Genomic DNA, 57671 nt, shown 5'->3' with positions numbered 1-57671 from the left:
TCTAACAATCGTTCTGGCCGGCGGTGTTGGCTCTCGGCTTTCTCCCCTCACCGATAACCGTGCAAAACCTGCGGTGCCCTTTGGTGGCAAATATCGAATCATCGATTTCACGCTCGCGAACTGCTTACATTCAGGGTTACGCCAAATTTTGGTGCTGACTCAGTACAAGTCTCACTCTTTGCAAAAACATTTAAGGGATGGTTGGTCGGTGCTTAACCCCGAGCTCGGCGAATACATCACCAATGTTCCCCCACAAATGCGAACCGGTGATAGCTGGTATAGCGGTACAGCCGATGCGATTTATCAAAACTTGTATCTGCTTTCTCGTAGTGAAGCTAAGCATGTAGTGGTGTTATCAGGCGACCATATCTATCGCATGGATTACGCGCCAATGCTCAAGCAACACAAAACGAACGAGGCCGACTTAACCGTGGCGTGCATGGAAGTTTCAATTGATGAAGCCAAAGAGTTTGGTGTGATGGAGATAGACGAATCTCTCGAGATCAATAATTTTACCGAGAAGCCACGCTACCCAGCATGTGTACCCGGTAGACCGACCCGAAGCATGGCTTCAATGGGGATTTACGTTTTTGATAAAGAGGTGTTAACACAAGCGCTACTGGCGGATGCCGAAGACCCGAACTCAAGCCACGATTTTGGTAAAGACATCATTCCTAAATTGGTCGGCAACAACCGTGTTTACGCGCACAAGTTTGGTGATGAAGAAGGCCGAGTGACCCAAGATGCGTACTGGAGAGATGTGGGTACTATCGACTCATATTACCAATCCAATATGGATCTGTTAAAGCCAGCTTCGCCTATCGATTTATATCAACCTGATTGGGCAATTCGTACTTACGAACCGCAGCTGCCACCCGCACGAACCATTGCTTCAGTTGAAGGTAATCAAGGAATATTCATCAACTCGATGATAGCGAATGGCGTTGTAATTGAAGGCGGCTCGGCGCAAAACTCAATCTTCTTCCCGAAAGTGAAAGTCAGCAATGCCGCGATTGTGATTGATAGTATTCTGTTTGAAGATGTTGAGATTGGAAAAAATTGCCACATACAAAACTGCATCATCGACAAGAACGTTAAGGTGCCTGACGGAACCCAGATCGGTCTTGATGGCCTTGCCGATGCGAAACGCTTCCACATATCAAAACAAGGCGTGATTGTGGTGCCCTCTTCTTACCAATTTGAAGAGTAACCTTTAACGTTGGAATAGCTTTTCTTTAAACGAAAAAAGGCAGCGAATTCGCTGCCTTCTTATTTACTCACACGGCTTAAGTTAAGCCTTAACTGTCCATGTATTCGATTAAACAGAAACCTTAGAAAGGCCCTAACTCAATCATTTGAGCAATCACAACAGAAACCAAAGCGCCTACCGACCAGAACAAGAACAGTGGTAAGAAGAAACGAACCCACTTGGTGTAAGGTACTTTTGCTATAGCCAATACCGCCAACAAGCCACCATTGGTTGGGTAAATATAGTTAGAAATACCATCACCCAATTGAGAAGCCAGTGCTGCCACTTGGCGAGTCACTTCACCAATATCTGCCAACGGAATAATGATTGGCATGGTGATCACCGCTTGGCCACTGCCCGACGGAATAAACAGGTTAATCGCAGCTTGTGAGAAGTAGATACCCGCCGCAGCAACAAGCTTAGAACTTCCTGAAATGATCTGCGCAAGATAGTAGATGATCGAGTCGACAATCTTCGCGTCTTCCATAATGGTCAACACTGAGCGTGCGAAGAAGATAATCAACACAGCAACCAATACATCGCTGACACCTTTAGTCCAGTATTCACAAATCTTGTTGGGAGACAAACCCGCCACTAAGCCTGGAATGATCGCCATTGCCACAAATGCACCTGCGATCTCAGTAAAGCCAAAGCCCATCGTAAGGGTACCGAAGATCATGTATGCGAACACGCCTAAGAATGCGATACCTGCGAACTTTTCACGCGTGGTCAGTGTTTTCGCTTCAACATTTGACTCGTAGTGATAACCCGTTCCGTGCAACAAACCCTTGGTTGGATCTTGCTTTACTTTGCGTGCGTAACTCAACACATACCAAGCGCCCGTCAAAAGCATGAACATGCCAACAATAAAGCGATACCACATGCCCGAATACATAGGGAGTTCAGCAATAGTGTGTGCAATACCCGTGAAGAATGGGTTTGCCAGTGCGGCCGCAAAACCCGCACAACTCGCGAGTAGGACAACACCGAGAGCCGTGATCGCATCGTAGCCAAGCTTGATACAGATAGGGATCATAAGCGATATGAAAATGACATCAAGCTCACGCATACCAGTGAAGGTTACGTTGAAGAAAATCGCCGTCATGATCACAGGCGCAATCACGTACAAGCCTTGTTTCTTGAGCTTAGTGGTGAGCGCAACAACCGATGCGTCTAGCAGCCCCATGTGTTTGATAATACCGAAAGCACCACCAACAAATACCACAACACCCATCACGCCAGAAGCGGATTTGAAGCCTTTAAAAAATGATTCGAAAAAAGAGGCTAATGTTGTTGGATTGCTGGTCAATTGTGTGTAGCTGTCTGGGTCGATAACCGTGCGGCCATTCATGACCACTCGCTCGAATTCACCAGCAGGGATGAAGTAAGTTGCAATTGCAGCAACGATCACCATGATAACCAAAGAGAGAAACGGGTGGTTTACTTCTTTCTCTGTGGGCGCTGCGTTAGCAGCTTGAGATGTAGGTACGGATGTAGATACCGTAGTCGTCATATAGACTCCTTATTTGTCAGCAACTAAGGTTCACTTAGCCGCTGGAGGGATTTTTGGAAAAACGAAACCCTTCACGCTGAACTAAGTTCGCGCTAATTTAGGTTGTTTCAAAAAGGCCTTTGATAGATGGTGCTCTCAAATGTACATAGTGAAGTAGTGAGAACTACTCTCTTTGCGTCCGAGCAAAATGCAGATGTTCAGCCAAGTCAGGCCAAACTGAATGAGGTCATTACAAGCAGGTAAACAGAAAAGTCTGTTTTGGTAATGCGTTTTTTATCAATTACAAAGACAAGCGGCGCATACTAGCACAACGAGTCATTAATTGTCAGAAAAGTGTGAGTTTCGTCATGCTTTGGTGAGCAAAAGAAAAGCGCCCACTAATAAGTAAGGCGCTTTTCTGCAATCGAATCGAGTTACTTAGGTGCTAATTCGTAGTTTTCTTGCATCTCATGAGGGGCAATCCCGTACTCATAATCCGCTAAGTAGCCATCCTTATAGACCTTCATTCCCTTCTCATCCCAGCTCACTTTGATCATCGCCGTGTTGCCATCTTCACTGCCTAACAGCTCCAGCATTTCTGCATCAATCTTAATGGCTTTGATGGTTTTAATACGCTTAAACGGCTTAAATTCAGTGGCCGAGAATACGATGGCCGAGCGATAACGCTTAAGCTTGAGTCCAATCGCAAAGATTCTCGATTGTTGCTCAAACTGCAACATATTGATCTAGGCTCAATTGATGAGTCTCGCATTTCAGAACTTGTGCGATTCAAAGTCGAAATGCCGGTTCGCTATGAAGGTGACATTAATTATTGGCGTCAGGGCGTCGAATTTCCTGTCGATCAACTGGCATCCAATAAAGAAGTCGATATTCGAGCACGCATTACCATACCCGAGTCTCAACTCACAGCAGGAGAGTTTCACTTCAATATGGAGTGGGCAGTTGAGTGTCTATAAATTAGTAACTTAAGCTGAGTTTTTAATCAAAGAAGAAAAAGTGAGTGAGCTGGAAAGAAAATCAATGGAGTGACAAGTTCGGAATTATAAAACCGATAAAGAGAGATTCACTGGGAATTCGCTGTAGGTTAGCGCAAATTATCAAGGATGGAGTTTTTTTGAACATGTCTTTAAAACACGAAACATAATATGCGATCAGTTCATCGGACTTTCAAGGGAGTAACAAGAGAATATTTGATAACACTGAAGTCAATCACACATGTGCTAATTCTCAGTTGGTTAATCTATGCGATGTTTGCTACGTTTAAATGACACAGTCATTGGAAAGGTATGATTTATGAAAATAAATGTTCAAACACATCATGTATCAATTAACGACGAGTCACGCAAAGACATCGAAGGTAAATTCGAGAAGATATCTAACCATTTCCCATCACTGATCAGTTGCGACATCATCATTACTAAAGAACACGGTCAACATCAGGTTGAAGTATTCACCAACTACGAAGGTGTACGAGTAACAGCAAAATCGACAGACGATGTTATGTACCCAGCTATCGCTGCAGCACTCAAGAAACTTGAAGCTGGCCTAAGTAACCGTAAGGGACAATTGAAAGCCGACCTACACGAGAAACCAACAAGCACGAAGCCAGAGATTGCTTCGGACATCATCCAAGAGATGAAATTGGTATAAATCGATAAGTAGTTAAAGCGAAATAACGAATAGAAACTTATTAAGAATTTCAAAGCCAGCATTCATTGCTGGCTTTTTCGATCTTAAAGCCAAGCAAACCTTCGCTTCTTTACCATCCCTCGAATTCAGCTCAACCCCACATCATTATTAACGCCCTTAAGTTCTTAGCAGCTATAACAATCACTTGTGGTATTTGATACAGTTATAAGCAGAAATTTAGACCACAACGGAATGTTTATTATGAAGAAAATCGCGTTGATACTTTTCCTTGCTACTCAATTAATGGCTTGTACCGAGGTTGGCAGTGAAGCTTGGTGTGCGGATATGAAAGAAAAGCCTAAAGGTGACTGGACGGCTAATGAAGCGGGCGATTTTGCTAAACACTGTATTTTCTAAACACGTTAGCTTCTAATTCTACATTGGGCTGAATTAATACGCTCTGTGTAAAACAATCCATGGAATAAGTGAGTTTTAATGGAACACCAACTAGACAACAACTGGAAGCACATCGAATGGGTATTAACCGACGTCGATGACACGCTCACTTGGCAAGGTTCACTCCCTCCAGAAACCCTGATTGTGTTACAAAAGCTGAGAGACAATGGAATCAAAGTGGTCGCTGTAACGGGAGCCTGTGCTGGTTGGTGTGACCATATTGCGCAGCTCTGGCCTGTCGATGCCGTGCTTGGAGAAAACGGCGCCTTCTTACTAGAGAAGCAAGATGATGCATTACAACTCTCATCTGAAACACCGCTAGAACAAGTGCGTAAGAACCAAGCTAAGCTAAAACAAGAAGTTGAAGCGATCTTGTTGAGTTACCCCGACCTATCGCTAACTTTGGATCAATCTTACCGCTTGTGTGAGGTCGCGATTGATATCGGCCAAAACCGTAAGCCTGTTGATCCTGAAACTGTTCAAGCGGTACTCGAAAGAATACACGCTTTAGGCGCACACGCGACGGCAAGTTCGATTCATATCAACGCTTGGTACGGCGAACACTCAAAGAAAAACGCCGTGCACCGTTTCCTGGCTAATAAAGGCTTATCGCTTGAGCAAATCCACAATCAAGCCTGCTATGTCGGCGATTCAATGAATGATCAGCAGATGTTCGAATCACTTCCACTTACCGTTGGCGTGGCAAACATTCAACATTATTGGGATAAGCTAGAGCATCATCCAAGCAGGGTCATGTCGCAGCCTGGTGGCTATGGGTTTGCAGAATTTGTGGATGCGCTGCTGAGGCTTAAAAGTGAAGTAATTTAGATAATCGCTCAGACTTTGAAGCAAAAATCGCACAAGTTTTCACTCATACGATTTCATTCATGTCATGTCCATCGATTAAACGGGCTCAACGAACTTAGAGAATAATCATCCCATCTCGATAAGTCAGTGATGGTGCTACATCTTGACCAAGTAAGACTGGGCCATCGAGGTCGACGATTTCAGATTGAACGGCGATAGGCAGAGCTGCACGCATCGCCAGCGATGTACCGAGCATACAACCCGACATCAGCGTAAATCCTAGCCTTTGAGCTTCTTCAGCAAGTACCAATGCTTCGGTCAAACCACCTGTTTTATCGAGCTTGATGTTGACCATTTCATATTTGCCTAACAAAGATGAAAGTTGCGAAGTGGTATGACAGCTTTCATCAGCACACAGTGGTATCGGGTGCTTGATGTGCGCCAATGAGGCATCGTGCTGTTGGGGTAACGGCTGCTCGATCATCGCAATATCAAATTCTACCAGTTGATTGAACAACTCTTCGAGATTCAATCCTGTCCACGCTTCATTCGCATCCAATACAATTTGAACATCTGCCGCAGCTTCTCGTACCGCGCGAACACGCTCTACCACCTGCTCGCCGTCAAGCTTCACTTTCAGAAGTTTCGCACCATTCGCGACATAGTCTCGAGCCTGAGTCGCCATGCCTTCTGGCGTGCCAATCGAGACTGTCATTGCAGTCACGATTTGAGCAGGCAACTCAAACAAGCTATTCGGAAACGTCTGGTCGTTCTGCTGAGCTTCAAAATCCCAAAGCGCACAATCGACCGCATTGCGCGCTGCCCCTCCGGTCAATAAAGACTGAAGATGATCTCGTAATTCTTCAGGATCAGTCATGCCGCGCTCAAAGGCCATTTCAAGAGAGCTAGCAGCTTGTTGGATTTGCGCTAACACAGACTCCGATGACTCGCCGTATCGTGGGTAAGGCGTGCATTCGCCCTGAGCTCGTTTGCCACCATGTTCAATGTAAACACGAACAACGTGACACTCAGTTCGACTGCCACGAGAGATGCGAAAAGGCGTTTGCATCGCGATAATAATGGGTTCAGCTGTAATCTTCATAATTTCACTCGGTTGATGTTCACTTTAACAAATGGAAACGTCGAAATGATGAAGTCGTTAAAGTGAATGTCGCAAATGATCAGTAATGTGTTGTACACCAAAGCGCACTGGGTCCGTCACTGGCACTTGATAGAGTGTGGTCCATTCTTGGCACAATGTCTCAGCCTCTTCAATGCTAATCGCCGACGTGTTCAAGCAGATACCCACCAGCTTCGCGTCTGGATTAGTCAGTCGCGCCGCTTGCAAGTTGGCTTCAATCGTCTGTTCTATGCTTGGTAATTTAGCATGAGGAAGGTTACGAATATGTGGTCGCCCAACTTCATGACACAGCACTAAGGCATCAGCTTGTGCGCCATGTAAAAGACCCAAACTCACGCCTGCAAACGAAGGGTTGAACAAAGAGCCTTGCCCTTCAATGATGTCCCAATCGTGGTCGGTAAAATCAGGGCTAATCGCTTCAACTGCGCCAGAAATAAAATCCGCAACCACCGCATCAATCGAAATACCGCTGCCTTCAATCAAAATACCTGTCTGCCCTGTCGCTTTAAACTGAGCGGATGTTCCCGCTTGTTTAAGCGACTTTTCAATCGCTAATGCCGAGAACATTTTGCCTACTGAGCAATCAGTTCCGACAGTAAGCAGGCGCTTACCTTGACGAAGCTTACCGTTACCAACATTAAGAACACCGTCAAAATGGCGTACATCATGAAGCTTAGTCAATCCTTGTTGCTGCATGTCAGCAAGCGGTGAAAATTCACTCAATCGTTGGTGCATGCCTGATGCAATCTCATATCCCATTTCTGCAGCGGCCATAATGGTTGACTGCCAAAAATCAGGAATAACACCACCCGGATTTGCGGTACCAATCACTAGCGTCTTCGCGCCCTGCGCTTGCGCCTCTTGCAGGGTCATATCCGTTAAGCCCAGTGAAACGGTATCACCCGTTAAACGCAGTTGACCTAGGCAGATTTCTGGTCGCCATTGATGAATACCGCGAGCTGTTTTTGCAGCGAGTGGGTCAGTAACATCCCCAAGAAAAAGAAGGTAAGGTTGAGCGATCGACATGAGTATTCCTAATTAATAAGCCCTTGTATGGGTTTACTTTAATTAAGAACTTCGAAGCTGCCGAATGCCTATTTATGGCGAGCCTATAACCTTAAGTTATAGGGTGAGTATGGATTTTCAATGAAGCGATAAATTGCTTAACGGAAATCGACTGAGGGGTGTGCTCTGCGCAAAGCATCGATACCGAAAATTGGATGTCTGGTTGAAGCGGCAACACACAGACCGCATCGTCATTTTGATATTGCTCTGCCGTCCACGGATCAACAATCGCAAACCCCGCTTGGTGCTTGACCAGTTCCGCAGCGGCGCTATACCCACGTACAGATATCGGGTGGTGATAATGCTGCTCACGTGCAATAAGGCGTTGATGTAACAGGAGGCCTAATGGATCGCGGCTATCGAGCCCGATGATTGGCAGCGGATAATTGATCAGATCATCTAACGTTAATTCCGCGGGGAAATGATCAACCGTATTGGAAGGAACCAAAGCCTTTAGTGATTCGGTTAATAGCGTTTCACGTAATATCGCAGGCGGTGCTTCATCGCCAAACGCGATAGCAATATCAAGCTCATGCTTTAATAACCCAGCACACAGCTCATCACGGTTTGCAGTCAGCAACTCAAAAGAGAGCTCTTGTTCCCGATACATTTGGGCTATTACCTGAGTTAGTAATTTAGTCGCCAGTATCGGCGGCGCACCAATGCGTAAATGCTGATGGCCTTGCTTCACTTTGTTGGTCAGAGATCGAAATTGCCCCAATTGCTGATACACCTTTTCCGCTTCTGGCAGTAAGGTTTTTGCCTCAACCGTTGGCACCAACCGCCCTTTAACTCGTTCGAATAAGCCAAACCCAAGTTGTTGCTCCGTGTGCGCCAAAATACGGGTCACGTTTGGTTGCGACACATGCAAGCTGCGCGCGGCTCCAGATACGGTTCCGGTCTGCATAATGGCGTAAAAGACTTCCAATTGTCTTAGGTTCACATTGATGTCCTTATGGTTCGCGAAACAAATCTAGGGTTTGGCTTTTCTTGTATTAGCTAAGCTGTTTATCGGTCTAGCTAGCGTTTTGCGTGAGTCTATTTTAGTAGCTCAGCTATCGTAGGTTGAAGTATCTCAGCCCAAGTTTGATAAGCCTTCGCATTCAAATGCAGATCATCACACGAGTACTTGTTCGACAACAGCTTATTAGGCGACAATACTGAATTCACATCTAAGAACGCAATGCCTTGCTGTGTACAGTACTCGCTTAGCTTGCTATTGAGCAGTTCAACCGACGGATTTAAACCTTGCAGTTTAGAGCCAACATAAAGCGTTGATTGCACCAATATGCGAATCTCATTTTCTTGCCACACCTTAAGCATATCAATGTAGTTCTGGTAGATATGGTCGACATCATAACCCTGAGCTAAATCGTTTATCCCTGCCATAAAACACACCAGCTTTGGCTTCACATTCAACGTGGTATCAATACGGCGCAACATGCCAGTTGTGGTGTCACCCGCTAAGCCACGGTTGACCATCGAAACATCGCGAAAGATATCCGCCCACGGGGCCCATTCGGTGATCGAATCACCAAACATGACTAGGTCTGCACTTGGGGAAAAATGGCGATGGTTATCTGATGTCATGATGTAACGACTCATACTGTGGCCTCGTTGCTGAATCTCAGACTGAAGAGCGACTGCCTTGAGGATCTCGCTATCTGGCGTGGCGCTATCAAATTGAGCTAGCAATCCTTCGATATGAGGCTTAAAAGGGCTAAGACGAGTACTCAGTTGATGATGTTCTTTAAGGGAAGATAACCTCTCTAGTAATGCATACAAAGAGCGGTTTTGACCAACTTCTTGGAATAACTGATAGAGATCGAGGACAGAGTGCTGCTGTAGCGCGGCAAGTAATTGCTTGTCTTCCATGGTGTTATCTAACCCTTCAATTATCTGATGATGAACTCAAGATAATATCCGATTGCGTACGGGATAGATAACACTAGAAGCAGAGAATTACTTTTCTTTGATTAGCAGATGGTTACGGTTATCACGGCTTTTCTTAATCAGCTCGTTGCTCTCGTCCATTTCATCTGACTTAGCAAGGCGATCATAAAGCAGCACGTTAACTGTCGCAGCCAAGTTCATGCAGCCTACTGTTGGTACATAAACAACATGATCTGCTCTGTCGGCGACATCTTGAGAAATAGAACCGTCTTCAGGGCCAAAGATATAGATGGCATTTTCTGGGTGTTTAAAACGCGGCAGTGGTGTTGCACCCTCAGCGAGTTCTACACAAACAATTTTCGTTTCTGAATCAAGGTTATCCAAAAACGACTCGACACCCGTTAGTGGGATAGTACGCGCAGCACTCTTGGTATCGGTATGAAATTTAGCGGCTTTTTCGTAGCGTTGCCCTGTGTATTTAACTTCGTCGACTTGGTAACAACCAGCCGCGCGCATAACAGCACCAACGTTTGTCGGGCTCTTTGGGTTAGTTAAACCAATAGTCACATGGCTTTTGTTCATGAATCTTTCTCACTTAACGAATAGACATAGCAGGGTGCTACAAAGCGTCGCATTCTACCAAAGCAGCGCCAAATTCAAAAGCATCGTAACAAACCGCTCTTTTTATCATTAAGCCCCTAGTTGCAAGGCTTCTAACGTCAAAAACCTAACCGCCATCATGTTTATAAAACAAAAACATTTCTGGATAACAATTCAACAACAAGTCCATTTACATTTTAAAACCACATTAATAATGTGTTGAAAATTGCATGAGATAATCACACAGGAAGCGTGACATGACCCTAACCATCAAAAACCGCCTTTATATTCTCTCTTTCATTCCACTGCTATTGATGGCAATCGGGATGATGAGCGTGACGTATATGAAGAGTACCGAGCTAACCGCACAACAAGTAGAATCGACGCGTAGCAATATGATGGCGATGAAAGAAAAGGAACTCAAAGCGTATCTGCAAATGGCTCAATCTTCTATCAGCCCGTTCTTGGAAAGAGGTGCAACATTAGAAGAAGCCTTACCGACATTAAGAACACTCGAATATGGCGAGTCTGGCTACATCTTTGGCTACGACTCTAAAGGCGTTCGAGTGGTTGTTGGACAAAATAACGATGGCATTGGTAAAAACTATTACGACCTACAAGACAAAAAAGGCAACTACCTGATTCGCGACCTAATCAAGAACTCGAAGCTTGGCGAATTCACCACCTACTACTTTCCTAAACTTGGTCAATCTGAAGCCCTACCAAAACTCAGCTACTCGATATTCATTCCGCAGTGGGACTTAATGCTTGGTACGGGGTTTTATACTGACGACATCGATGCGGTCATTGCAGAAATGAAAGAGAGCTCGAACGCTGCACTACAAAGCTCACTGACTGCCATCGCTATTTTCTGTGGATTAATCGCCCTTGTGGTTGCCGTGTTTGCAGTAGCAGTTAACCGAACAATTATGAAGCCACTTGAGCAGTTTGACCGTTCAATCAGCGCATTCGCGAGTGGCGAAGCTGACTTAACCGCTCGAATGGAAACCTTCAAAGCGCCAGAGTTCACTAAGCTCAGCGAGAACTTCAATGCCTTTGTGGCAAGCCTGCAAACCATCATTCGCAGCGTAAGTGATGTCGGTCAGCAAGTCGTAGCCGAGACATCTAGCATGTCTTCTCGCGCTGCGCAGGTCGACGTGATTGCTACAGGGCAACGTGAAGAGACAGAACAAGTTGCAACAGCGATGACTGAGATGACCACAACGGCTCAAGAAATCTCTAGCAACGCTAGCCAAGCGGCGGATTCCGCAAAGCTTGCAGAGGGCAATGCCAAAGAAGCGCAACAGATAGTAAACGCTGCTGCAGATTCGGTGGCAGGCCTAGCGAGCGAAGTATCAGAAGCCAACACTGTCGTGTCTCGTTTAGAAGGTGATGTGCAGAATATCTCCTCTTCGTTGGCGGTCATCCAAGACATTGCCGAGCAAACTAACCTACTCGCGTTGAATGCCGCGATTGAAGCTGCACGTGCAGGCGAACAAGGTCGTGGGTTTGCTGTGGTTGCCGATGAGGTTCGTAAACTGGCAAGCCGCACTCAAGAAAGCACTGGCGACATTCACAAGATGATTGAGCAACTTAAAGCTGCCTCAGATGCTGCTGTGAAAGCGATGGATTCAAGTCAAAACCGAAGTGCGCAAACCGTGGAAGAAGCGAATGCCGCAGCCAAAGCACTGGCGAAGATCCAAGCGTCGATTGATACCATCATGGACATGAACTCGCTTATTGCGACAGCCACTGAACAGCAAAATATTGTAGGACAAGAAATATCTCAACGCATCGTGGTGATTTCTGACCAAAGCTCACAATCGGCAGAACTCGCGAATCAAAACCGTACAGGTAGCCAAAACCTCAACAGTCGTGCAAATGAGCTGTATCACTTGGTGGATCGCTTCACCGTCTAATACATTTTCGGTCTAGTTAAGCCGTAATCAAACGATAATTAATCCTAAAACACGTCGGGCTTCAGAATCTCTATTCTGAAGCCCGTTTTTATCGGTGGAGGTTTTAAGCCATACACTAATCCAATTGCTCAGAAAGGAAGTCCACCAGCAGGCGAACCTTTGAAGATAAGTTGCGGTTCTGAGGATAAAGCGCCCAGATCCCTTCTTTGTCATCTCGATAATCGGACAGCACCTCAACCAACTCACCAGAATCAAGGTCTTCACTCACATAGTATTCCGGCAACTGCACCAAGCCAATGCTCTGCTTAGCTGCGTCTAACAAGGCTAAACCACTGTTGCACTTAATGCGTCCGTTAACACGAACTGAGCGAGGGCGTCTATTTTCTTTGAAACGCCAATGTTCAAATCCACCGACTAAACATTGGTGATTATTTAATTCTGATAATGTATGCGGCTCGCCATAACGTTCAATATATTCAGGGCTTGCACATACATAAAGTTGGCGTTGAGACAGCCTCTTTGCCACAAGGCTTGAGTCTTCCAAGCGGCCAAGACGAATCGCAACATCAACACCCGAATCGATAAGATCGAGCTTTTGATTGGTCAGCATCAGCTCAAGCTCTACTTGCGGGTGAAGCTTTAAGAATTGATGCAGTATTGGGGCGAGTTGGCGCTCACCATAAGTCACAGGCGCGGTGACTTTCAGTAAGCCTTTGGGTGTGGATTGCATCTGCGTGACCGCAAGCTCAGCAATTTCTAAACCTTCGACCAACAACTTACATTGTTGGTAATAGAGTTGCCCAGCCTCTGTAAGAGACACCTTTCGAGTCGTTCGATTGAGCAGTTTCACTGCGAGTCGTTCTTCGAGGTTTGCTACTCTACGACTGATTTGAGCCACCGACGTAGCGAGCTTCTGCGCCGCACCAGTAAAGCTTTCACGCTCTGCCACTGCAACAAACTCACTTACCCCTTCCCAATTGGCCATGCCTTTACCTTATGCTGAACTTTGGTTACCCATACAGTGTATTGAAGTTAGATATCAGTGTCACCTTGCTTGATATGCGCTGTGCATTAATCTTCGGCACCTATAGTCATTCCCTTACAGAACCATATTTTTGTCCTAACATTAACCTCATCCCCTATTGCTAGGGTGAGAATCTCTAAAACACTGGTACAACAAAGTAAGGTATCCCTTTGAAGAAGTTAATCATACTTGCATCAACTCTTGTACTCAGCACCACTGCGTTTGCAGCAACTAAAACAACAATTCAAGAAACAACGCTAAAATCTGACACATATGCTAGTGAAGTCGAAGCATACGATGCAGGCACCAACCTTATGGATGAGTTACGCGCAAAAACACCTTTTGAGCTTTCAAGAGAACTGCCACAGTTCCAACAGACAACCAAATACGATTCGTTCAAGATTGATGATGCAAATATGGAAGTGAAAAAGATCACTAACATGAACGGCGACATCCACTACCAAGCGAACGTAAAAGTGGACTACCGTTACACATACAAAGACGGTCGCAGCAGCTAACACCGAATGATTGATCAGGTCTAAAAACTGATCACCTAGTCAAAAGACTGATCACCTAGTCAAAAAGAAAGCCCGCACTCATAGAGTGCGGGCTTTTTTGTCGTTCACCGCTGATTAATGGGACTCAATACGAGCAACCATTATCAGCTCATATTCGTCTGTCTAATTTTGAAAATTACACTTCAAACTGAGACACAAGGCTATCTAGCGCTTCACACTGTTCAGCCAATGCCATACATGCATTTTCTGCGCTGCTTGCCATCTCAACCATTTGCATGGTGCTTTCAGCGATGCGTTGAACATTCTTATTCACTTCTTCAGACACTTGAGACTGTTGCGAAGCCGCCGTAGCAATTTGTGTGTTCATGTCATTCATCTTGCCAATTGAGTTACGAATCTCACTCAATGAAGACGCTGCAGTTCCTGCTTGAACAATGGTTTTCTCGCCACTCACTTTGCTTTCAGTCATCACGCCAACCGCATGTTTAGCCCCCACTTCTAAGCGTTCAATCATTGATTGGATTTCGCCAGTGCTGTCTTGAGTTTTACTTGCAAGCGCACGAACTTCATCAGCTACAACCGCAAAGCCACGACCTTGTTCACCGGCACGTGCTGCTTCAATCGCAGCATTTAATGCCAATAGGTTAGTTTGTTCTGCAATACCTTTGATCACACCAAGGATTGAGGCGATGTTCTTCACATCTGTGTCCAGTTCTTGAACTACACCACCCGCGTTCTCAATATCTTGCGCAAGGCGTTCAATCGAAGTCACGGTCAAGCCAAGCGTGGTATCTGCCGATTCCACTTCATGGTTTGCAACGTTACTTGCGGTTGCCGCATCTAATGCGTTACCACTCACCACTTCACTGGTTGCTTGCATTTCATGAACTGCAGCCGCGACCACTTCACTTTCTCGCTGTTGATTCGACGAGAATTCAGCAACACTTTGCGTGAGTGATTTGATGTTTTCCATCTCGCCACGTACTGCGTTCGATGTGAGAATAACTTGCTCCACGGTGACATGGATCTTGCCAACAAACTGGTTGAACGCAGAACTCAAACGAGCGATCTCGTCATTACCTTCGACCTTCATACGCTGAGACAAGTTACCGTCACCCGATGCGATCTCATTCATCGCTTTCTCTACGTTCTGGATTGGCTGAACGATAAAGCGATTCGATAACCACATCGCGAAAAGTGCAGCGAAAACAGCAACCGCCATACCCACTTCAATGATCAACTTACTCGATTCAATAGAGTCATCGGCTTGCTGGCGAAGCTCTTTCTGCTTCAGTTCGATCAGAGTTCGGATATCGCGCAGTTGAGTACGAATGATCGCAAACTCTGCGTCAAGCGCTGGCGAGTAATCAATATTGTATTGGTCTGCGTTTGCTGGATCAGCGAACATTGGCTCGTGCAGTGCCACCCACTTGCTCATCGCGTTAACAAGCTTTGCTAACTCGCCACGTGAAGATGGATCCAACACGCCCGCTTGATACAAGGTTTCGACACTTTGAAAACGAGGAACCGCTTTGTAAGCGTTGTCTTTAAATTCAAACTTTTGGTACTCGATCGCCGCTTGGTCTTTAGCAAGCAACAGACCTTGAGCAGAAGCGATAACTTGATAAATGTCACGATACCCATCTTCCAAATTGTCTAACACGGGCTGAACCACATTATTGAGCTCATTATTAATCGCAGCTTGAGCATTTGATCTGATAACGTTGAGCACAGTAACGGTAGAAAAAACAATCACAATCACCAACAGCGGGATCGCGATTTTACTCTTAATCGAAAGATTATTGATATTCATTGGGATTAATAACCACACTTCAAATAGGGATGCGCGCGCAATATACAGCACACATATAAAATCCCGCTAAGCTTTTGTGAGCTTCATCTCATAGAAAACGATACCGTAAATTCGTGTGATGTTTTTTCAATCAAAGGTTAACTTTCGGCGACTAAAATACTCTCTGATTTAGACTTATTTGCTGCTGATACGCGCAAATACTGGAGAAGTGTTAGAAATAACACCATAATGTAGGGCTCTAAAATAAGTAGGTAAGAACATGAAAATTTGTGGTGTTGAAATCAAAGGTAACGATGCAGTCATCTGTCTTCTTTCTCTGTCAGACGGCGTATTTAACATTCCTGATTGCCGAGTTTCTAAGGTTGCGATTAGCGACGCAAACGACACACAGAATATGAAAGACTTTCAATTCTCTTTTGCAAAGTTAATGGAAGATTACCAAGTAGAAAAAGTTGTAATTCGCCAACGTCAGACTAAAGGCAAATTTGCTGGCGGTGGTTTCGGCTTCAAACTTGAAGCAGCAATTCAGCTAATCGACGGCCTAGATGTAACCGTTGTGTCTCCAGCTGAAATCAAAGAAAGCCTTAAGCGCAACCCTCTTATGATGAAGTTCAAAGAGACCGGCCTTAAGCAATACCAAGAAGCACCGTTTACAACGGCTTACGCTTGTTTGATGAAACGCTAATCAAAAGTCGCTAGCCAATATTTTATATAGAAAGAGCCTGAATATTCAGGCTCTTTTTTGTTTCTAGTCATCGATTTTTAGTAGGATGAGTTTTGGTATACAAACTACCGCTCTAACACTGTTCGACTGCGAGCCTTAATCCATTCTGGCTTCCTCACCACCAAATAAACTGCAGCTGCCGACAACGCAAAGCCCATTGCACCATAGATATCGAATGATTCACCGAAAATAAGCCACGCTTGGATTGCTGTCGTCGGTGGCACCAAGTAAAAGACCGAAGCCACACTTGAAGATGCACCGTGCTCTACCATGTAAAGCAACAATAGGATGGCAACACAAGACAGAACGACCACCAGCCAAATTAGAGTCAACGTGAATTCTATCGTCCAGTTTACTTGCATAGTTTCGTAACGCATTGCGAACGGCAGAAACAACGCGGCAGAAGCCAAATATTGCACCATCGCACCGCCGACCATATCTGTCCCCTGACAGAAGCGCTTCTGATACAAAGTGCCGCAGGTAATACCCACCAAAGAAACCAAACACAATAACGTTGCCAAGCCTTTTTGGTCGTCTGACTGCCATTCAATATTGCCCATCAACACCAAACTAATACCCGCAAAACCAAGCGCTAACCCCAACCACTGTGCAAAATTAAAACGCTGAGAAGTACAGCTGATCATAATCAATGCGGTAAGAATCGGTTGTAAGCCAACAAGTAGAGAACTCAACCCGGCGGGCATACCTATATCAATCGCCAGATAGGTGCCACCAAGGTAGAAACCATGAATCAAGATGCCAACCACACTTGCGTGGAAGAATGCTCGACCACGAGGAATACGACGCTTAATGATTGCAATCAAAACCAAGAACAGCGCCACGTTGGCTACCATCCTCAATGAAAGTAATGTTGCGGGTTCGGCATATTCAACACCAAGACGTGCGCCGACAAAACCTGACGACCACAATATTACAAACACAAACGGAATCATTTTAATCAGCATTACAAGCCTCTGGTCAACTCTTCATCAATGCTGTTACCTTAGTTGGGTACAGATAACTAATAAAGATACAGATATAACACTTTAAATGGTTACAGATTGAGAGTGTGCAACGAGGGAGAAACACGTGGAAGCAGAACTCAGCGGCAATAAATACCTTGCTACCGAACAACATATTAAGGCTCAGATCGATAAGGGGCTCTTTCATCCAGACGATCGCCTTCCCTCGATCCGCCAGTTAAGCGAACAGCTTGGCGTAAGCAAAAATACCGTAATTCGCGCCTATCAAGAACTGGAAGCCACAGGCTGGGTTTATTCAGTACCTAAATCTGGCTATCGCGTGAAAGCACCGAACACCACCAGCTGGGATGCATCAAGCCAACCTCAAAAAGTCGATCTGTTGTCTGTCACCAAATCGGTACTCTCTCGTCCAAAAGGTCGCCTAAAACTGTTGGCAGGCTCCGCGCACCCGAACATCAACAATCCAGCGATTCGTAGCTTGTATGCCGAAATCGGTCGCCATAGCCGTTTGCAAACTCAGCTTCCCGGTTATTACCAACTGCCTCCTGGCGACGAGCAATTAGTAAAGCAATTGTTAAAGATCACCCATGATCTTGGCGTACCTGCGGGATCCAAAGAGATTGCGATTACTCATGGTGCTCAACAGGCGATCAGTTTGGCACTACGTGCGCTCACCAAACCGGGTGACATCGTGGCAGTCGAGTCACCTTGTTACTTCGGTAATTTATTGTTGCTCGAATCACTTGGCTTGCAAGCTTTAGAAATCCCGAGCAGTGTTAGCCATGGCATTGACATTCCATCACTGCAGAGCGCGTTGGACAAATGGGAAGTAAAAACCTTACTGCTAACGCCAAACTTTACTAACCCAACCGGCTCAAGAATGCCATTGGCGAATCGAAAAGCATTACTGGAGATCACCGGATCTTTACCAATTATCGAAGACGATGTGTTCGGTAGCTTGGCGTTCGATACACCAATCGCTAGCCTCAAAGAGCTTGATGACCAAGATAGAGTCATCTACGTCAACTCACTGTCTAAAACCTTAGACTCACGCTTGCGAATCGGTTGGTTATTGTCGGGGCGCTACCAACCTTTAGTCGAAAAGTACCTTTTATGCGACAACATGGGCAGCTCAAACCTGATGCAATCCGCGGTAGGGCAATTCCTCACTACCGGTAAATATCGCAGCCACTTATCCAAAATGAAACGGCTCTACCAAACCAACCAAAAGCAATTCCAAAGCCTGTTAATACAAGCACTAGATAGCCACCCACACCTTGTCGGGCAATACCACCTATCAAAACCGGAAGGCTCTTTTTTAAACTGGATAACACTGCCTGAATCGGTCGATAGCTACGCGGTCTATCAAGACTGTTTAAAGCATAAGCTCGGGATCTTACCCGGAACAGTATTTGGCACCAACGACCAATATAAACATTGCCTGCGCTTCACTGTCGCCAATATTGAAGAGAGCAAAGAGTGGAAAGAAGGGGTTGTAACACTAGCGAAGATAATCGCTAAGCACGTGCGTTAGGTTACCTTTCTAATTACCATTTAGACCAAAACAACAAAGCCCCATTCTGTGAAGAGTGGGGCTTTCATCATTATCATATCTTGAGTTGCTTAAATACGATGGTTAGTTAAATACGATTACCCTTGCCAAGCGAACTGTTCAAAAACTTTGTCGACTGGCGTTTTAGCAACGTGGTTTACGTAATTACTGATCACTTTCTGAGACAGGCCAAGAATCACTTCTAGCACTTGTTGTTGACCGTAGCCCGCGTCGAAGAATGCTGCCATTTCACTTTCAGGCACATTGCCGCGGTTACGTACCATGCTCAGCGTAAAATCATGCAGTGCTTGCAGCTTTTCAGTGGGTAAAGCCGTGCGATTACGCAGTGCTTCGGTAATTGCAGGATCAACCTTCATTGAATGTGCAATGCCAGTGTGTGCAGGAACGCAGTAGTGGCATTCGTGTTCAACGTTGATGGTTTGCCAAACAACCGTTAGCTCTTCAGCATCGAAAGATGAGTCACTAAACGCCTGATGAAGCTGAGTGTAAGCCTTAAGTGTGTTTGGAGATTCAGCCAACACACCAAACAAGCCCGGCACTCTGCCCATCTGCTTTTTAGCGCCCTCAAGAATAGGTTGGCTTTGCTCTGGCGCGGATTCTACTGAGTGAATTTTGAAGTTGCTCATTGCTCTATCCCTATCAATTTTCGGTTCTAAAGTTATTCAATCACGGAGCAATTAATGAATGTTCTCCGTTGGTGTAAAAACAATATAGATCAAACAAGAACGATCGTTCAAGTGTTATTTTGAACAGTTGTTCAATTTATACATTGAAGCCTGAAGAATGTCTTCGTTCATAACAAGAAAGCCCAACAGGCAAACACCTGATGGGCTTTCTCTTTTTCTCAATTTTTTTGCAAGCGGCTACCAATATTCTGCGTGAGCCAAGCCTTTAACACAACTCGACTTGCCACTTGTTACTTTGATTTCACCACCAGTTAACAATTGAGCCAACCAACCGTGAGGGAAACTCAATTCAAAGGGCGCTGGGACCTGCTCAACGGTAATTTGCCCAAAGCCCACTTTTGAATAGTAGTCAGGATCACCGTACGTCACTGCAAGCTCAATACCCTGCTCTTTTAGAAACTGCAAACCGAAGTTAATCAGGCGCTGACCAATACCACGCTTTTGCATCTGAGTGCTCACCGCCACTGGCGAAAGCAAATATGCCTTGGTTTCATCATCAAATGAAAGCGGCGTAAAGATAATCGCACCCACAATCGTGCTATCCACATCCGACTCACTAGAATCGTCTTCAGCGACAAAGCAAAGTAGCTCTGTCGGGGCTGTAGTCGTTAAAAGGTCGTTGGCAAGCATACCCACGGTTTTACCTTCGTTCTCGCCTTCTGAATCCGTAAAGGTTTGAGTGAAAACTTGAGTGATCGTTTCGATTTCGCTTGAATTATATTGTCTAAATTTCATGGTGTTACTCACTTACTTTAATTTCTTGAGCACAAAGAACTGATAATCAAAATCACGTTGTTCAGAACCTTTCGAAGGCTGTTGACCCAAGCCGTTCTTTGATGTGTTGCTATCGAAAAATTGTTTAACTTCATTGTCGCAATCTACGAGCGCTTTTGAGTTCGGCATCGTTGCTTTAAGCGCTTCTACTCGCTTTTGAAAGGGCTGGTAATACGCAAGCCAACCAGCATCGCTCAGTGCAAAGTGCTCCAAGACTTCATAACCCGCAGCTTGTGCCTGTTTAATTCGCTCGGATACCGTCGTCATGTCTGGATACTCTTTTTGCCAGAACGCTTTGCTCGATTCGTTAGGTTGTTCGGTATTCCACACCAAATCATTAACGACCAATATGCCGTCATCACTGAGTAAATTTCGCCACTGCTTTAGCGCCTTTTCAACACCCATGATGTAAGCGCTGCCTTCCGACCAAATTAGGTCAAACGACTTAGCTTCAAACGGCAGATCCATCATGCTCGCGCATACGGTTTTGACGTTGCTTTCTAAGCCAAGAACCTGTGCTTGCTGAGTCAGAACATCTAAACTCGGTTGATCATTATCTACCGCCGTTATTTGCACATCCACTTGATGTTCTACTAAGGCTTTCGCTAACACAGAGGTGGCAATACCTTTACCACAACCGATCTCAAGCACACGTTTAGGAGAAACCGAAACGTGTACCAACGCCGCTAAAGTATCTTCCGCTGTTCCTGGCCCTAAACGCTGTAAACCCTCAAAGATCACCTCAAAATCCGCCATGTACTGGTCATGATCGTTCATGTCTTTTGAAAGCCATTTCAGTCGCAGTGCTTGCTTCTCATCAAAGCCTTGCTTAATGAGCCAATCGAGATGCGCATCAGGCGCCACCTTGTCCATCGATTCATGCCAATCTTGCAAACCACTCTCGCCTAACAAGGCCGATAAAAGATCTCTCGAACGCTGTTTCTGAGCGATCTCTTCGTCCAATTGTTCGAGTCGGTTTTGTAACAAGGAGCGGTCAACCTTGGCATCCAAACACGCCTGACACTCTTTCAACGTCAGTCCACCCGCTTGTAACTGCTGCAACAATTTCACACGCTGCAAGTCGCGTTCGGAATAACTTCGATAACCATTATTGGTGCGTTGAGCTTCTATCAAACCCAACTTTCCATAGTACAAAAGCGTTGAACGGCTCAGGCCAACGAGCTCCGCTAATTCAGATATGCGATACATCCACTTCTCCCTCATTTCAGTAGTAAAGATAAACTATGAAGTTGTAGTCAGGTCAACAGAATTTTCGACACTTTTCTCGTTCTTTACCTATTTACCTTCAAATTGATAAAGCGATCTGAGCGTGTCTTTTACCCATAGAACGGTTAGTCATCGACATTGCCTGAACGGGATTCAGGAAAGGAGAAGTATTAAACTTGATGAATTGAAAACAATTAGCTCATAAACATACTTCTTTTTAACTGAATTTTGCCAATTTCTAAATCATTCAATAATGGACGAACGTTAACTAAACGATAAATAAACTCACCGAGTGAATACTTAAATCAACCACACATATACACCAGAAATTCCTGCTTAAATTTTTTAGAAAAATTCAAAATTTATTAGAAATTAACCCCTAACTTTACTGAGTATTTTGTTAGTCTTGGAAACAATTATTTACAATCCAAACAAAATTTAATTGGATCGCTTGAGGTTGTTTTTCTTGAATATGAAATTATTCGGCAGTTCTTTGATTCTGTCAGGAACTGCATTAGGGGCTGGCATGCTCGCTATTCCCATGGTGTTGGCCCAATTTGGCTTCATGATCAGCTCAGTGCTGATGCTACTTATCTTTATCGGCACCACATACTCTGCACTCCTCCTGGCAGAAGCATGCACTAAAACTAAAGACAACAGTGGCATGAGCAGTGTTGCTTACCTCACTCTGGGCAGCAAAGGTAAACACTTTATCAATGCACTCTTTTACCTGCTGCTAGTATGCATGTTGATCGCTTATATCTTGGGTGTCGGTGACATCATTCATAAGCTACTGCTCGACGTTGGTATCGATGTATCAGCATCCGTTGCGTATACCATTTTCAGCCTATTGATGGGCGCTATCGTCGTTTCGGGCAAGTCTTATATCGACAAACTGAATCGCGGGCTATTCATCTTGATGGTCGTGATGTTGTTTATCGTTATTGCATCCTTGTTTAGCAACATTCGCCTTGATTACCTAACTCAAACCAGCCAATACACGGCCAACGACGTAGTGCAATACAGCGCAGTTATCTTTACTAGCTTTGCCTCTATGGTGGTGATCCCGTCACTGGTTATCTACAACCGTGAAGCGACTCAAAAGCAGATCCGCAATATGATTCTGCTTGGCTCAGTGATTCCATTAATTTGCTACCTGACTTGGTTATTCGCGATTATCGGCAACCTCGGCACAGACGCGATCAGCCAGTTCCACAATATCTCTGAGTTGATATCTGCGTTCAGCGGCCAATCTGCTTGGTTGAAAGTAGTGATCGCTCTGTTCTCTGCTCTAGCCTTGGTGACTTCTTTCCTCGGCGTGTCGATGGCGCTTTACGACCAAAACAAAGATGCGGTGACCAACAACAAAGCGTTGGCTTATGCGTTGACCTTCATCTTACCTTTGGTATTAGCAGAGCTGTTCGCTAGCCAGTTTGTCAGCATGCTGGACTACGCAGGTATGGTACTGGTGTTCCTAGCTATCTGGGGCCCACTCGCAATGGTAGTTAAGGTTCGTAGACCTGACTTCCCTCACCTACAAACCGAAGGCAGCTACACAGCAGCCGGCGGCGACACGGCACTAATGGCAACATTCGGTTTTGGCGCTTTGATTTTCGTGTCTTGGTTTATGGGTTAGATCCCAATCGAATGGACTATCTGTTGCTATTTAGAAGGCAGTAGATACAAAAAGCCCGTTAGTCCTGCTATTAAAAATAGAGACTAACGGGCTTTTTACTTCTTATTGGAGTGCTTGCTAGTTAGCTCTTAAACGTACTCGCAATATCTTTCAATGAAGCTGCTAGCTGAGCTTGTTCTTTGGCTGTTGCAGCTATTTGCGTTGCACCTGTCGTAGATTCTGTCGACTTCTGCTCTACTGCCATTACGTTCTGAGCAATGTCTTGAGTCACTACCGCTTGCTCTTCGGTTGCGGTCGCGATCTGCTCAGTCATGCTAAAGATCTCGCTTACCGATGCTGAGATTCCTTGTAAGGTGTGCTCCACCTCTTTTGAATCCTCAACCGCTTTAGACGACATCTTCTGGCTGTTATCAATCACATTAAATGCGGTTTGCACATCAGACTGTAGCGAGCTGATGAAACCTTCAATTTCAGCTGTCGACTGTTGAGTACGCTGTGCTAGCGTGCGAACTTCATCGGCGACGACGGCGAAACCACGGCCTTGCTCACCCGCACGAGCCGCTTCAATTGCCGCGTTCAACGCAAGTAAGTTGGTTTGTTCTGCTACCGACTTAATCACATCAATCACACTGTTAATGTTGTTGCTGCTTTCATGTAGGTGCGTGATCTTTTCAGCGAGGTCATTAATTTCAGATGCCAGTTTCTCGATCGAGTGGTAAGAGTCTTGGACTGTGTTCAGACCTTCTTGCGACTGCTCCTCGACCATTTTAGCAGAGCTTGCTGTCTGCTGTGTTTTCGCCGCCACCTCATTTACCGTTGCTGATAACTCTTCTGTCGCCGTCGCAACCAAGCCAATTTGGTCTTGTTGTTGCACTAGCGTGTTCGAATTGTAGTGACAGGTTTGTGAGGTTTCTTCAGCGGCAGAAGCCAAGGTCAAACTCGATTGAGACAAGTTGTCGATAACGTTTGAAAACTTCTCTAGGGTTTCGTTGAGTGCCGAAGAGATCAGTCCAAGCTCACTGTTGCCAACGAACTTAGCGCGAACTGTTAAGTCGTTGTCATTACGAACCTTAGACAACATCACTGTAAGATCTTTTACTCTCATCGTCAGGTCGCTGATCGCCTTATAGCTCACGAAGGTCGCGAACAAGGTTATCAAAGCAAACAGACCAATACTCATCATCATCGCAGACTGCGCCTGTGACATTTTTTTCTCTGTCAGTGCGATAAGTGACTCTGCTAGGTGGTTTTCTGTTTTCTTTAGCTGAACAATACGAGCGGTAGATTGCGAGAACCAGTACACAGGATCAACATCAAAACCGCTCATCTTAGATTCAGCCAAACCACGAAGCTTTTCTACTTCTGCCACCGAACGATCATTCAATTGCTGTTCAAAGAAACGAACGTTAGCTGGGTTGCTCAATACCTCAAAGTTTGAGAAGTAGGTATTTTGCTCAGTCACCAAAGAGATGAATTTAACCAACATGCCTGGGCCAAATTCATTTTTTGAGAAGGTGTTGTTGAGAACCGCACGCTCGATACCCGCTCGCTCTTTACCTTGTAAAAAGTTGTAGTAAGCGATGGTTTCTGTGGTGATGGCAGCATCAGAGCTAAGCTCAGCAATTAACGCCGATACGCTCAGCAGCTTTGCATTAAGTTTGGTGTAGTAACCCAAAGCTTCAGACAGAGGAATCGATTGAGAATCCACTCGATTTCGAATAGAAGTAATTTGATTTAGGCTTTGGCTTATTTCAGTGTTCAGCCGAGTGATCTGCGGTAAATCGATTTCAGCAGATTGCCAGTATTCCGTTTTCAGATTACGTCTATTATCTGCACTGGCTCTTTGTGCACGTAGTTCACTGACAAACTTAGTGCCCTGTGAGCCGATAAACCCAGCCGTCATTCCACGCTCTTTTTGTAACTCATGCACAAGTTCACTGTACACAACCGACAAACGGGTAAGTTGGTTTAATGAAGACAATTCACTGGTGGTTTCTACGCCTTTTGAAATCGCAGAAACGCTAAGCCAGAGAAACCCTAAGATCGGTAAAATAAGCAAAGCGATGATTTTTTGCTTAAAAGACATATCAGTTAATTTCATTTTTATTTCCTAGCAGCTAACAAATATTTTCAGTCATCTAACTCGCACATCCTTAATAAGATGCACCTCAATTGTGACTGTATAATTATTCAACTTGATCAATGTGCATCAATTACCGTGCCACACAGATCGCGATGCGATGAAGGTAACATTTAACCTTACAAAACTCATTGATTTACCGATAAAACTGTTAGCTAAGTGACCTAACGATACCAAAAACACGTGCAACAACGTTTTATTGACGTAAGCGACTGAAATATGACACATTTTAACTACCCAAAAGGGGTAGACCTGCACCAATTATGTGCTCAGAGAAAACGATATATTCAGAACTAACTGTAGATTCAACGCTCACCAACGTTGATTCACAACTAACCAACTCCCTATTCTGCGCTGATTAACTGTCTATTCCTCGTTAACTAAATATGTATAATGCCGAATTATTAAAGTAGAGATTCGCAATAAATATGCGACAGCAACTGAGAGATATTGTATGGATTGTCCCGCTTGCGAAGAACATATCGGTTGGGAATGGGTAGAAGAAGCGGCCATTGAGCCCAATGAGGAATTCGATTGTCCAGAGTGCGAAGCAACATTGATGTACACCATCGATGAAGGCACCTATTACGGCGCTCAGCACAAGACCGTAGAAGTTATTGATGATTAAGATTATTTCCTGATGATCGGGATGTTTTATTAACTCTTTGATGTTCTAAGCCTGCGCAAAGCAGCTAAACACACCTTTACTAGAACGGGCGTTCAGCATAAAATATTGAACATATGTTCAGATTAATGAAGTAGATGTTATGGCTAAGACCGCTAAGTTCGATAGACAAGACGTAGTAGATAAAGCAACGAACCTATATTGGGAAAAGGGCTTTCATGCGACTTCTATGCGCAACCTGCAAGACGTGATTGATATGCGTCCGGGCAGCATCTACGCGACGTTCGGCAGCAAAGAAGGTCTGTTTAAAGAGACGCTTGCTCGCTATACCGAACTTGGCATCCTTAATCTGAACCGCTTCCGCGGTGAAACCGAATCGCCTATCAAAGCGCTGGAAAACTTCGTAAAACGCGCCGTTGTCGAATCGAAACAGAGCGCGCCAAATGGCATGTGTATGCTGGCTAAAACGGTCGCAGAGCTAACTGATGAACACGCAGAATTGTTAGCAGAAGCGAAGAAGTCACTAAAGATAATGGAAGGTGAGTTCGCCAAGCTGATTGCAGAATCACAAGAATTGGGTGAAATAAGCAAAGAGCGCGAGCCGACTCAACTTGCTCGTCATGTTCAGGTTCAAATCGCAGGCCTGCGTACCTACGCCAAAACTTGTGACGATATCGATTTACTCAACTCAATGGTTGAAGACGTATTTAAGTACCACCCTTTTTAGCGTCTGACCTGATAGATTGGGCACAATACAAAAAGACTCCACTTTCACCTTAATCGGCCTGAGCGGAGTCTTTTTAGTTTAGAACTAATTAACTTTATAGATGATAAACTTTGCGGTTTAAAGAGTTACACCTTTCTCATGATCAACGCTTGCGCATTAAGCATCGCCTCTTTGGTGCTGACATCTAACGTTTTCACGTTCGCAAAGCGTTCGACTTCTTTAATCGCCACATCGTGAGCGAAGATCACCAACCTCGCCCGTTCAATGTCTTTCTGTGTGATGCGATTACCAATCCCGTTAGCACCTTGTGTTTCAACCTTTATCCGAACCCCGAGATGATGCGCCGCTTTTTCCAAAGACTTAGCAGCCAGGAAAGTGTGGGCAACACCAGACGGACAAGAAGTGATTGCGAGTACATCCGCTTGCCCTTCTTCCGTCACCGAACCACCAGCAAATTGGTTGGCACTCGCTTCACCTTCGACCACATTCTTTTTAAGCAGTATCACGATCAAGGCCGTGGTGAGCGCTCCCGCCAGTGTGCCAATGATGTAGCCAATCTTGCCATCAACCACAGGCAGAACAATCCAACCGCCCCATGGTGCATGGTTTACCACATGGAACATAAAGCCAACCACATTACCAACAATACCACCAGCCACAACTGCAGGTAGAACACGTGCAGGGTCGGCAGCAGCAAATGGAATCGCACCCTCACTGATGCCGATCATTCCCATGATGCCTGCGGCTTTGCCCGCTTCACGTTCATCGCGCTTAAACTTCTTCGGCGATATAAAAGTTGCTAGAGCCATGCCGAGTGGTGGCGTACAAATCGCAATGCCAACGCCACCCATTAACCAAGGCTGGGTATTCACCTGTGTTTGAGCAAACAGTGTAGCGACCTTGTTGATTGGGCCGCCCATATCAAAGGCCGTCATCGCGCCTAAAATACTGCCGAGCACCATCTTCCCAGAGCCAGCCATGCCGGTCAGCATTTGGTTCATCTCAAGCATCACTTGAGCTATCGGAGCTCCAATCACCCACATCACCGCACCGCAAGTGACGAAGGTGCCGACTAATGGATAGATGAAGATAGAGCTTAGTGAGATCATGCTGTCTGGCAGTTTGATCTTCTTAAGTAGATTCACAACAAAGCCCGCAAAGAAGCCGACCACAATCGCCCCAAGAAAGCCGGTGTTGTATTGATTCACCGCAACCCAAGAACCAATCATACCAGGCGCTAAACCCGGTTTGTCGGCCATTGAGTAGGCGATGTAACCGCCTAGTACGGCAGTAAAGAGAGTTAAACCTGCGATGCCCATCTGCGCGATGTCTGCCAGAACGCCACTCTCTGGTACTGCGCCATGACCAGACATCATCACAGACAAAGACAACAACACACCGCCCGCAACCACGAATGGGATCATGTGCGAAGTGCCATACAACAGGTGTTCTTTAAGGCGATTGAGAGATTGAGCCCAAGGGCTGAGCGGCTCGATATACACTTCATGATGGCTAGAGGAATAGCTGTCGAAGGAATCTGAATTAGCCTCAAGAAACAGTTCTTGAGCTTCCTCAACCGACTCCACTGCCTTTAATTTTGTAACAAAGCCATCTTCGATCAATTTGGTCGAGATCTGAGCCAATACCTCGATATGATGGTCGTCGTTGTTGTCTGGTGAAGCGAGCATAAAGAACACATCAGAGAGTTCACCACCATCAGCGCCATAATCAATGCCCGTTCGGCTGATGCCTACAGCTACAGCAGGTTTAGCTACAGCAGTACTTTTCGCATGTGGGATCGCAATACCATCATCAAAGCCCGTATTACCAATGGCCTCACGCTTCCAGATATCATCAAGGAATTCACTTTTATTAGAGAGCTTACCGGCACGATCGAGTAACTCGACAAGCTCTTCAAATACCGCCTGTTTGGAGTCTGCTTGTAGTTCTAAGCAGATAATCTCGGGCTCGATAATGTTAGTGATATCCATGGTTTACTCTGCCTCGCCTGATTTCAGACTGAAGTAATTAGGTTCTTCCGACCTAAATTAAAATTTCGATGTTAATAAGATGAAAAGATTAACGGTGTGAAGGCACTCAATATATAGGACGAAAGGTGCATTAACTGGATTATTGTAACCAAGAACTCAGAGTGTGACTTTCACCTTGGAATAAAAAACGGCAATCCATAAAATCCACAGAACCCATAAACATATCGCCCCTCCTCTATGCGAGCTTTCCATACTGGATTTCCCACGCAAGATAGCTTTTGCAAGTTAGCTTCTGAAAAGTAGCTTATGTAACGTAACAGGGACGAGATTAAGCCGAGAATAAAAATGAGAATTGTAGCGGTAACTGCGTGCCCTACAGGCATTGCGCACACCTATATGGCAGCTGATGCTTTGAATAAAACAGCCCCTAAATTCAACGTTTCAATCAAGGTTGAAACACAAGGCGCTATGGGTATTGAAAACTTACTGACTGCACAGGACATTACCCTCGCAGACAAGGTATTGATCGTCTCTGATATCGACATTGAGCAGCCAAACCGCTTCGACCCAGGGAAAACCTTATTCATTCCCATGGAAGAGGTATTGTTGAGTGTCGATAAAGTCTTTATTAAGCATTGTCGCACCTAGACCTTTCATGAACGAATATCAGATCACCTTCTTCGTTGACGACCCTGCCGCGAACTCACACGTGGCACAGCCACTTAGCCGCTTGGCAAAGAAGTTCAAAAGTACCATCCGTATTATCAACATCACTCAAAACCGAACGGCCGATCTCTCCAAGTCTGTCGCGATGTTGCAAGTGGGTTTGCTTCGCGGCGATTTGTGTCAGATAACCGCGGTCGGTATTGATGCCGAGCTGGCCTGTTTCGTTCTTAAAGATGTAATCGCCGAGCATTACGCCATGGTTGGCTCACAAGTGAACCATGAGTTCTCGAACGACTTAATCCAGCGCATGCCACAGATATGCCCACCTTGCGACATCAAGTGGCATCATGCCAAAGCACAAACCCAACTGACCAAATTTGAATGCCTAAAAGGGCTCGCTCATTTGGTGTATCCAGAAGATCCGGATGAACTGATTCTGGCGTTTATCAAACGAGAGGAACGCTCGTCTACGTGTGTATCCCCAGGGATCGCATTGCCTCATGTGATGTTTGAATCTACCCAAGATCTTTCGATTGCGGTCATCGTCAGTGACGACCCGATTGATTGGGCTTCACGCATTGGTGAGGTGCACGTTGCCATCGCTTTGGTACTACCGACCAAGCCACAGCGAGAACATATTGTGGCGGCCACTAACCTAACCAGAAACCTGCTTCACGATCAGGTCAACGAGCGTTTGCAAAAGACTCGAAGCAGTGTCGACCTACAAGCCCTGCTCATGTACATCTCTTCACGCCTGATTTAATTCATCTCTCCCTTCTAAACTCAATTTCTTAATCAACTAAGTGACTCACTCCATTGGTTGTAACTCCATGGCTCACATAATAAAAAACGGCTGAGCAATCACGCTCAGCCGTTCTATTCTAGTGGCTTATCTTTTGGGTTTAGTTACCTAAGCCGTTTTGTTCTCTTGTTTCGCATCTTCCACTGAGTCGTCCACGGCTTTCACCAGCATCAGACCAACGATGAACACGATACCGCCACACAGTACGAACATCATTCTTCCCCAGAATGGGTTCGGTAGAGCAAACATCGCCATCACTGCCACACCCGACACTGCAATCAGAGAACCCAGCATGTGACGTTGTTTGTTATCCAGTTTTTTCTGAGCTGTTGATTCAGAAACCAATGGCGTCGCAAGGTTGTTGAAGAAGGTATCCACATCTTTCTGACGAGACGCTTCTAGTGGTTTGTAGAACAATGTCGAAAGAACAAAGAAGCCGCCTGTAAACACTAGGTGCGCGATCAGACCTACCGCTACTTTCAAGTCAGACCATTCGCGGCTCGTTAGCGGCTCTAGGTTGAACAAGTTCTGTAGCATTTCAGCGGTAATCACGAAGCCAACGATATAAGAAACAATCGCACCGACCACTAGCGTGCCCCAACCTGCCCAGTCCGGAGTCTTCTTAAGGAAGAAGCCACAGAATGCTGGAATGGTCATTGGGAAGCCAATCAACGCACCCACGTACATCATGGTGTCGAACAAGCTCAAGCCTTTTAGCGAATTGATAAACAGCGCGATAAGGATGATAGCTAGACCGAAGAAGGTAGACATCAACTTAGACACAATCATCAGCTCTTTCTCTGTCGCGTTTGGACGAAGAATCGGTTGATAGAAGTTGATTACAAAGATACCAGAGTTACGGTTTAAGCCTGAGTCCATAGAAGACATAGTTGCCGCAAACATCGCTGCGATTAGAAGCCCCACCATACCCGCTGGCATGTATTGCTCTACGAAGTAAAGGTAAGCGAAGTCGCCTGCTTTAGAGCCTGCGTCTGGGTAATGTGCTGCAAGGTCAACGCCTTGCCCTGCAACGAACCAAGGTGGCATGAACCAAATGATTGGACCGATGGTCATCAGAATACATGCCAACAGTGCCGCTTTCTTCGCGTTCTTTGAGTCTTTTGCCGCTAGGTAACGGTAAGAGTTCAACATGTTGTTGGTGATACTGAACTGTTTGAAGAAGATAAAGAATGCCCAGATTCCGAAGATGCTTACATAGTTCAGATTGTTACCAGAAACAAATGATGCGCCTTCTGCCACTGGGAAGTCTTTAACGATTTCAGTAACGCCACCACCTTGTACGATAGCCACCGCAGCACACGTTACGGTTACCGCCATGATGATAACCATCTGCATGAAGTCAGACGCGATAACCGCCCAAGAGCCGCCTGTCACCGACATAACAAGTACAACAAGACCCGTCAGGACGATGGTTGTCGTCATGTCGAAGCCAAAGATGCCCGATGCGATGATCGCCAAACCGTTCAGCCAAATACCGGCAGAAACAATACTGTTCGGCATGCCAGACCAAGTAAATACTTGCTCGTTGAAGCTACCAAAACGCATACGAATCGCGTCAATTGGTGTTACCACACGTAGTTGACGGAATTTCGGAGCGAAGTACAGGTAGTTCATCAGGTAACCAAATGCGTTCGCTAAGAAGATAACCGCGACAGCCATACCATCGGCATACGCTTTACCTGCTGCGCCAGTGAAGGTCCAAGCACTGAACTGAGTCATAAACGCAGTCGCGCCAACCATCCACCACAGCATGTTACCGCCCCCGCGGAAATAATCACTGGTTGTACTGGTGAACGTTCTAAACATCCAACCTATTGCTATAAGGAAAAGGAAATAAATTCCTACGATCAGAGTATTGAGTTCCATGTATAAGTCTTCTTTATTATTAATATCTGAAGAGCATATTATCCGTAGAAATTTTAATTTGTAGTATTATAAGTCAAGGTTGTGATAGACCGTATAAACTTGAATATTTGATTTTTAGGCATGAATGAAACGTTAATAAATAAAGAATAGAGCACTATAAACTAAGCATTCAAAATCAATACTTTACAAACATTTCAATCAGTAACTCAGTCAGAAATAATTAACTTTTGTCGTCTCGATAAATAGATTTTAATTTACTTAAAATTCATTTAATGCATCCAATTAATATCTGAACTCTTAGATGTTTGATTCAATAAATAGAGCGCGAAAAACAATAAATAGCTCGCAAAATGACCCCCTTACTGTAATTAATCGGCGTTATTTAGAGATTCGCAGAAAATACACAAAACGTGGGAGTCGGTTTAGTGATAGATAAGAGAAAGCCGTTGAAAAGAGGAAACTTAGAGGAAAGAAAAAATCAAATTGATTACCACAACACAGGGTCAGTTGCGGTAATCAAGTCATACAAAATACGGTCGTATAAGACCAGCTCGAGAAGCTAGTTTGAAACGGATAATTTGAAACAGTATTAGATTGAAACAGTATCAGATTGAACCGCGGTATTCGGTTGGGGTTCTTCCAGTACGGTTTTTAAAAACTCGGCAGAAATAGTTCACATCTTTAAAGCCGCAACGTACCGACACTTCATTGAGCTTGAAGTTGTATTTCTTAAGCATGAACTTGGCGCGGTCGACTCGCACGCGCGTGATGTACTCGGCCAACGTCATATGACCTTGTTGGCGGAACATTCGTGACAAGTGGTTGGATGAAATACTAAAGCGCGAGGCGATGCTGTCTCGTGTGATGTGGCGGTGGAAGTTCTCTTGAATGTAGATACAAATGCCCTGATACACATCCTGTACTCGGCTGTGAGATTTCTCGACGGGCGCATCTAACATGGTCTTACTGTATTGCAACAGCGCTTGCAGTAATAGCTCATCCATCGGCTGCTTATTACTCTCCCTCGCAAGTGAACTGAGCGCCTCTAGAATGTTATCAATCGCGAAACCCGAGCGCGTCTGAATACTGTGTTTTTGAATATCGTAAAAGCTCTCTTCCCCTTTGCGCTTGCTCACCAAACTTAAACCCAGCTGACGACGACCAAACAACATGCTCAGCACCGAGCAATCAGTATCCCAATTGGGTTTATTCCAGCAGTTAGGCGGGATGAAAATTGCATCACCCGCTTTGGCGATAACGTTGGTGATCTTGCGATCATGACTCTCCATTTCATTTATATACTCTCCGTCTAGCACTAACTCTAAGCGTGGAAAGTTCACCTGATAACTGCATGCTGAAGGCGTATGAAAATCTCCAGCAAACCAGATGTTGTGAAACGGTTCTCGCTCGTTTAATACCGACGAGATTAGGTCATGAAATATCATTTATTCGAACTCTTATGGGCAGCAATAAGGCTACGGGAATAGATATACTCCTTAGTGAAACATAGCGCTATTGAGCAAAATCACAATTTGAGAACTAGGTTACAAAAATCTAGTCGTGGAAATAAATCTCCAGTCATAAATCTGATATAGCACATTGTTCCCCCGATAACTCTACACGCCGAACCCCTTGAAAATAAAAGCCTCAAGCAGACTTAACCTATGTCAATAGAGGCCGAAAAACACGCCACTAACCGATCAAAATCACACTCCATCTATAAGGCAACAATCATCCAGTAAATGCGTTTTTTCTTCACTACAGAAGGCAAGTAATCAATTTCAGAATACCCCTAACAAAATAAAAAAGAGTAAGGGTTCATTATGATCACGACATTGATCAATCAAGATTTGATTAAGCTTTCGCTTAGCGCCAATTCCAAAGAAGACGTGTTTAAAGAGCTGATAGACGTGCTATACGCACAAGGTCGAATTTCAGACAAAGAGCAGTTTCTTGCCGACATTAAAGCGCGAGAAGAACAAGGCAACACAGGGTTTGAAGAGGGCATCGCCCTACCACACGCGAAAAGCAGCGCAGTGATCAAACCTGCAGTTGTTATCGGTGTCCACAAAGAAGGCATCGAGTACGGCGCCGATGACGGTCAGCCATCAAAACTGTTCTTTATGATTGCTTCTCCCGATGGCGGCGACAACCACCATATCGAAGTATTGGCAGAACTTTCTTCAAAACTGATTGAAGAAGGTTTCATTGAAAACTTCATGAATGCTCAATCTGAACAAGAAGCTTTGGAACTACTACTCACCAAACCTGAACCATCAGAAACCGAAACCAACGTTGAGAAGCAAGGCTTCATCATAGGTGTGACAGGCTGCCCAGCTGGCGTAGCACACACCTATTTGGCAGCTGAAGCGCTAGAGAAAGGTGCAGCAGCACTTGGCTACGATGTTAAGGTCGAAACCAACGGCTCTATCGGCGTTAAAAACAGCCCCACTCAAGAAGAAATTGAACGCGCAGACGCGATTGTCGTCGCTTGTGACAAGCAGGTCGACATGGCTCGCTTTGCTGGCAAACGCGTTATCTGCACCAACGTAAAAGCACCTATCAAAGACGCGCAAGGCTTGATCAAACAAGCACTCAACGCGCCAAGTTACCAAGCAGAACCAGCATCGACCAACCAATCCGTTGCCGAAAAAGCATCGCAAGCGCGTTCAGACCTTTACCGTTACTTGATGAATGGCGTATCTCACATGATTCCATTCGTAGTGACAGGCGGTCTTTTGATTGCCCTAGCCCTAGCGATTGGCGGTGAGCCAAGTGAATCTGGTATGGCGATTCCTGCTGGTAGCATGTGGAACCAAATCCTAGAAGTCGGTGTGGTTGCCTTCACCCTGATGATCCCGATCTTGGCCGGCTACATTGCTTATGCGATTGCTGACCGCCCTGCTCTAACCCCTGGCCTTATCGGTGGCTGGATTGCCAACAACGGTTCTTTCTATGGCGCTGACGCAGGCACAGGCTTCATTGGCGCAATCATCGCAGGCCTGTTAGTGGGCTACTTCGTAAAATGGATTACCTCGTTTAACTACCACAAATTCGTTCAACCACTTGTGCCTATCATGATAGCTCCGATCACTGGCTCTCTATTCATCGCAGGTCTGTTCATCTTCGTAATCGGTGCTCCAATTGCTGGATTGATGGATGCGCTTACTGCACTGCTAACCAGCATGAGCACAGGTAACGTGGTTCTGCTTGGCATCGTATTGGGTGGCATGGCTGGCTTTGATATGGGTGGCCCATTCAACAAGGTGGCGTTCCTATTCTCGGTTGGCATGATTGCCAGCGGTCAAACTCAGTTCATGGGTGCAATGGCATGTGCAATCCCTGTGGCTCCACTTGGTATGGCTATCGCAACCAGAATCGGCCGTAAGTTTGACCTGTTCGAATCTTCTGAAATTGAAGCAGGCAAAGCTGCAGGCGCGATGGGCTTAGTGGGTATCTCTGAAGGTGCGATTCCTTTCGCCGCTCAAGACCCAATGTCAGTTATCCCTGCCAACGTACTTGGCTCAATGACAGCTGCGGTTATGGCGTTCTCATTTGGCATCACCAACAGCGTTGCTCACGGTGGTCCAGTGGTCGCCCTACTTGGCGCAATGAACTACCCAATGCTAGCACTTCTTTGCATGGCATCAGGTGCAGGTGTGACTGCGGTTACCTGTATCGCGCTTAAAAATCTACGTAAAGCCAAGCTAACAACAGCAGCGGCTTAAGCCATTTCAACTCCAATGGCTTGAGCCCACTCTACTCTCACATTTCATTAGGCCGAGTAGAGCTCAAGCCATGTTTCCTTTCATGGTGATTTCGATGTCTGATTTTTCTTTAGCGAACGATTCGTTCGTACAACGCTTTTTCTACCCGATGACCAACGTGATTCAAAACTACGCATGGGGTAGCCCTTCTTCGTTTAGCCAACTGTTTGGTATTGATAACCAATCTGGTGAGCCGCAAGCTGAGATCTGGATGGGCGCTCACCCGAATGGTTGCTCAATGGTGACTGATAACGGGCAGCAGACCACATTATCGAGCTTGATTTCTAAGAACCTAAACCTGTTTTTAAGCGAGAAAGTGGCGAATCGTTTTGGTGAACTTCCGTATCTGTTTAAGGTATTAGCGGCTGAAAAAGCGCTCTCTGTTCAAGTTCACCCGAACAAGCAGCAAGCCGAATCTGGCTATGCTCTTGAAGAGCAGCAAGGCATTCCGATGACGGCTGGCAACCGCAACTACAAGGATCCCAACCACAAGCCGGAGCTGGTGTATGCATTAACCGACTACACCGCGATGAATGGCTTTAGGTCGATCAACGAGATCCTTGAACACTTCCATTATCTCGACATTGCAGAGCTTCATTCGATGGTTAACGATCTCGCGGGCGACCAAACGCCCAATGGATTAGCCAGCTTCTTCGCGAGCTTATTGTCTTTGCAAGGTGAACAAAAAGGCATGGCGCTGACCATGTTGCTGATGAAGGCCAAGCTTTCTGATGCACCCGTGTTCCAGTTGATTTCAGAATTAGAACAGCAGTATCCAGGGGATGTCGGCCTGTTTGCTCCGCTGCTATTGAACGTGCTCACCTTAAAGCCCGGACAAGCCATGTATCTGGATGCCGAGACACCTCACGCTTACATTAAAGGTACGGGCTTAGAAGTGATGGCGAATTCAGACAATGTACTCCGCGCAGGGTTGACGCCTAAGTACATGGATATCAATGAATTAGTCTCTTGTACTCAATTCAATGAAAAGCCTGCGGATAGATTACTGCTCAGCCCGATTGAGCAAGGTGATGTGATGGAATATCAAATTCCAGTCGAAGATTTTAAGTTCTCTATCGTGCAAAACTCACATCAGAGGAAGATCACTACCGAAGGTGCCGAGATCCTACTGCCACTCGATGAATCCATGGTGCTAACCCATCAATGTGGTGAAACCTGCGTAATAGAGAAAGGCCAATCGGTGTTCATTCCCGCTTACGCTGAGAGTTACAAACTCGATTGCGTTGGACGCGTGGCGCGTGCTTACAGCTAGCTCTCCCGAGTAGATACAAACACTGATCATGCCCTGCTTTGCGGGGCATTTTTCTTCCTACAGAAAGTTATTTCAACACCGAAGTACACCATTAAATATGACTCATCTCACACTGGATGAATGATGCAAATCACACTTAATTTTGCTTGGTACAAATGTACAGTGAAGGGCTTTTATTTGCTATTTCGCGAATCGGGTTAATCCATTAATTTTAATTCAATAACTTCAATAGTGAATGAGTTAATAAATGATCACACAGCTAACTAACGTCAACTTAATTAATAACAACCTTCAAGCGAATAATAAAAAAGAACTGTTTGAAGAATTGGCAAGCATGTTATTTGAGAACAACCGAATCAGTAATAAAGAAGCCTTCTTGGCAGACATCGAAATTCGTGAATCTCAAAGCATTACCTCGATGGACGGCATCGCTTACCCACACTCAAAAAGCAAGGCGGTCACTGAGCCGGCAATCGCTGTTGGTGTAAAGTGCGAAGGCATCGAATATGGCGATGAAGACGGCATTAATCCAACCGTATTTTTTATGATTGCTTCACCAGACAACGGTGCTGACCATCATATTTATGTATTACAAGAACTATTTGGAAAATTCAGCGATGAATTTATTCAAGATATCCATAACGCAAAAGATGAACATCAAATCCTTAATATTTTAATTAATTCATAAGGCGTAGAAAATTATGAACACCCTAGCAAATCAAGCTACGAATACTAATAATAAAAACAGTAGTAGCGACTTTAAAAAACTCCTTAGTACCATGAAAGGCCACCTGCTTTTCGGAACCTCACACATGCTGCCTTTCATCGTAGCCGGTGGTGTTCTGTTGGCGTTAGCGGTCATGGCATCAGGCAAAGGTGCCGTACCAGCAGACGGCTTGCTGGCAGACATCTCTAATATCGGTATCAAAGGCCTTGTTCTTTTCCCAATCATTCTTGGCGGCTTTATTGGTTACTCCATTGCAGATAAACCAGCACTAGCACCTGCAATGATCTCTTCTGGCATCATGGCTGACATGGGCGGCGGTTTCCTTGGCTGTATCGTGGCAGGCTTTATCGCCGGTGGCGTGGTGTTCCAACTTAAGAAGATCCCACTTTCTGCAAACATGACGGCACTAGGTGCGTACTTCATCTACCCGCTTCTAGGTACGTTAATCTCTGCAGGTATCGTACTGTGGGGCATCGGTGAGCCAATTAAACTGTTCATGTCTTCAATGAACGAGTTCCTAGCTTCAATGGCTGGTGCATCTAAGATGGTTCTGGGCACAATCCTTGGCGGTATGACGGCGTTTGATATGGGCGGCCCTATCAACAAAGTCGCGACCCTATTTGCCCAAACTCAAGTAGACACACAACCTTGGCTAATGGGCGGCGTTGGCATCGCGATTTGTACTCCACCTCTAGGTATGGCTCTGGCGACTTTCCTATTCAAAAACAAGTTCTCTAAACAAGAGCAAGAAGCAGGTAAAGCGGCAGCAATCATGGGTTCTATCGGTATCTCTGAAGGTGCTATCCCGTTCGCAGCAAATGACCCAATGCGCGTACTTCCTTCAATCGTTGCCGGTGGTATCGTGGGCTGTGTATTCGGCTTCATGACAGACGTTCTACTGCACGCACCGTGGGGCGGCCTAATCACTGCGCCAGTATCAAGCAACATTCCAATGTACGTCGTCGGTATTGCGCTTGGCTCGCTAACCACAGCCGTTATCGTAGGCTTCTGGAAACCGGTAGCGGTAGAAACAGAAGAAGACATGGTTGAAGCGCCAGTACAAGCTCAAGCCGCTCCTGCAGCAGGCGAAGGCGAGTACGACATCGTAGCTGTAACATGTTGCCCTTCTGGTGTTGCACACACCTTCATGGCGGCGAAAGCACTAGAAAAAGCAGGTGCGGCAGCGGGTCTGAAAATCAAAGTAGAAACTCAAGGTCAAAACGGTATTCAGAACCGCATCAGCGACCTAGATGTGGCGAACGCGAAGCTGGTTATCTTGGCTCACGATATTCAAGTGAAAGACGCTCACCGCTTTGCTAACGCGAACGTGATTGAGTGTTCAACCAAGGAAGCAATGAAGAAAGCCGCGACTATGGTGGCTATCTAAAACCTAAGATTATTTAAAACCAAAGGTTATCTAAATAATCAATAAATTAATGAATGTTCACTATTGATAAAGTAACTACCCCTAGTAACTAAAATCCCCATTCGTCTAGTCAACGAATGGGGATTTCTTTTTACAAAACAACTCGTAGGATCAACAGAATCAGCTCTTAGGATCGAGCGTCTCTTCGGTTTCTAAATCGAACAGGTGACATTGGCTGGTGTTGAAATGCAGCACCGTTTCTTCACCACTGTTTGCCGTGCGATCCGCATCAAAAGGCACGCGAGCCACCAGCTTATCTGCACCGAATTTAAAGTAGAGATACAGCTCATTACCCATCGACTCAACCACATCAAGCCTGTGCGTTTGAGTATTCACTTCCGCCAGCGGCGCATCGTGATTAGCCAGTTGAATGTGCTCTGGACGAACACCAAACCATACCCACTCACCCATCTTTTCACGAGCGATAATCTGCTTGTCTTGTGGCAGTGTCCAACGAGTCCCACTTTCAGAGACCACGTTCATCACGCCATCAATCTCATCCAATCTCACCTTGAGAAGATTCATCGCTGGCGAACCAATAAAGCCTGCGACAAACTTGTTTGCTGGGTACTGATAAAGGTTCATTGGCGTATCGACTTGCATAATCTCACCTTGATTCAACACACAGATGCGATCGCCAAGGGTCATGGCTTCCACCTGATCGTGTGTCACATAGATCATGGTGGCGTTCTGCCCTTCTTGCTTCAGGTTATTGTGCAGCTGTGCAATGCTGACACGAGTCGAAACACGCAGCTTGGCATCCAAGTTAGACAAGGGCTCGTCAAACAAAAACACATCTGGCTTACGCACCATCGCACGGCCAAGCGCCACACGCTGCCTTTGACCACCCGACATTTCACCCGGCTTATTATTTAGCAGGTGTTCGATATCGAGAGTCTTGGCTGCATCTTCAATTCGCTCATTGATTTCATGCTTTGGCAGCTTCTGTTGCTTCAGGCCAAAAGCCATGTTTTCGTACACCGACATGTGCGGATAAAGCGCGTAGTTCTGAAACACCATCGAGATACCACGATCTTTAGGTGGCAATTCGTTTACACGCTTATCGCCAATGTAGACATCGCCTTCTGAGATATCTTCAAGGCCTGCGATCATGCGAAGTGTCGTAGATTTTGCGCAGCCAGACGGCCCAACAAACACCATGAACTCACCTTCGCGAATATTCAGATCGACACCGTGCACAGCCTTAAAACCATTTGGGTAGGTTTTTTCTACCCCTCTCAGTGTGACTTCAGCCATAACCTGTCCTTAAATCAATTCGTTAAATACTATCTTTGCAATCTGTCGTGGACGTTTTAGCCACGTTCTTGCAGTTGGTTGAGCTCAAAATGGGCGACTGATGCTATAACCAGATCCGCCACTGGCTCTAACTCGCTGTGTTGTGCAGTCCCCGTCAGAACACCGACATTGCTTGCGCCTGCATTGCGGCCAAATTCCATATCCGAAACCGTGTCACCAAACATGATCACCTCATGAGGCTCAATACCGCATTGTTCACAGAAGGCATTGAGCAGTGCTGGCGCTGGTTTAGGTTCGATATCACCATCTGAGTAACCGACATAATCAAACATCTCGCTCAAACCCGATTGCTCTAGTGTGTAGATGGTTGAGTCTTTGGTGTCTGCGGTCGCGATGCCTAAAATCATGCCTTGCTGCTTAAACAGGCCAAGCTTTTCAGCCACACCTGGTAGTGCTTCAATCCAGCTTGGGTTCTCTTCCACTTCGTCATTGAAAGCGGCTTTGGTCACCTTAGTGAACTCAGCGAGCGAGACATTAGGTTGCAGCATGTTGAACCACGCTGTTGCGGTATCTTCCACTGGGTTTGAGGCTAATAGTCCATAGTTATCAACCACATCACCTTCCACGCCGATAGCCAAGAGTAACTCAGCAGGTGTGACAGTTTGATTACCCTGATGCTGGTCACTGTAAGATTTCACACGCTCACAAGCACCACGAGAAACGTTAAGCCACATCTTGTGGAACTCTAACAATGTGCCGTCTTTATCAAATAACATCGCCTTAAACTTCATCACGGCTCATTCGCTCCATTAGTTCTCCCCAAGTACGCACTAGGGGTTGGTTAAATTCTGGTTGTTTGCCGTCGAATACGGCATTGATGCAGCCTTCAAATTCATGCTCGTTAGATGAAGGTTGAGTAGTGTTGATTAGTGCTGAAGAAAGCTCCCCACGACGAATATCGACTCGACACCAACGGTACCCTTCCTCAATATGGATACTTTGCAGCTCATCACTCAAAGCGATTCGATCTACAATCTCGCCATCAACTACGCACTCCGCGTAGTAAGGGTTTTCTGAATCAGTGACTGCGATACGATAACTAAGTGCCTGCCCTTTAGAATCATTACCCGGAAGCAAGTCACCCAGGTTGATGTCAAACTTCAAGCCGCAACGACGCTCTAAATACACTTGTCCATTGCGCAGACCCGACAAAATTCCTTCACCACTTAAGCCATGGCTGTAAACGAAGGTGGATGGGTCACCATAGATAGAAGGCTCATCCGATTTAGGATTACGTTCATGGGGCTCAAGGTGCGAATCACTGCCGCCAATCGCCGTAATACGCTGGCCACAATTCCACATGTCATTGAGAACTAATAACGCATCTTCGGTCGCTTTCGGTGAGGTCGACCAAGTTGGGTCACAACACACTTCAAACGTAGACACTTGGCTGAGATCCACTTGATCGTAATGCCAATGCCACGGCTTCATCATCGGGTGATTAATGCCAAGGGAACTGTCTCCACTTTTAGCTAAGTTCAATCCCGCTTCCATCGTCGCTTGGCTGCTATGTTCAACGTCTCTAAGGTCTAATGACTTAACCGGGCCATGCACATTGAAGTGCCCGAGATCGGTCGTGACTTCTAACGCTGGTAAAAACAAACATTGGTTTGATACAGGCAACTTAGGCTGACAAATGTTGTGCTCGGTGAAGAAGAAGAAATCGAGCCCTTGTGATTCCACAATATCTTTCGCCGCGGCCAAGGTATTGTGACCATCAGAAAGCTGAGTGTGGGCGTGTAAATCGCCGCGATACCAACGAGAATCAGAGCTCAACATGTGGCTGTAGTCGAACTCGATATCATGATCCGTTGTGACTGTTGGGTTCAGTTCTAGCTCACTCTCAATTCCGTCAGTATTTAGCTCATTAGAATGATTAACTAAGTCATCAGAGCAAAGCACATCGACTTGATACTGCATCGCACGCTCGGTGCGAAACTCACCTTCGAGATTGTAAAGTTCTAAGAACCATTCGCCCGATGGAATCGCACCATCAATTGCGCCTAGCCCTGAGTTTTGCGGTTGAATTGTGAGTGACTTGTGCGCCTTTTCAAACAACACCTTGCCACGAAATGCTTGGTTGGCATCGTAGGCCGCTGCGTACAAGAATCCTTTTTTCACCGTCGTACCTGTAATGGTTACGCAGTGAGAACCTGCTGGTACATCAAAGGGGATACGTACTCTGCCAAACGGCAGCTCACCTTGAAATTGGGTCATTGTCTTCACCAAGTTCGTCCTAATTGAAGGACTGGGTAAAAAGAGGCCCACCCGAATAGATAGGCCTTTGTTAGTTAATCGCTCTTCGTTACTAATAGCCAAGAGCTAACCGCTTTACAGATTAAGAACGATTCGCTCGGTCTAGTGCACGTTGTGCTTTCTTCGCCGCTTGTTTTAGCGCTTGGTCAGCAGGCACGTTTTGGATTTGAATCTGATCCGCTGCCACTTTCAGAGCGTCCATGATCTTACCGTTGGTAGGGTCTAGGAAGTCTTTGGTCGCCGTGTTCGCTTGCTTCAAAGGAATCAGAGCTTGCGGGTTATCTTTAGTGAACGCTTGGTATTCTGGTACTTCAGAAACGCTGTTACGCACTGGGATGTACCCCGTGAACATTGACCATGCCGCCGTGTTCTTCGCATTGGTGTAGAACTCAACGAATTCGAACGCGCCTTTTGCAGCAGCTTCGTCTGTGCCTTTTGGCATCACGTAAACCAGCGCACCTGCTTGTGGTGCAGAAGGGTTTGAACCCCAACCTGGCTGTGTGGTTGCTGAAAGCTTAGTGAAGTCCAAATCACCTTGGTCGCCCGATGAACCGGTGTAACCCAACGCGTTGTCTTTCATTACGTCATCGATGGTTTTGTACCAGTATTCCCAACCTTGACCGCCGTAGTGAATACGCATGATTTGATCATCGTGGATCCACTTACGGAAGCTGTCCCACACTTCAACCCATTCAGCCGAATCGATTAACACGGTTTTGCCATCATCACTGATGATCTTCGCGCCGTTAGAGAAAGCCGCGTCAATCATGTTGTCTTGGCCCCACATCGGCTCCCAGCCGTAGAAGGTCACGTTGCCTTTGTCATCACGTTGGGTAACTTTCTCCGCGACCTTAGCCACGCCTTGCCATGTGTTTAGGTCTTGCTCAGTAAAGCCGTTATCTGCCAATACCTGCTTGTTGTAGTAAAACACTTGAGTCGTACCGTAAGCAGGTAAGCCGATGATGGTACCGTCGTCTGCCGTCACTTGGTCTTTAAACGCGCCAATGAAATCAGAGAAGTTGAACTCTTCATCCATGAACGGCGTTAGGTCACGGCTCAAACCACGTCCGTGCATCGCTTCCGCACGACCTGAATCTAGCAGCACAAGTTCAGGTGCAGTTCTAGACGCTAGACCTGCTTGCAGCTTCTGGTAGGTTTCCGTGTAGTTGCCTTGCAATGCTGGCTTCACCACATACTCATCTTGGCTCGCGTTGAACTCTTCGATGAGCTTAGTCATCATTTGCTGTGGCTTAGTACCACCGGAATACCAAAAGTTAACTTCGGTTGCGGCTAGAACACTGCTAGAGAACATAGACGCGCTTGCTACGCCAGCACACACTAGTGCGAGAGTTTTTAATTTCATTTCCGTTTACTCTTTTACGCCGTTATCGGCGATACCTGAAAGAATCGTCTTTTGACAAATGACGAATAGAATTAACAAAGGCAATACTGCAATGGTGCTCGCCGCCATAATTTGCGACCAGTTCAACCCATAGTTACCTTCGGCAATAAAGTAGTGACGAATACCAGTAGCGATCAGATTTAAATCCTGAGTCGTAATCACCAGGCTTGGCCACATGTAGCTGTTGTAATTGGTAATAAAAGTGATGAGGAACAGTGTTGCGACTGCTGCTCGGCATTGCGGTAAGATGATTGCCCATAAGATCTTGAGCTCACCTGCACCATCAATTCGTGCCGCTTCAATCAGCGACGGGTGCACCTTGATAAACACTTGGCGTAGATAGAACACACCGAAAACCGACGCCGCGTTCGACGCCACTAGCCCCATGTGCGAATCCAACAAACCCAGTTTTGCTAAGGTGATATAAGACGGAATGTAAGTCACCGCGCCCGGCAGCATGTAACAACCCATCACGATGAAATAGAGCACCGTCTTTGAGCGAAACTTCAGCTGAGTCAGCGCATATGCAAACATCGCCGAATTCACAATCACCAAAAACGTAGTGAACAAAGCCACGCTAAAACTGTTGAAGATGTACAAGCCAAACGGCGCGCTGTGAAAGGTTTCGACAAAGGTTTCCCAGCGGAATTGCTCTGGAATCAAATCCAGTGGGTTAGCAAAGATCTCATCGTTGCTTTTCAGTGAACCAGACAACATCCACAAGAACGGGAACACCATAATGGTTCCGCACGTTGCCAAGAACACGTGCTTAGCCAGTGCGAGGAACGAACGGCGATCCACTGAAATCTTCTTTGACGCAACCTCTGATTTGGTCGCTTTGGTTTGTGCTATAACTTTGGCTTTCGCTGCGCTCTGGTTTAATACTTGATTGGCATCCAATACTTGCGTGGTCATAATTCTGTCCTTTCAAAAATCGACTAGTAGTACACCCAGCGCTTGCCGATGTAGGTATTAATAAGTGCCAACAATCCAGTAATCAGGAATATCACTAACGATGTCGCGGCTGCCGGTCCCATTTCGTAACGCTCAAAGGCTTGTTGGTAGAACAAGTACAACAAGGTACGAGTCTCACCGCCTGGCCCGCCCTGCGTTAAGATCTGGAACTGATCGAACGCCTGCATTGCCGTAATAATATTGACCACCACCAAGAAGAACGTAGTTGGTGAAATCAGTGGCAGCGTTATCTTCAAAAAACGCGTTAAGCTGCTGCAACCATCAATCAAAGACGCTTCGTACAGAGACTCAGGAATCTTGTTGAGCGCACTGATGTAAAACAGCATCGTCCAGCCAATCGCCTGCCAAACCGTCACGATAATCACCGCAATCAAGGCTGTGTTTCCATTCTCTAACCATGGAATCGCACTAAACCCAGCCGACTCTAATAAGTGATTTGCCAAGCCCGACTTCGTCTCGAACACCCAAGACCAAACAATCGACACCGCGACCGTTGGCGTGATCCAAGGAGAGAAGATCACCGCACGATAGAATTGGCTACCCTTGAAGTTTTTGTGCAGCAACATCGCAAACACAAGCCCAAGAATGATGGTTGGAATCACCACACCGACCGAGAACCAAAACGTGTTGAGCACCGCTTGAATGAACTCGTAGTCCTCAACCATATACTCGTAATTTTCTAAACCGATGAACGAATAATCTGGCGAGATGTAATCCCAATCGGTGAAGCTGATATAAATTGAATAACCAAATGGTACGAGCCAAAAAGTAAACAGTGGCACCAACAACGGTGCGGTAAATAACAGTACCTTTAAGCGGTTTTTCATTGGTTCTGAGAAAGCACTCATGGTGACCTCGTCCTTATTTGTATGCGGTTAAATTAAGGGGTTTGTGTGACAGGTTAGTAAGAGCACCCTTCATTTTTTTTATGGCTATCCATAAGAAAATCTTTACTCCAGTTCACCGTCTTCCATCTGGTGATAAAGCCAATCACAGAAGAAATTCACCTTCGCGCTGCGACTGTGTTTCGTAATCAAATAGTGGGCAGATTCGGCAGGCATCGAGGATTCGCTTGCCAATACAAGGTCTTCCTTATTGAGCAATTCAGACACCGCGAGCGAACGCACCAACAACATTCCAATGCCATGTTTAACCGCTTCTAAGGCATGTAGAGAGTTACTCACTTCGAGCAGAACCTTAGGTAATGTCATCTCGAATTGGTTATGTCCAAGCCATTGCAGCCAGTTCTCTCGGTAGCCTTTGACCTGAACCGTCGGCAGAGCAGCAAAGTCATGCTTGCTGAGTAACTCTTGATGCTCGGATTTGAATTGAGGGCTGCACACTAACTGCCAATGTTCTTGAAACAATCGCTCGCAATGGGTGTCTTCGCTTTCGACCTTGCCGTTGGTCAGCTCGATATCCACATTCTGACAAGGGTTGGTTGATGGCCAGTCCACCAGCTGAATATCAAGCCTGATAAAAGGGTATTTTTTATAGAAGGATGGCAGGCGAGGTAACAGCCAGTTATGGCAAAAGGTGTGATTAACGCGCAGGCTCAACACGTCGGTTTCTTTTTCCCCGAAGAGGATTTGAGTCTGTAATTTCAGGTGTGCTAATGAACCCGCAACAATCGGTTGATAGTGCTGGGCAGATGACGTCAGCTTTACGCCTTTGGAGCTGCGTTCAAACAAAGTGGTATCAAGGAAGGTTTCTAAACTTTTGAGCTGTTGGCTAACCGCCGCTTGCGTGACACAAAGCTCTCGGGCAGCTGCACCAATGGAACCAAGACGAGCAACAGCTTCGAACGCAACAAGAGCGCGTAGAGGGGGTAACATGGCTTCACCTGATTGAAATAAAAGTGAAAAATACTTCAATCAGGTTTCAGTTTTTTGCGCTTACCGTTACAGATTAATGACGAAGGGACGTTGATCAGATATTTATGATCAACGTCCCTTTTCTTTATTTCATGTTCTTAGCGGTGTGTCGCCGCGTGAATCAAACGCAATTACTCTTTGATGTAGAGATCCTTAGAGTAGATACGCCCTTCCACATTGTTTTTCGCAAAACCACCGACACTTGGTCGCACTAGGCGAGCCTGCATGTAGTAGTAAATTGGTGCGATCGGCATATCTTCTGCCAACAACTGTTCTGCTTGATCATAGAAACCTTGGCGATCTTGTTCACTGGTTGCAGCTAAGGCGCTGTCCATTGCTGCGTCGTACTTGTCGTTATTGTAACGAGCAAAGTTACCCGAAGAACCAGAGCGCAATAGGCTCAAGAAGGTTGATGCTTCGTTATAGTCACCACACCAAGAGGCGCGCATTACATCGAAATCACCTTGGCGACGTGACACCAAGTAAGACTTCCACTCTTGGTTTTCAAGCTCAACTTGTGCACCTAAGTTGCCTCTCAGCATTGATGCAATCGCCACTGCTATGGACTTGTTCGATTCACTGGTGTTGTAAAGCAGTTTGAAGTCCAACGGATTAGACGCATCGTAGCCCGCTTCTTTCAGTAGCTCTTTTGCTTTTTGATCACGCTCCTTCTGAGTCCAAGTACTGTATTCAGGTTGTGTCGCATCAAAACCAGCCGTGTACTCATGAGCAAAGGTATAAGCCGGTAAGTTGCCGACCTGAGTAACACCATTGGTGATAACGTCACGCATCATGGAATAAGAGACAGCCTTACGGACTCGTGCGTCATCGAATGGTGGTCGTGTTGTATTGAACGCATAGTAGTAAGTACACAGCAAAGGCACTGCGGTAAACGCATCTTGGTATTTGGTTTTTAGCTGCTGCGCCATATGTGTCGGCACGTCCGAAGTAATATCGACCTCGCCCACAGCATAACGGTTAATCGAGGCATTCTGGTTCTCAAACGGAATGTAAGTCACTTCGGTTAAATGCGTATCTGAACTGTCCCAATATTTCGGGTTCTTCTTCAGCTCAATGCGCTCGTTCACCACCCACTCGTCTAGCACAAATGCTCCATTACCAACAAATTGCTTAGGGTCGCTCCACGGCTTGTCGCTACTTTCTAGGGCTGATTGATGCACTGGCATCATAGATGTGTGGCCCGTCATTGCCACAAAGTAAGGTACTTGGCTGTCGAGTTCAAAACGGACGGTGTGCTTATCAATAGCCGACACGCCTAGTTCTTCAATCGGCTTCTTACCTTCTGCCACATCAGCAATATTGTTGATTTTGGTGAGCTTCATGTACCACACATTTGGCGATGCCGTTTTTGGGTCTACCGCGCGTCTTATCGCATACACGAAATCATCGGCCGTCACAGGATCGCCATTCGACCACTGCGCGTCTTTGCGCAGTTGGAATACAAACGTTTTGTTGTCTTCGGTTTCCCAAGATTCCGCCACACCTGGAGTAATGTTGCCATCGCGGTCTTGAATCACTAAACCTTCAAACAGGTCACGTAGAATGTGCATTTCTGGAAGGCCTTCTGCCTTTGCCGGATCTAGTGTCGCCGCTTCCGCATCATTAGCGCGCACTAAGTGTTGCTGCTCTGCCAGAGTGGTTCCCGCAGGCAACGTGTCAGCAACGGCAGTTACTGAGATAAAGGGGGTCAATAGAGATGAAATGAGTAACGCCGTTGAGTGTTTCTTAAAATCCATATGTTTTTGCTCTCCTAGCCTATCTTTGAAGCAAGTAATAAAATTAACAATGCGACTGTTGACGAGTTTTAATGCTTTCGTTTATCTAAGTAAGTTTGTGTAATCGTTAATACTTGATAGTACTTGATCAATCAGGAGATAAAGGTGAGTTTAATTCCAAGAACGGAAAGAGCTGCATTTTCAATAAAGCCGCTGTCATATGGAAAATCAGTGTTGGGTGCGCCTTTGCTCTATTTCCCCGCGCAAATAGAAAGCGAGTCTCGCGGGCTGATCTTAGCAGGCACACACGGTGATGAAACCGCTTCTATTGCAGGATTATCTTGTGCGCTGAGAAGCTTGCCAGCCGCCAACTTGAGACACGATGTGATCCTGTCGATGAACCCAGATGGCAATCAATTAGGCACTCGCGCCAACGCCAACCAAGTCGATCTGAACCGCGCCTTCCCAACTCAAAACTGGACAGAAAACGGCACCGTGTATCGCTGGAGCTCCCACACACCAGTCAGAGATGTAAAAGTGAAAACCGGGCAAGCCGAACAACTTGAACCTGAAGTGCAATCGCTCATAAACCTCATCGAACAGCGCCAACCTAAATTCGTCATCTCTTTTCACGAACCACTCGCCATGGTCGATGACCCCGATCGATCAGAACTCACCACTTGGCTAGGTAAGCAATTCAACCTGCCGCTCGTTGAAGACGTCGATTACGAAACCCCAGGCTCATTCGGCACATGGTGTCAGGAAAGAAACCTACCGTGCATTACTGTAGAACTACCGCCCGTTTCTGCGGATTTAACTATAGAAAAGTATTTGGATGCGTTTGTCGCAGTGTTGGGGTGTGAGGGAAATTAGTCTGGAGTAGGCTACATATACACATGCGAACAGTAATTCATCCTAATTACTAGTGAATCATATATTCCGTCTACTGAATCAATCCCATTCATAATCTATGCCGAATTCTTCCTTTGCATCATTTCAACTTATCTTTAGAGAAAGGCAATCGACATGATTAGCGCGATGAAAACTTCACTATCAATGAACTTCGGGGCTCGTCGCTATGAATCTAACTCGTTATAAAAAATCATGACAAGTGTCTGGACAAAAACGTTCCAAGAAAATGATCCTAAAACAGCACTATTTCTAAATTAATATTTATCGTTAGAGGTGATGGCGATTGGGGTTTACACGCAAGTTACTACAAGTAGTGTAATAAAGGCTCCAGCAAAGCACTAGAGCCTTAAATACCATTAGAAATTGAATCTAATTAGTAGCCTCAAGCTCTTTCTCTGCAACCGACAGCATCTCAAACTCTTCCTCAGCGGTCGATGCGACCAATTTATTACGGCTATATAGGCCATAATAAGCACCACCAATCACAAAGAGTCCCATAGTCATAAAGAATGCAGATGGGTCAAAAGCATAAACACCCGTCATTGCAATAAGCGACAGCACTAGTGAAGTGCCGGAAGTCAGCATGCCACCCGGTGTTTTGTATGGACGGTGAAGCTCTGGTTGCTTGATACGCAACAATATATGACTAAGCGACATTAATGCATAAGACACTGTCGCCCCCACTACCGCCATCGCCAAGATCAGGTCGCCTTCTCCGGTCAATGACACAGCAAAACCAAACACACCCGGCACCACTAAAGCACGAGCAGGCACTTTGTTTTTGTTTGTAAGCGACAAGCTTTGAGGCAAGTAACCCGCACGAGACAATGCAAACACTAAGCGGCTATAACCGTAGATAATCGAGAAGAATGAAGCAATAAGTCCTGCAAGTCCTAGTATATTAACAGCCGTTGCAACGGTTGGATTACCGGTCAACTTCAAGGCATCGACTAGAGGAACGGCACTATTCGCAATCGCTTCAGAACCCACAGCGCCCGCAAGCAGCAGAACGACTAAGGTAGCGGTGACCAGTAAGAATAACATTGCGCCGATAATACCTTTGGGTACATCCTTGGCCGGGTTTTTCGCCTCTTCAGCAGCCAGTGGAACCCCTTCTACCGCAAGAAAAAGCCACATTGCAAACGGTAGTGCCGCCCATACACCATACCAACCAAAAGGAAGTAGTTCTGTGGCTTGTGCGGTTGCCGGAGCGATATCAAACAGATTATTAGCATCAAACTCACTAACCAATACGCCTGCTGTCATAAGAATTGCTAGTACGGCTAACCCACTGATGACCATCATGACTTTCAGAGCTTCTCCTACCCCTGCCATATGAATACCGATAAAGATGGCATAAAAGATCGCGTAAACAAGAGGACCATCGATACCCATTAGTTCATTCACCGCTGAGCCAATAAAAATGACAATCGCGGCAGGTGCAAGGGCATACTCAATTAAGACGGATAAGCCGGTAAAAAATCCCCCCGTTGGTCCCATGGCTTGTCGAGCAAAACTATAGCCACCTCCTGCAGCGGGAATAGCCGCAGACATCTCCGCCAAAGAAAGGACAAGGGTAAAGTACATCACCGCCATAGCAATTGCAGCAATAAGAAAGCCTCCCCAACCAGCTTGACCGATACCAAAGTTCCAGCCTGCAAAGTCACCAGAGATCACGTATGAAACGCCTAACCCTGCTAGCAAAATCCACCCAGCAGTGCCCCTTTTAAGTTGTCTTTGCGCCAAATATTCCTGATGTTCTGACATTGTAAATCCCTCTATTTTTGTCTTTTATCCAATTAAAAAATTGCCTGTGTGCTTGTCTTCTAACTGCTCACCACCTTCTTCCTCGATACTCGAACGGTCTTTAAGGTTGACCCCAGAAAGCTCTAGCCGACGAGCTTCCTTCAATAGGTATACCGCTCGCTTACACGCATCTTCATAAGCCAACCCCTGTGGGCGAATATTAGAAATGCAGTTCCTATCAGAGTCTTTTGCTCCTCTTCTTGCCTGCCAAGTCAGGTACATACCCATGCTATCTGGAGAGGTCAGTCCCGGGCGTTCACCAATCAAAACCACCACCATCTTGGCTTGTAAGCACTCGCAAACATCATCTCCTATTGCCACTCGGCCCTGCCTCACAACAGTAATAGGAGCAACATGCCACGGCACTTCGTCTTCCCCTAAATAAGAAAGCAGATGCTCAATGACTGGATTTGCATGATTTTGAATGGCAATTGAAGACAAGCCATCAGCCACTACTATCGCGAGATCAAACGGGGGAGACTCTGAATGAAGAACGGCTTGCAACTGATTCCAACAGACGTCATCAAGCTCACGACCAAGATCCGGCCTTTGCAAATACATGAATCTGTCTGTCGCTTTGCTGTGCGCCTTAATTGGTGCCTGAGAAGTGTGTTGAATGACCGAGTTTGATTGAGCGATGAGCTCAACCAATGAATCCACATCTAAAGCACAATGAACGGCATCCATCGCCTGTGCATGGTCGAGTTGAAATGAAAGCAACTCTTTAGTTGGAACGCTATTTCCACTTCGACCCAGTGCAATACGTGCCGATGTAAAACCTTTAAGCTCGTGCCAAGGGTTTTGAGTTACCAACTTAGAAGCAGAATGTTTTGCCATAGAGACCACCTTACCCATGTGCGGGGCCTCCATTAAGTTGTGCTAGAGCGCCAGCAAATGAGCCGGAGAGTCGTTCATTTAGGCGCACATCTTTTACATCATCAAAAATCTGCATCTGAGTTAGCCACTCCTCAAACTCCGGCGCAGGTTTTAAACCCAACACCTTGCGTGCATAAAGTGCATCATGAAACGAGGTTGTTTGATAATTGAGCATGATGTCATCGGAACCCGGAATCCCCATAATGAACGAGCACTCAGCGACACCGAGCAATGTCAGTAAGTTATCCATATCATTTTGATCGGCATAGGCATGGTTGGTATAGCAGATATCACACCCCATCGGCAGGCCAAGCAATTTACCACAAAAATGGTCCTCAAGCCCTGCTCGAATAATCTGTTTTCCATCAAAGAGATATTCAGGGCCGATAAAGCCGACCACGGTATTAACCAACAATGGATTAAAATGACGCGCTACGGCATAAGCCCGTGTCTCACAAGTTTGTTGGTCCACACCATGAAAAGCATTGGCAGAGAGAGATGTTCCTTGCCCTGTCTCAAAGTACATGACGTTACTTCCAACGGTGCCTCGGTTCAGCGAAAGCGCCGCTTCGTTTGCTTCTTTAAGGATCGAAAGGTTAATACCAAAGGTGTCGTTCGTACCTTGAGTGCCACCAATAGATTGAAAGACGAGATCCACCGGAGCGCCCATCTCAATCGCTTCAATCGTGTTTGTAACATGGGTTAATACGCAAGATTGGGTCGGGATCTGGTAGTGTTGAATGACCTCTTCCATCAGATTCATCAACTTAATTGCCTGTGGTACATTATCTGTTGCGGGATTAATGCCGATCACAGCATCACCATTGCCATACATCAAACCATCAAAAATACTGGCGGCAATGCCATTGAGAGAATCGGTTGGATGATTGGGCTGTAAACGGGTGGATAAACGACTAGGCAAGCCAATGGTGTTACGAAACGCAGTCACTACCCGACATTTTTTGGCGACTTGGATCAAATCCTGATTACGCATGATCTTACTCACTGCAGCCACCATTTCTGGAGTTAAACCAGGACGCAGCTTTGCAAGCGTGAGACTATCGGCTTCATCACTTAGCAGCCAGTTCCGAAAGTCTCCCACTGTAAGGTGATCAATCGCTTTAAACGCCTCTCTATCATGGCTATCAATGATTAAACGAGTAACTTCATCACTTTCATAAGGGATCACCGCTTCATTTAAAAACGTCTTTAGGGGCAAGTCTGCCAGTGTCATCTGAGCTACAACACGCTCTGCAGCAGAAGTCGCAGATACACCAGCCAAAACATCCCCTGAACGCTCTGGCGTAGCCTTTGCCATCAGATCTGCTAACGACTCAAAGTTAAAAACCAGGTGCCCTTGTTGTCGGCGATAAGCTGCTGTCATAAATTCCCTCTTCATAAACTGGTTCAGTTCTTGCTCAATAACCTTTTGTATATATGAGTAATTAAGCGATTTTTGAACCGAATGAATATCAAGAATCGGCAAACATAAAAAAGCATTAATAAACATAAACTTAAAGACACACTGTACTAATATGGGTCACATGGGTAGGTCATGGAATGATGAGAAAGGATGAAGAATTGATGCGTTATGCACCTAATTTGTGCACATTCAACACATTTGATGCAAATCAGCAGGCAGCCAGCCTCTTTAACTGGCAGCAAGAATATGACCAACTGAGTCAAGGAAGTTTTCTAGGTCAGATCCGTGAACGAAAATTTTCTCACGTGCACCTATTTCGAGAAGACAGCAACCGAAAACTCAAGCAGCAATGTCGTATTAATGAAGGGATTTGGTTAGGGATCAGTGCTAACGATAGACCTTTACACATCAATTACGCACAAGGTAATCCTGATAGTATTTTGATCCGTGAGGCTGGGGCGGATTTTGAGCTACTTACGCCAGAAACCTTTTCTATTTATGGGTTAGTCATAAGCCCTTCACTGGTTGAAATGATTCAGCAACAGCTAGAGATTGAATCATTAAACAGCAAGAGCCACTTTCTTGGTTGCTCTCAACACTACACCCAACAAATAAAAGCTTACTTGAGCTTACTACTCTCCCCGAGTCAATCTCGCTGGTCTTTTCAAACTCATCAATCCATTGTTCAAGATATGTTGGTCGAATTGTTCGCTCAATCGTCTAATCAAAATATGCAAAAAACCAATGCCTCACAGCGTGAGAACACAATGCGTCGAATTAGGCAGTACCTAGATAACTCGCAGTACCGTAAACCCGTCACCGTGTCTGAACTGTGCGATGCGGTTTATGTCAGTCGCCGTACGCTGCAATACACCTTTGAGTCCTGTTGTGACATATCACCAAAACAATTTATACAAAATGTACGTCTCAACCAGGTACGGCGCATTCTGCAAAATCCGAGCGAACAACGGTGCATCAATGAAATCGCCTTTGACTTTGGTTTTTTTCATCTGGGATATTTTTGCCAAAGCTACAAGCAGTTGTTTGGTGAGTCGCCCATGCAAACACGTTCTAATGTCTAAAACCCAAAAAGTGTCGAGGGACAACTTAAAAAAATGTAGTTAGACGATATGAAAGACGAATAGATTAGTTGACTATCCTGCCTCAAGATCACAACGCATGAACTTCACTTCAAGTGCCTGCCGCCATCAAGGTGCAAAGTCCTTCCTGTCATATAGTGACTAGCCAAAACAAACTTAATGCCATCTATCACTTCTTCAAAGCCTGCCTCTGAGGGAATCAGTGCTTTTTTCAGAGCTTTGGTTTTGTACGCCTCGTCATCATGTTCATTGAATTTTATCATGGCAGGAGAGAGAGTATTGACTTTCACCTTGGGAGCCAGCATCGCTGAGAACGACAGCGTCAAGTTGTTGAGTGCGGCTTTACTGGCCGCGTAAGCGATGTGTTTTTTACTGCCTTTTTCCGCAACGTAATCACTGATGTGGATGATGTCCGACGTTTTATCGCCAGACATTAATTGGTCTTTGAGCGTTAAGTTAACCAGATAAGGCACGGTAGCGTGAACCGTCATCATCTGGTTCATGATTTGTAATGCGTTTTCACTGGGGTTTGTCTTGTTCTCAGGCTTCCAGTCGGAAGCGTTATGTATGATGGCACGAAGTGTCTTATATTCTTGACCAACGTAATGAAGAAAGCCCTCTAGGCTGCTTTGTTGATAAAAGTCTACCTGTTGTAAGTCGGCTCCACTGTCGCGCAGTATTTTCAGCTGGGGATAGTCGCTTCGGTAAGTGCCAACGACTTTGTATCCGTCAGATATAAGTTGCTGCGCCAGAGCGAATCCTAAACGCTTCCCCACTCCAGTTATTAGAATCGTTTCACTCATCGTAAAAACTCAGCTCTAGTTTGAGGGTTAGTTTTGAAACTGCCACCAAGCGCGGTTGTGGTGGTTTCAGAGTTAGCGTCCATAACGCCTCTCGATTTAACGCAGTAGTGAGTTGCTTTAATCGTCACAGCCACATTTTCTGTTTCAACCAGAGCCTGTATAGCGACCAGGATTTGTTGAGTAAGGCGTTCTTGAACCTGCGGACGCTGAGCAAAGAATCGAACAATACGGTTTATTTTAGATAGCCCAAGAATCTTGGATTCTGGGATATAAGCCACTTGTGCTAAACCATCGATGGTGATGAAGTGATGTTCGCACGTCGAAGTTAAATCTATATCCGATACCTTAACCATTTCATCAACTGACATTTTGTTGTCGATAACACTAATTTTTGGGAAGTTATTGTAGTCGAGCCCTGAAAATATCTCGTGAACGTACATCTTTGCAATGCGATGAGGTGTTTCAGCGAGACTGTCATCGGTTAAATCCAGCCCGAGCGTACTGACAACTTCCGTCAAAAGCCCTTTGATGCGGTTGTACTTCTGGTCGGGGTTCATTTCGCTCGATGTCATCGGGGTTTCTAGTCCCTTTTCGTATATGGAATCCACGTATTTACAAAGTGATTTTTGCAATGAAAGTTAAGATGCGGTCGTATATTCGGCTTCTTATTGAAGGAGCTACCCTCTAGCCTTTGATGTTTTGCGCACCTACTGTCCTCATCGAGTTAGCAGCTTGGAAAGCATGACGGAAAGGTCAGGTTTTCAGTAGGTTGGTCTTACCTTTTATGCTTCATCATTTTGTAAAATATCACAATTTATTAGTGATTAATCGGTGAGTAAAACTGGTTTGTATTCAGTCTCATACCGAAGCATTGCCCACGCAGTCCGTACCACTTTGTTAGCCAGTGCAATGCAGGCCTTCTTGAAGCCGATACGATCTATGATACTCCTCAACCAAGCATCCTTTTGAGTCTTCGGTTTTTCGGGGAGTCGTCCAACGTAAGACATTGCACCAAGATAGAGAAGGGAGCGTAGCTCCTTCACTCCACCGCACTTATCGATCCCAATCATAAAGACCTTGCCTCCTGAACTGTGTTGTTTGGGTGTAAGACCAACAAACGCTGAAGCTTGTCTTCCATTCTTGAACTGCTTTCCATCACCAAGAGTTGTATAGAGCATTGCAGCAGTTGTTTCACCAACACCTTCAATTTCCATTAATCGTTGGCAAGGTTCTATCTGACGGGTTAAAGCGTTTTTCTCTTTTTCGAATGCAATGAGTTTTGCTTTCAATTCTTTATATTGCTCCCACAACATAGACAGAACGGATACGACATTGGTTGGTATTGATGTTTCTCCATCAAGCACTGTTTGAACTGAAGCTTTTAACCCTTTTTCACCTCTAGAGTTTGCTATACCGTAGCCCAAGATCGTCCCTCGAATGTGAAGCGCTAGGGAAACCACACTGCGAGATAAGAATCTACGGCTGGTTTCTAAAGAATGCATAGATTGTTGTTCTAGTGATTTTGGACGGCTGTACTTAATGCCAATTTGTATTGCGGCGTTAGCGATCGCGAGAGCATCGTTATGATCCGTTTTATGACCCTCTAGGTATCCTTTTACTTTCTTAGGGTTAATGATCCTCACTTCATGCCCAAATTGTTCAGCTAATTGCCCCCAATAGTGACAACCACAGCAACCTTCCATAGCAACAATGGATGACTTTGCTTTAGCTAGGAACTCTTTCGTTTTTTGTCGGCTTAAAGGTTTATTGGAAAGCATTTCACCATGAACACTGATATGACAGACTTGTAGAACATTTTTAGCTAGGTCGATAGCGATAATATTATTGCTCAACATATTGGAACCCTCGTATTTATCTCATTCTCCTAAGTCTAGCTTGGCAAAGGAGGGAGTGGATTCCATACATCAAG

Annotated in this window: 50 protein-coding genes and 1 pseudogene (1 of these 51 running past the window's edge); 20 read left to right on the top strand and 31 right to left on the bottom strand. The window is 45.7% G+C overall.

Annotation, left to right across the window (positions count from 1 at the left end; translation table 11 throughout):
* Positions 1-1210, top strand: partial view of a glucose-1-phosphate adenylyltransferase gene (gene glgC / locus AB4371_RS20460; protein ID WP_372150591.1) — the 3' portion only. It extends 11 nt beyond the left edge of the window; 1210 of the gene's 1221 nt are visible here — the last part of the coding sequence; its start codon lies off the left edge, out of view; it ends in the stop codon at positions 1208-1210.
* Between the two features lie 121 nt (positions 1211-1331).
* On the opposite strand, the gene AB4371_RS20455 is transcribed toward glgC, so the two are convergent.
* Both AB4371_RS20455 and AB4371_RS20450 read right to left on the bottom strand, forming a co-directional pair.
* Entirely contained in the window at positions 1332-2762 is a 1431-nt protein-coding gene (locus AB4371_RS20455) for a YfcC family protein (RefSeq protein ID WP_372150590.1), read from the bottom strand.
* A gap of 413 nt (positions 2763-3175) precedes the next feature.
* Positions 3176-3403, bottom strand: a pseudogene (locus AB4371_RS20450) (hypothetical protein); the annotation flags it as partial.
* A gap of 57 nt (positions 3404-3460) precedes the next feature.
* Here AB4371_RS20450 and AB4371_RS20445 point away from each other — a divergent pair.
* From AB4371_RS20445 to AB4371_RS20430, 4 genes are all read left to right on the top strand, one after another.
* Positions 3461-3718, top strand: coding sequence for a hypothetical protein (locus AB4371_RS20445; RefSeq protein ID WP_240800840.1), 258 nt, complete (start codon positions 3461-3463; stop codon positions 3716-3718).
* Between the two features lie 337 nt (positions 3719-4055).
* The gene (gene hpf, locus AB4371_RS20440) at positions 4056-4412 is read left to right on the top strand and encodes a ribosome hibernation-promoting factor, HPF/YfiA family (RefSeq protein ID WP_017061680.1); all 357 of its coding nucleotides are present in this window, start codon (positions 4056-4058) and stop codon (positions 4410-4412) included.
* Between the two features lie 240 nt (positions 4413-4652).
* On the top strand, positions 4653-4808 hold the full coding sequence (locus AB4371_RS20435; RefSeq protein WP_017061679.1) for a DUF3012 domain-containing protein: 156 nt from the start codon (positions 4653-4655) through the stop codon (positions 4806-4808).
* A gap of 78 nt (positions 4809-4886) precedes the next feature.
* Entirely contained in the window at positions 4887-5675 is a 789-nt protein-coding gene (locus tag AB4371_RS20430; RefSeq protein WP_102393449.1) for an HAD-IIB family hydrolase, read from the top strand.
* Positions 5676-5769: 94 nt separating this feature from the next.
* Here the strand turns inward: AB4371_RS20430 and dgcA are convergent, their stop codons facing one another.
* The 5 genes from dgcA to AB4371_RS20405 form a co-directional block, all read right to left on the bottom strand.
* Positions 5770-6756, bottom strand: coding sequence for an N-acetyl-D-Glu racemase DgcA (dgcA, locus tag AB4371_RS20425; RefSeq protein WP_102393448.1), 987 nt, complete (start codon positions 6754-6756; stop codon positions 5770-5772).
* 57 nt (positions 6757-6813) lie between these two features.
* Positions 6814-7821 carry an N-acetyltransferase DgcN gene (gene dgcN, locus AB4371_RS20420; protein WP_102393447.1) on the bottom strand — a complete coding sequence of 336 codons (1008 nt, stop codon included), beginning with the start codon at positions 7819-7821 and terminating at the stop codon, positions 6814-6816.
* Between the two features lie 91 nt (positions 7822-7912).
* On the bottom strand, positions 7913-8803 hold the full coding sequence (locus AB4371_RS20415) for a LysR family transcriptional regulator (RefSeq protein WP_372150589.1): 891 nt from the start codon (positions 8801-8803) through the stop codon (positions 7913-7915).
* Positions 8804-8898: 95 nt separating this feature from the next.
* Positions 8899-9735, bottom strand: a complete 837-nt coding sequence (locus AB4371_RS20410) for an SGNH/GDSL hydrolase family protein (RefSeq protein WP_017061675.1) — start codon at positions 9733-9735, stop codon at positions 8899-8901.
* An 87-nt stretch (positions 9736-9822) separates the two neighbouring features.
* On the bottom strand, positions 9823-10335 hold the full coding sequence (locus AB4371_RS20405) for an RNA methyltransferase (protein ID WP_017111519.1): 513 nt from the start codon (positions 10333-10335) through the stop codon (positions 9823-9825).
* A gap of 275 nt (positions 10336-10610) precedes the next feature.
* Here AB4371_RS20405 and AB4371_RS20400 point away from each other — a divergent pair, with 275 nt between their 5' ends.
* Positions 10611-12272 (top strand): methyl-accepting chemotaxis protein, encoded by a 1662-nt coding sequence (locus AB4371_RS20400; protein WP_372105223.1) that lies wholly within the window; start codon positions 10611-10613, stop codon positions 12270-12272.
* A gap of 115 nt (positions 12273-12387) precedes the next feature.
* On the opposite strand, the gene AB4371_RS20395 is transcribed toward AB4371_RS20400, so the two are convergent.
* Positions 12388-13257: a LysR family transcriptional regulator gene (locus AB4371_RS20395; protein WP_017064933.1), complete on the bottom strand. Its 870-nt coding sequence runs from the start codon at positions 13255-13257 to the stop codon at positions 12388-12390.
* A gap of 209 nt (positions 13258-13466) precedes the next feature.
* Between AB4371_RS20395 and AB4371_RS20390 the strand changes: the two genes are divergently transcribed.
* Positions 13467-13814 (top strand): DUF3316 domain-containing protein, encoded by a 348-nt coding sequence (locus AB4371_RS20390; protein WP_372150588.1) that lies wholly within the window; start codon positions 13467-13469, stop codon positions 13812-13814.
* A gap of 175 nt (positions 13815-13989) precedes the next feature.
* Here the strand turns inward: AB4371_RS20390 and AB4371_RS20385 are convergent, their stop codons facing one another.
* Complete coding sequence (locus AB4371_RS20385; protein ID WP_050653247.1) at positions 13990-15627, bottom strand: methyl-accepting chemotaxis protein; 1638 nt, start codon at positions 15625-15627, stop codon at positions 13990-13992.
* A 259-nt stretch (positions 15628-15886) separates the two neighbouring features.
* Here AB4371_RS20385 and AB4371_RS20380 point away from each other — a divergent pair, with 259 nt between their 5' ends.
* On the top strand, positions 15887-16312 hold the full coding sequence (locus tag AB4371_RS20380; protein ID WP_017061669.1) for a DUF3010 family protein: 426 nt from the start codon (positions 15887-15889) through the stop codon (positions 16310-16312).
* Positions 16313-16416: 104 nt separating this feature from the next.
* Here the strand turns inward: AB4371_RS20380 and AB4371_RS20375 are convergent, their stop codons facing one another.
* Positions 16417-17316: a DMT family transporter gene (locus tag AB4371_RS20375; RefSeq protein WP_372150587.1), complete on the bottom strand. Its 900-nt coding sequence runs from the start codon at positions 17314-17316 to the stop codon at positions 16417-16419.
* Between the two features lie 124 nt (positions 17317-17440).
* Here AB4371_RS20375 and AB4371_RS20370 point away from each other — a divergent pair, with 124 nt between their 5' ends.
* Positions 17441-18868, top strand: a complete 1428-nt coding sequence (locus tag AB4371_RS20370; RefSeq protein WP_171732861.1) for an aminotransferase class I/II-fold pyridoxal phosphate-dependent enzyme — start codon at positions 17441-17443, stop codon at positions 18866-18868.
* A 116-nt stretch (positions 18869-18984) separates the two neighbouring features.
* On the opposite strand, the gene AB4371_RS20365 is transcribed toward AB4371_RS20370, so the two are convergent.
* From AB4371_RS20365 to AB4371_RS20355, 3 genes are all read right to left on the bottom strand, one after another.
* Complete coding sequence (locus tag AB4371_RS20365; protein WP_333911867.1) at positions 18985-19533, bottom strand: carboxymuconolactone decarboxylase family protein; 549 nt, start codon at positions 19531-19533, stop codon at positions 18985-18987.
* A 237-nt stretch (positions 19534-19770) separates the two neighbouring features.
* Positions 19771-20340 (bottom strand): GNAT family N-acetyltransferase, encoded by a 570-nt coding sequence (locus AB4371_RS20360; protein WP_372112843.1) that lies wholly within the window; start codon positions 20338-20340, stop codon positions 19771-19773.
* Positions 20341-21576 carry a MerR family transcriptional regulator gene (locus AB4371_RS20355; RefSeq protein WP_372150586.1) on the bottom strand — a complete coding sequence of 412 codons (1236 nt, stop codon included), beginning with the start codon at positions 21574-21576 and terminating at the stop codon, positions 20341-20343.
* Between the two features lie 490 nt (positions 21577-22066).
* Between AB4371_RS20355 and AB4371_RS20350 the strand changes: the two genes are divergently transcribed.
* Positions 22067-23230, top strand: a complete 1164-nt coding sequence (locus AB4371_RS20350; RefSeq protein ID WP_050620073.1) for an amino acid permease — start codon at positions 22067-22069, stop codon at positions 23228-23230.
* Positions 23231-23351: 121 nt separating this feature from the next.
* On the opposite strand, the gene AB4371_RS20345 is transcribed toward AB4371_RS20350, so the two are convergent.
* Positions 23352-25331: a methyl-accepting chemotaxis protein gene (locus AB4371_RS20345; protein WP_372150585.1), complete on the bottom strand. Its 1980-nt coding sequence runs from the start codon at positions 25329-25331 to the stop codon at positions 23352-23354.
* 493 nt (positions 25332-25824) lie between these two features.
* On the opposite strand from AB4371_RS20345, the gene AB4371_RS20340 reads away from it, so the two are divergent.
* The gene (locus tag AB4371_RS20340) at positions 25825-25998 is read left to right on the top strand and encodes a hypothetical protein (protein ID WP_017061661.1); all 174 of its coding nucleotides are present in this window, start codon (positions 25825-25827) and stop codon (positions 25996-25998) included.
* Between the two features lie 139 nt (positions 25999-26137).
* Positions 26138-26722, top strand: a complete 585-nt coding sequence (locus AB4371_RS20335) for a TetR/AcrR family transcriptional regulator (RefSeq protein WP_050632462.1) — start codon at positions 26138-26140, stop codon at positions 26720-26722.
* A gap of 125 nt (positions 26723-26847) precedes the next feature.
* Here the strand turns inward: AB4371_RS20335 and AB4371_RS20330 are convergent, their stop codons facing one another.
* The gene (locus tag AB4371_RS20330) at positions 26848-28713 is read right to left on the bottom strand and encodes a fructose-specific PTS transporter subunit EIIC (RefSeq protein WP_372150584.1); all 1866 of its coding nucleotides are present in this window, start codon (positions 28711-28713) and stop codon (positions 26848-26850) included.
* Positions 28714-29058: 345 nt separating this feature from the next.
* Between AB4371_RS20330 and AB4371_RS20325 the strand changes: the two genes are divergently transcribed.
* Together AB4371_RS20325 and AB4371_RS20320 are read left to right on the top strand one after the other, a co-directional pair.
* Positions 29059-29361: a PTS fructose transporter subunit IIB gene (locus AB4371_RS20325; protein WP_372150583.1), complete on the top strand. Its 303-nt coding sequence runs from the start codon at positions 29059-29061 to the stop codon at positions 29359-29361.
* A gap of 7 nt (positions 29362-29368) precedes the next feature.
* Positions 29369-30142: a PTS sugar transporter subunit IIA gene (locus tag AB4371_RS20320; protein ID WP_123300056.1), complete on the top strand. Its 774-nt coding sequence runs from the start codon at positions 29369-29371 to the stop codon at positions 30140-30142.
* A 147-nt stretch (positions 30143-30289) separates the two neighbouring features.
* Here AB4371_RS20320 and AB4371_RS20315 read toward each other — a convergent pair whose 3' ends face one another.
* Positions 30290-32068, bottom strand: a complete 1779-nt coding sequence (locus AB4371_RS20315; RefSeq protein ID WP_102320883.1) for a sodium:solute symporter family transporter — start codon at positions 32066-32068, stop codon at positions 30290-30292.
* Between the two features lie 605 nt (positions 32069-32673).
* Positions 32674-33513, bottom strand: coding sequence for a helix-turn-helix transcriptional regulator (locus AB4371_RS20310; protein WP_060468969.1), 840 nt, complete (start codon positions 33511-33513; stop codon positions 32674-32676).
* Between the two features lie 378 nt (positions 33514-33891).
* On the opposite strand from AB4371_RS20310, the gene AB4371_RS20305 reads away from it, so the two are divergent.
* The 4 genes from AB4371_RS20305 to AB4371_RS20290 all read left to right on the top strand — a co-directional run bounded on the left by AB4371_RS20305 (position 33892) and on the right by AB4371_RS20290 (position 39222).
* On the top strand, positions 33892-35796 hold the full coding sequence (locus AB4371_RS20305; RefSeq protein ID WP_372150582.1) for a fructose-specific PTS transporter subunit EIIC: 1905 nt from the start codon (positions 33892-33894) through the stop codon (positions 35794-35796).
* A 94-nt stretch (positions 35797-35890) separates the two neighbouring features.
* On the top strand, positions 35891-37108 hold the full coding sequence (gene manA / locus AB4371_RS20300; RefSeq protein ID WP_372150581.1) for a mannose-6-phosphate isomerase, class I: 1218 nt from the start codon (positions 35891-35893) through the stop codon (positions 37106-37108).
* Positions 37109-37355: 247 nt separating this feature from the next.
* The gene (locus tag AB4371_RS20295) at positions 37356-37796 is read left to right on the top strand and encodes a PTS sugar transporter subunit IIA (RefSeq protein ID WP_372150580.1); all 441 of its coding nucleotides are present in this window, start codon (positions 37356-37358) and stop codon (positions 37794-37796) included.
* Between the two features lie 13 nt (positions 37797-37809).
* On the top strand, positions 37810-39222 hold the full coding sequence (locus tag AB4371_RS20290) for a fructose-specific PTS transporter subunit EIIC (RefSeq protein WP_372150579.1): 1413 nt from the start codon (positions 37810-37812) through the stop codon (positions 39220-39222).
* Positions 39223-39381: 159 nt separating this feature from the next.
* On the opposite strand, the gene AB4371_RS20285 is transcribed toward AB4371_RS20290, so the two are convergent.
* The 8 genes from AB4371_RS20285 to AB4371_RS20250 all read right to left on the bottom strand — a co-directional run bounded on the left by AB4371_RS20285 (position 39382) and on the right by AB4371_RS20250 (position 48842).
* Positions 39382-40518 carry an ABC transporter ATP-binding protein gene (locus tag AB4371_RS20285; RefSeq protein WP_372150578.1) on the bottom strand — a complete coding sequence of 379 codons (1137 nt, stop codon included), beginning with the start codon at positions 40516-40518 and terminating at the stop codon, positions 39382-39384.
* 56 nt (positions 40519-40574) lie between these two features.
* Positions 40575-41309 carry an HAD family hydrolase gene (locus AB4371_RS20280; RefSeq protein ID WP_065605892.1) on the bottom strand — a complete coding sequence of 245 codons (735 nt, stop codon included), beginning with the start codon at positions 41307-41309 and terminating at the stop codon, positions 40575-40577.
* Positions 41299-42795: a CehA/McbA family metallohydrolase gene (locus AB4371_RS20275; RefSeq protein ID WP_372150577.1), complete on the bottom strand. Its 1497-nt coding sequence runs from the start codon at positions 42793-42795 to the stop codon at positions 41299-41301. Before AB4371_RS20275 ends, AB4371_RS20280 begins: the two co-directional genes overlap by 11 nt.
* Positions 42796-42916: 121 nt before the next feature.
* Positions 42917-44197 carry an extracellular solute-binding protein gene (locus AB4371_RS20270; protein WP_372150576.1) on the bottom strand — a complete coding sequence of 427 codons (1281 nt, stop codon included), beginning with the start codon at positions 44195-44197 and terminating at the stop codon, positions 42917-42919.
* A 6-nt stretch (positions 44198-44203) separates the two neighbouring features.
* Positions 44204-45151 carry a carbohydrate ABC transporter permease gene (locus AB4371_RS20265; protein WP_372150575.1) on the bottom strand — a complete coding sequence of 316 codons (948 nt, stop codon included), beginning with the start codon at positions 45149-45151 and terminating at the stop codon, positions 44204-44206.
* 23 nt (positions 45152-45174) lie between these two features.
* Positions 45175-46059: a carbohydrate ABC transporter permease gene (locus tag AB4371_RS20260; protein WP_239962038.1), complete on the bottom strand. Its 885-nt coding sequence runs from the start codon at positions 46057-46059 to the stop codon at positions 45175-45177.
* A gap of 102 nt (positions 46060-46161) precedes the next feature.
* Positions 46162-47046, bottom strand: coding sequence for a LysR substrate-binding domain-containing protein (locus AB4371_RS20255; RefSeq protein ID WP_372150574.1), 885 nt, complete (start codon positions 47044-47046; stop codon positions 46162-46164).
* Between the two features lie 170 nt (positions 47047-47216).
* Complete coding sequence (locus AB4371_RS20250) at positions 47217-48842, bottom strand: ABC transporter substrate-binding protein (RefSeq protein ID WP_372128207.1); 1626 nt, start codon at positions 48840-48842, stop codon at positions 47217-47219.
* A 144-nt stretch (positions 48843-48986) separates the two neighbouring features.
* On the opposite strand from AB4371_RS20250, the gene mpaA reads away from it, so the two are divergent.
* Positions 48987-49694, top strand: a complete 708-nt coding sequence (gene mpaA / locus AB4371_RS20245) for a murein tripeptide amidase MpaA (RefSeq protein WP_137001686.1) — start codon at positions 48987-48989, stop codon at positions 49692-49694.
* A 408-nt stretch (positions 49695-50102) separates the two neighbouring features.
* On the opposite strand, the gene eat is transcribed toward mpaA, so the two are convergent.
* Genes eat through AB4371_RS20230 form a run of 3 tightly spaced genes read right to left on the bottom strand, consistent with a single transcriptional unit; the run spans position 50103 to position 53799 of the window.
* Positions 50103-51500 carry an ethanolamine permease gene (gene eat, locus AB4371_RS20240; protein ID WP_017061647.1) on the bottom strand — a complete coding sequence of 466 codons (1398 nt, stop codon included), beginning with the start codon at positions 51498-51500 and terminating at the stop codon, positions 50103-50105.
* Between the two features lie 24 nt (positions 51501-51524).
* On the bottom strand, positions 51525-52394 hold the full coding sequence (eutC, locus tag AB4371_RS20235) for an ethanolamine ammonia-lyase subunit EutC (protein ID WP_372128208.1): 870 nt from the start codon (positions 52392-52394) through the stop codon (positions 51525-51527).
* The gene (locus AB4371_RS20230; RefSeq protein WP_017061645.1) at positions 52387-53799 is read right to left on the bottom strand and encodes an ethanolamine ammonia-lyase subunit EutB; all 1413 of its coding nucleotides are present in this window, start codon (positions 53797-53799) and stop codon (positions 52387-52389) included. Before AB4371_RS20230 ends, eutC begins: the two co-directional genes overlap by 8 nt.
* 200 nt (positions 53800-53999) lie before the next feature.
* Here AB4371_RS20230 and AB4371_RS20225 point away from each other — a divergent pair, with 200 nt between their 5' ends.
* Complete coding sequence (locus AB4371_RS20225) at positions 54000-54920, top strand: helix-turn-helix domain-containing protein (protein ID WP_017067657.1); 921 nt, start codon at positions 54000-54002, stop codon at positions 54918-54920.
* A 104-nt stretch (positions 54921-55024) separates the two neighbouring features.
* Here AB4371_RS20225 and folM read toward each other — a convergent pair whose 3' ends face one another.
* The 3 genes from folM to AB4371_RS20210 all read right to left on the bottom strand — a co-directional run bounded on the left by folM (position 55025) and on the right by AB4371_RS20210 (position 57597).
* A complete protein-coding gene (gene folM / locus AB4371_RS20220; RefSeq protein WP_372150573.1) occupies positions 55025-55741 on the bottom strand; it encodes a dihydromonapterin reductase in 717 nt (238 codons plus the stop codon).
* Positions 55738-56313, bottom strand: a complete 576-nt coding sequence (gene folE, locus AB4371_RS20215; RefSeq protein WP_372150572.1) for a GTP cyclohydrolase I FolE — start codon at positions 56311-56313, stop codon at positions 55738-55740. Before folE ends, folM begins: the two co-directional genes overlap by 4 nt.
* Positions 56314-56565: 252 nt before the next feature.
* A complete protein-coding gene (locus AB4371_RS20210) occupies positions 56566-57597 on the bottom strand; it encodes an IS110 family transposase (protein ID WP_010429930.1) in 1032 nt (343 codons plus the stop codon).
* Between the last annotated feature and the right edge of the window lie 74 nt (positions 57598-57671).

Origin of the sequence: Vibrio sp. 10N.261.51.A3, from assembly GCF_041471965.1 — a bacterium.
In the GTDB taxonomy this organism is placed as follows: domain Bacteria; phylum Pseudomonadota; class Gammaproteobacteria; order Enterobacterales; family Vibrionaceae; genus Vibrio; species Vibrio crassostreae_C.
The sequence above is the reverse complement of the archived record's forward strand: the minus strand, read 5'-3'. Positions and strand labels throughout refer to the sequence as shown.

What these genes read in the sequence shown, in the direction of transcription:
- AB4371_RS20455 (WP_372150590.1), bottom strand. Translation starts at nt 2,762, where the DNA reads ATGACGACTACGGTATCTACATCCGTACCTACATCTCAAGCTGCTAAC.
- hpf (WP_017061680.1), top strand. Translation starts at nt 4,056, where the DNA reads ATGAAAATAAATGTTCAAACACATCATGTATCAATTAACGACGAGTCA.
- AB4371_RS20435 (WP_017061679.1), top strand. Translation starts at nt 4,653, where the DNA reads ATGAAGAAAATCGCGTTGATACTTTTCCTTGCTACTCAATTAATGGCT.
- AB4371_RS20430 (WP_102393449.1), top strand. Translation starts at nt 4,887, where the DNA reads ATGGAACACCAACTAGACAACAACTGGAAGCACATCGAATGGGTATTA.
- dgcA (WP_102393448.1), bottom strand. Translation starts at nt 6,756, where the DNA reads ATGAAGATTACAGCTGAACCCATTATTATCGCGATGCAAACGCCTTTT.
- dgcN (WP_102393447.1), bottom strand. Translation starts at nt 7,821, where the DNA reads ATGTCGATCGCTCAACCTTACCTTCTTTTTCTTGGGGATGTTACTGAC.
- AB4371_RS20410 (WP_017061675.1), bottom strand. Translation starts at nt 9,735, where the DNA reads ATGGAAGACAAGCAATTACTTGCCGCGCTACAGCAGCACTCTGTCCTC.
- AB4371_RS20405 (WP_017111519.1), bottom strand. Translation starts at nt 10,335, where the DNA reads ATGAACAAAAGCCATGTGACTATTGGTTTAACTAACCCAAAGAGCCCG.
- AB4371_RS20400 (WP_372105223.1), top strand. Translation starts at nt 10,611, where the DNA reads ATGACCCTAACCATCAAAAACCGCCTTTATATTCTCTCTTTCATTCCA.
- AB4371_RS20395 (WP_017064933.1), bottom strand. Translation starts at nt 13,257, where the DNA reads ATGGCCAATTGGGAAGGGGTAAGTGAGTTTGTTGCAGTGGCAGAGCGT.
- AB4371_RS20385 (WP_050653247.1), bottom strand. Translation starts at nt 15,627, where the DNA reads ATGAATATCAATAATCTTTCGATTAAGAGTAAAATCGCGATCCCGCTG.
- AB4371_RS20380 (WP_017061669.1), top strand. Translation starts at nt 15,887, where the DNA reads ATGAAAATTTGTGGTGTTGAAATCAAAGGTAACGATGCAGTCATCTGT.
- AB4371_RS20375 (WP_372150587.1), bottom strand. Translation starts at nt 17,316, where the DNA reads ATGCTGATTAAAATGATTCCGTTTGTGTTTGTAATATTGTGGTCGTCA.
- AB4371_RS20365 (WP_333911867.1), bottom strand. Translation starts at nt 19,533, where the DNA reads ATGAGCAACTTCAAAATTCACTCAGTAGAATCCGCGCCAGAGCAAAGC.
- AB4371_RS20355 (WP_372150586.1), bottom strand. Translation starts at nt 21,576, where the DNA reads ATGTATCGCATATCTGAATTAGCGGAGCTCGTTGGCCTGAGCCGTTCA.
- AB4371_RS20350 (WP_050620073.1), top strand. Translation starts at nt 22,067, where the DNA reads ATGAAATTATTCGGCAGTTCTTTGATTCTGTCAGGAACTGCATTAGGG.
- AB4371_RS20345 (WP_372150585.1), bottom strand. Translation starts at nt 25,331, where the DNA reads ATGAAATTAACTGATATGTCTTTTAAGCAAAAAATCATCGCTTTGCTT.
- AB4371_RS20340 (WP_017061661.1), top strand. Translation starts at nt 25,825, where the DNA reads ATGGATTGTCCCGCTTGCGAAGAACATATCGGTTGGGAATGGGTAGAA.
- AB4371_RS20335 (WP_050632462.1), top strand. Translation starts at nt 26,138, where the DNA reads ATGGCTAAGACCGCTAAGTTCGATAGACAAGACGTAGTAGATAAAGCA.
- AB4371_RS20330 (WP_372150584.1), bottom strand. Translation starts at nt 28,713, where the DNA reads ATGGATATCACTAACATTATCGAGCCCGAGATTATCTGCTTAGAACTA.
- AB4371_RS20325 (WP_372150583.1), top strand. Translation starts at nt 29,059, where the DNA reads ATGAGAATTGTAGCGGTAACTGCGTGCCCTACAGGCATTGCGCACACC.
- AB4371_RS20320 (WP_123300056.1), top strand. Translation starts at nt 29,369, where the DNA reads ATGAACGAATATCAGATCACCTTCTTCGTTGACGACCCTGCCGCGAAC.
- AB4371_RS20315 (WP_102320883.1), bottom strand. Translation starts at nt 32,068, where the DNA reads ATGGAACTCAATACTCTGATCGTAGGAATTTATTTCCTTTTCCTTATA.
- AB4371_RS20310 (WP_060468969.1), bottom strand. Translation starts at nt 33,513, where the DNA reads ATGATATTTCATGACCTAATCTCGTCGGTATTAAACGAGCGAGAACCG.
- AB4371_RS20305 (WP_372150582.1), top strand. Translation starts at nt 33,892, where the DNA reads ATGATCACGACATTGATCAATCAAGATTTGATTAAGCTTTCGCTTAGC.
- manA (WP_372150581.1), top strand. Translation starts at nt 35,891, where the DNA reads ATGTCTGATTTTTCTTTAGCGAACGATTCGTTCGTACAACGCTTTTTC.
- AB4371_RS20295 (WP_372150580.1), top strand. Translation starts at nt 37,356, where the DNA reads ATGATCACACAGCTAACTAACGTCAACTTAATTAATAACAACCTTCAA.
- AB4371_RS20290 (WP_372150579.1), top strand. Translation starts at nt 37,810, where the DNA reads ATGAACACCCTAGCAAATCAAGCTACGAATACTAATAATAAAAACAGT.
- AB4371_RS20285 (WP_372150578.1), bottom strand. Translation starts at nt 40,518, where the DNA reads ATGGCTGAAGTCACACTGAGAGGGGTAGAAAAAACCTACCCAAATGGT.
- AB4371_RS20280 (WP_065605892.1), bottom strand. Translation starts at nt 41,309, where the DNA reads ATGAAGTTTAAGGCGATGTTATTTGATAAAGACGGCACATTGTTAGAG.
- AB4371_RS20275 (WP_372150577.1), bottom strand. Translation starts at nt 42,795, where the DNA reads ATGACCCAATTTCAAGGTGAGCTGCCGTTTGGCAGAGTACGTATCCCC.
- AB4371_RS20270 (WP_372150576.1), bottom strand. Translation starts at nt 44,197, where the DNA reads ATGAAATTAAAAACTCTCGCACTAGTGTGTGCTGGCGTAGCAAGCGCG.
- AB4371_RS20265 (WP_372150575.1), bottom strand. Translation starts at nt 45,151, where the DNA reads ATGACCACGCAAGTATTGGATGCCAATCAAGTATTAAACCAGAGCGCA.
- AB4371_RS20260 (WP_239962038.1), bottom strand. Translation starts at nt 46,059, where the DNA reads ATGAGTGCTTTCTCAGAACCAATGAAAAACCGCTTAAAGGTACTGTTA.
- AB4371_RS20255 (WP_372150574.1), bottom strand. Translation starts at nt 47,046, where the DNA reads ATGTTACCCCCTCTACGCGCTCTTGTTGCGTTCGAAGCTGTTGCTCGT.
- AB4371_RS20250 (WP_372128207.1), bottom strand. Translation starts at nt 48,842, where the DNA reads ATGGATTTTAAGAAACACTCAACGGCGTTACTCATTTCATCTCTATTG.
- eat (WP_017061647.1), bottom strand. Translation starts at nt 51,500, where the DNA reads ATGTCAGAACATCAGGAATATTTGGCGCAAAGACAACTTAAAAGGGGC.
- eutC (WP_372128208.1), bottom strand. Translation starts at nt 52,394, where the DNA reads ATGGGTAAGGTGGTCTCTATGGCAAAACATTCTGCTTCTAAGTTGGTA.
- AB4371_RS20230 (WP_017061645.1), bottom strand. Translation starts at nt 53,799, where the DNA reads ATGACAGCAGCTTATCGCCGACAACAAGGGCACCTGGTTTTTAACTTT.
- AB4371_RS20225 (WP_017067657.1), top strand. Translation starts at nt 54,000, where the DNA reads ATGCGTTATGCACCTAATTTGTGCACATTCAACACATTTGATGCAAAT.
- folM (WP_372150573.1), bottom strand. Translation starts at nt 55,741, where the DNA reads ATGAGTGAAACGATTCTAATAACTGGAGTGGGGAAGCGTTTAGGATTC.
- folE (WP_372150572.1), bottom strand. Translation starts at nt 56,313, where the DNA reads ATGACATCGAGCGAAATGAACCCCGACCAGAAGTACAACCGCATCAAA.
- AB4371_RS20210 (WP_010429930.1), bottom strand. Translation starts at nt 57,597, where the DNA reads ATGTTGAGCAATAATATTATCGCTATCGACCTAGCTAAAAATGTTCTA.